A 57,671-nucleotide genomic window follows, 5' to 3' on the forward strand; every position below is an offset into this window, starting at 1 on the left:
ATAAATGCGAATCCAACGGTAACATTAAGCAGTAATACCAGTACTTGTTCTGGTGGAACAGCAACATTTACCATTACAGGAACAGCGGGTGATATTGTCGATTATACTGGAATCACAGGTTCACCGGCAAGTCCAGTAACTTTAGATGCTTCGGGAGTTGCAATAGTCAACGTAGCTGGAGTAACCACAGGTCAAACCATAAATCTAACGAATGTTAGCAATCCAACGACAAGTTGTTCTGGAATACTTACTAATAGCGAAACGGTAATAATAAATGCAAATCCAACAGTTTCATTAAGTAGTAATACCAGTACTTGTTCTGGCGGAACAGCAAGTTTTACTATTACAGGAACAGCAGGCGACATCGTAGATTATACCGGAATCACGGGTTCACCGGCAAGTCCGGTAACTTTGGATGCTTCGGGAATAGCAATAGTCACCGTAATTGGAGTAACCACAAATCAAACCATAAATCTAACCAATGTAACTAATCCAACGACAAGTTGTTCTGGAGTATTAAGTAACACTGAAACAGTAACGATAAATGCAAATCCAACAGTTTTATTAAGTAGTAATACCAGTACTTGTTCTGGCGGAACAGCAAGTTTTACTATTACAGGAACAGCAGGCGACATCGTAGATTATACCGGAATCACGGGTTCACCGGCAAGTCCGGTAACTTTGGATGCTTCGGGAATAGCAATAGTCACCGTAATTGGAGTAACCACAAATCAAACCATAAATCTAACCAATGTAACTAATCCAACGACAAGTTGTTCTGGAGTATTAAGTAACACTGAAACAGTAACGATAAATGCAAATCCAACAGTTTTATTAAGTAGTAATACATCCACTTGTTCTGGCGGAACAGCAAGTTTCACCATTACAGGAACAGCAGGTGATATTGTAGATTACACAGGAGTCACAGGCTCGCCAGCAAGTCCGGTGATTTTGGATGCTTCGGGAATAGCAATAGTCACTGTAGCAGGAGTGACTGTAAACCAAACGATAAATCTAACTAATGTTACTAATCCAACGACAAGTTGTTCTGGAGTATTAAGTAATACCGAAACCGTAACGATAAATGCAAATCCAACAGTTATTAAGAGTAATACATCTACTTGTTCTGGCGGAACAGAACATTTACCATTACAGGAACCGCAGGTGATATTGTAGATTATACCGGAATCACAGGTTCACCGGCAAGTCCAGTAGCTTTAGATGCTTCGGGAGTTGCAATAGTAACTGTAACGGGAGCAACCACAAATCAAACCATAAATCTAACCAATGTTACTAATCCAGCGACAAGTTGTTCCGGAGTATTAAGTAATAGCGAAACGGTAATAATAAATGCAAATCCAATAGTTGCATTAAGTAGTAATACTTCACTTGTTCTGGGGAACAGCAATTTACCATTACAGGAACGCAGGCGACATCGTCGATTACACAGGAGTAACAGGTTCGCCAGCAAGTCCGGTGACTTTAGATGCTTCGGGAGTTGCAATAGTGAACGTAGCTGGAGTAACCACAGATCAAACCCTAAATCTAACGAATGTTAGCAATCCAACGACAAGCTGTTCCGGAGTATTAAGTAACAGTGAAACGGTAACGATAAATGCAAATCCAACAGTTTCATTAAGTAGTAATACCAGTACTTGTTCTGGGGAACAGCAAGTTTTACTATTACAGGAACAGCAGGCGACATCGTAGATTATACCGGAATCACAGGTCGCCAGCAAGTCCGGTACTTTAGATGCTTGGGATTGAACCATCAGCGTAACGGGAGTAACCACAGATCAAACGATAAATTTAACAAATGTTAGCAATCCAGCAACAAGCTGTTCGGGAGTATTAAGTAATAGCGAAACGGTAACGATAAATGCAAATCCAACAGTTTCATTAAGTAGTAATACCAGTACTTGTTCTGGCGGAACAGCAAGTTTTACTATTACAGGAACAGCAGGTGATATTGTCGATTATACAGGAATCACAGGAACACCAGCAAGTCCAGTAACTTTGGATGCTTCGGGAGTTGCAATAGTAACTGTAACGGGAGCAACCACAAATCAAACGATAAATCTAACCAATGTTACTAATCCAACGACAAGCTGTTCTGGAGTATTAAGTAACAGCGAAACCGTAACGATAAATGCGAATCCAAGCCTAATATCATTAACCGGTAATTCCGATATTTGTGAAGGAGATGTCGCTATTTTTACTATTTCTGGCGATCCAGGAAACGAAGTTTTTTATAATGTTAATGGAGGAGGAACTCAGCAAGTGGTTTTAAATCCTTTAGGCGAAGCACAAATTAGTGTTATAGGTGCAATCGTAAACCAAACAATAACCTTAGAGACTATAATAAATCCTATAACTACTTGTTCTAGTTTGTTAGGAAATACATTAGCTATAAATGTTACGCCGCTAGTTGATGCGTCTTTTAATATGCTTCCAAATTGTAATGGAGCAACGGCAAATGTTACAGGAGATATAGGTGGTGCTTTTAGTTTTAATCCAGTACCAACAGATGGAGCAAGTATCGATGGTGTTTCGGGAGAAGTTGTTAATGCTATTCCTAATACAACATATTCCGTTATGTATAGTGTATCTGGAATATGTAATACAGATACAGAAATAGTATCCTTTTCAGTGCTTCCTTTACCGGTTGTAGATTTACAAGATGAATTTTTAATCTGTTTAGATTCCGAAGGAAATATCATTAATCAACCAAGAATAGATTCCGATTTATCGATAACAGACTATTTGTTTGAATGGACAGAAATAAGTAATCCATCCGTAGTTTTAGGAACCAATACTTATTACGAGCCTATGGTTTCGGGGATTTATAATGTGCTAGTCACTAATGCTGTTACTGGTTGTTCTACTGTTGTTGGGGACATTAATTCGATAACAACAGTAACTAGTAGTATTATCCCAAGTGGATTAAACGCGATAATTACTTCGGAAACATTTGCAAACGAAAGCATAATAGAAGTCCGAGTGAATGAAGAGCCGGGAATTGTTTATGCATTTAGTTTAGATGGGAATACTTTTGAAAGTAATGGAACAAACGAATATGTGTTTTACAATGTGACTTCTGGAGAACACGAAGTGACAGCTATAGATGTTGCAGGTTGTGGAACGATAAGTACAACCGTTTTTATTTTAGATTATCCGTTGTTTTTTACACCAAATAATGATGGATACAATGATACTTGGCAAATTATAGGTTTAAAGAATCCATTGGATGCTAAGGTTTCTATTTATGACAGATATGGTAAGTTGCTAAAACAATTAAATTCAAATAATGAAGGTTGGGATGGAACTTTAAACGGGCAAGAATTACCATCTAGTGATTATTGGTTTACATTAGAATATAGAGATCCAAACAATCAATTAGATACTAGGAAAAAAGTATTTAACGGACATTTTACTTTAAAAAGATAATTGGAAACAGAGATGCTAAAGGTATTGATTTTATTCTCTTTACAAGGAAATAGAAATAATTATAAAAAAAAGGGATTAAAACAGATGCCTATTTTTATTCTATAATATAAATGAAGTATTTATTATTTCAAGATAATTTAACTAAATTTTCGCAAAATTTTTCTTAATTTTCGAGATTAATTCTAATTAAATATCATGATTAGTAACCTAAAGTTAGTTTTTTGTTACGATATCATTTATGTAAATCTCTCTTCATGAAAAGATTATTATCTTTATTTAGCTTTTTTCTAGTTCAATTTCTATGCGCTCAAGTTGGGCAGCAAACACCTTTAAGTTCAGGACCAGGTTCTCATTCTTTAGATATTACTTCTTCTAATGGTTTTGATCTAGATTGTGTAACTACGTGTACAGACCTTACGGCCAATTTTACAGAGTTTGGTAATACAGATGCGTATACCGTAGAAAGTATCCCTTTTGCGCCACAATTTAATTTTTCAAATTTAGCAAATCAAGTATTTTTTAATAATGGTTATATTGATGATGCATGGACAGATCCAATAAACTTACCTTTTGATTTTTGTTTTTTTGGTGATAGTTATAATCAAGTGCAAGTTGGTGGTAATGGGGTGATACGATTTGATATAGATCCGTCTGATACTGGTGGTGGTTCTAATAATTGGTCCTTTAACCAAACCATACCTAATAATACAAATTCTACCTTAGGCGAAGCCAATATATTTGGAGCAGCTCATGATATGGATCCAAGTGTTGGAGATCCAAATCTGTTAGAAATTGGATGGGAAATAAAAGGAACAGCGCCGTTTAGAGCCTTTATATATAGTTATTTTAATGTACCGCAATACGATTGTAATGAATTGCGAACCACGCAAATGATGATCTTTTATGAAACAACAAATATCATAGAGGTACTTATTTTAGACAAACCAGTATGTACTACTTGGAATAGTGGAGGAAGTGCTTTAATTGGAATTCAAAATAATGCAGGAACAGTAGCGTATACACCTACATCTCCAAATAGAAATACAGGGGATTGGCATGCAAGTCTAGAGGCTTGGCAATTTGTACCTTCTGATGGTACACCATCCGATAATTATACCTTCTCTTGGTTAGATGATACAGGCGCTGTAATAAGTAATAATGTAACTTTAAATGTTTGCCCTACAGCAACTACAACCTATACTGCTCAAGTAGAATATACTCCAGATTGTGGTTTTCCTGTGTCTGTGGTTACAAGAGATGTAACTATTAATGTAAATGGCGGAGCAATAATCACAGGAGATTTAAGTATTTGCGAAGGAGACACTACGCAATTAGCAGGAAGTGGAATACCAAGTGCAACTACACCATGGGTTTCTTCAGATACAGCAGTAGCTACCGTAGATAACACAGGGTTGGTAACAGGAGTAAGTCCTGGAACAGCAGACATTACCTATTCAGATAATACAGGATGTGTTGGAACAGTAACAGTAACCATTAATCCGATACTTTCTCCTTCTATAAGTTGTGGAACTTCTACTACCAGTTCTGCGCAATTTAATTGGGGTGCAATACCAGGAGCTACAGGATATACGGTTTCTTATCAAATTGGTTCAAACCCAATAGTAAGTATTGGAAACATTGGTAATATTTTAACGTATACCGCAACATCAACAGTTTCAGATCCTATTGTTGCAGGAGATACGGTGACAATAACAGTAACACCATTAGGAGGAGCAGGAACTTGTTTTGAAGCGAGTAGTTTTACATGTACTGCTGTCAATTGTACTGCACCAACTATCACAGGAACTTTAAGTGCTTGTTTGGCACAAACGACACAATTAACAGGAAGTGGAACAGCAAATGCAACAGCACCATGGGTTTCTTCAGATACCGGAGTCGCTACAGTAGATGCTTCAGGTTTAGTAACGGCAGTAAGTAGTGGAACATCAGATATTACGTATACCGATGATAACGGATGTGATGTAACCGAAACGGTAACGATCAACCCAATACTATCTCCAGCTATAAGTTGTGGAACTTCTACTACGACTTCCACACAATTTAATTGGAATACCATAGTTGGAACGACATCGTATACGGTTTCGTATCAGATTAACGGAAATCCAATCGTAAACATAGGAGACGTTGGTAATGTTTTGACGTATACAGCAACATCCACAGCTTCTGATCCTATAGTAGCAGGGGATACAGTGACAATAACGGTTACACCAATTGGAGCAACAGGAACCTGTTTTGAAGCAACTACTTTTACTTGTACAGCTATGAATTGTACAACACCAACAATTACGGGAACTTTAAGTGCTTGTGAAGGAGAAACTACCCAATTAACAGGAAGTGGAACTGCAAATACAACGGCGCCATGGGTATCCTCAGATACCGCAATAGCTACAGTTGATAATACAGGATTGGTAACAGGAATAAGTAATGGAACAGTAGGTATTACCTATACCGATGATAATGGTTGTGTAGTAACAGAAAACGTTACTATAAATGCAACACCAACCATCACAGGAACTTTAAGTATTTGTGAAGGATTTACCACACAATTAACAGGAGATGGAACAGCTAACGCAACAACGCCGTGGGTTTCTTCTGATACAGCAGTAGCTACAATAGATGGCACAGGATTAGTAACGGGAGTAACTAGCGGAACAGCAGATATTACCTATACTAATGATACTGGTTGTGTTGTAACAGAAACAGTTACCATAAATGCAACGCCAACAATTACAGGTACTTTAAGAGCATGTTTAGGATCTACTACTCAATTAACTGGAAGTGGAACAGCAAACGCAACAGCGCCATGGGTTTCTTCAGATACCGGAGTAGCTACAGTAGATACTTCAGGTTTAGTAACAGGAGTAACTAGTGGAACATCAGATATTACATATACCGATGCTAATGGTTGTACTGTAACGGTAACGGTTACCATCGACCCAATACTATCTCCTTCTGTAAGTTGTGGAACTTCTACTACCACTTCTACACAATTTAATTGGAATACAATAGCTGGAGCTACATCCTATACGGTTTCTTATCAGATTAACGGAAACCCAGTAGTAAACATTGGAGATATTGGTAATGTTTTAACCTATACAGCAACATCCACAGCCTCTGACCCTATAGTGGCAAGTGATTCTGTTATAATAACAGTAACACCAATAGGAGGAGCAGGAGTATGTTTTGAAGCAACTACGTTTACGTGTACAGCTATGAATTGTACAACGCCAATAGTTACAGGAACATTTTCTGCATGTATAGGAGATACTACGCAATTAACAGGAAATGGAACAGCAAGTGCAACAACACCATGGGTGTCTTCTGATACAGCAATAGCTACAGTAGATAATACCGGATTGGTAACAGGAATAAGTAATGGAACAGTAGGTATTACGTATACCGATGATAATGGTTGTGTAGTAACAGAAAACGTTACTATAAATGCAACGCCAACAATCACCGGAACTTTAAGTGTTTGTTTAGGACTTACCACGCAATTAACAGGAAGTGGAACAGCAAACGCAACTACGCCATGGATTTCATCAGATATGGCAGTAGCTACAATAGATAATGCCGGATTGGTAACAGCAGTAAGTATTGGAACAGCCGATATTACATATACAGACGTTAATGGTTGTGATGTAACGGTTACAGTAACTACTAATGCCATTCCAACAATCACAGGAACTTTAAGTGCTTGCGAAGGAGACACTACTACATTAACAGGAAGTGGAACAGCAAATGCAACAACACCTTGGGTTTCTTCAGATACTACAATAGCTACAGTGGATAATTCTGGAGTTGTAACAGGAGTAAGTACAGGAACAGCAGATATCACCTATACCGATGCTAATGGTTGTGATGTGACGGCAACAGTAACGATTAATGTAACGCCAACAATTACAGGAACATTAAGTGCTTGTGAAGGAGATGTTACACAGTTAACAGGAAGTGGAATAGCAAATGCAACAACGCCTTGGATTTCTTCAGATACGGCAGTAGCTACAGTAGATAGCACAGGGTTGGTGACAGGAGTAAGTAACGGAACAACCGATATTACATATACATCCGATAATGGTTGTGATGTAACGGTAACAGTAACTATTAACGCCATTCCAACTATTTCAGGAAACTTAATTATTTGCGAAGGAAGTGATACGCAATTAACAGGAAGTGGAACAGCAGCTGCAACAACACCTTGGATTTCTTCAGATATAACAATAGCAACTATTGATAATGCTGGATTAGTAACGGGAGTAAGTGCTGGAACTTCAGATATTACGTATACCGACGCTAATGGTTGTGATATCACGGTAACAGTAACTATTAATCCAACACCAACAATTACTGGTATATTATCGGTATGTACAGGAGATGATACGCAATTAACAGGAAGCGGAACAGCAAATGCAACATCGCCATGGGTTTCTTCTGATACTGCAATAGCGACGGTAGATAATACCGGATTGGTAACAGGGATAAGTAGTGGTACTGCAGATATTACGTACACAGATAATAACGATTGTACAGTAACAGTTACAGTAGCGGTTACAGTGCCAACAATCACAGGAACTTTAAGTGCTTGTCAAGGAGATGTTACACAGTTAACAGGTAGTGGAACAGCAAATGCAACTACGCCTTGGATTTCTTCAGATATAGCAATAGCGACTGTAGATAATGCAGGATTGGTAACAGGAGTAAGTGCTGGAACAGCCGATATTACATATACCGACGCAAATGGTTGTGATATAACGGTAACGGTAACTATTAATGCAACACCAACAATTACAGGAACTTTAATTGCTTGTGAAGGCGATACTACTTTGTTAACAGGAAGTGGAACAGCAGCTGCAACAAATCCTTGGGTTTCTTCAGATATAGCAATCGCTACTGTAGATAATGCAGGATTGGTAACAGGGGTAAGTAATGGAACAGCAGATATTACCTATACAGATGGTAATGGATGTGATGTAACAGTAACAGTTACTATTAATTCAACGCCAACAATCACAGGAACTTTAAGTGCTTGTGAAGGAGATGTTACACAGTTAACTGGAAGTGGAATAGCAAATGCTACAACGCCTTGGGTTTCTTCAAATACTGCAGTAGCTACTGTAGACAATACAGGGTTGGTAACAGGAGTAAGTAACGGAACATCTAATATTACATATACTTCAGATAATGGTTGTGATGTAACAGTAACCGTTACTATTAATGCCATTCCAACCATTTCAGGAAACTTGATTATTTGCGAAGCAAGTGATACGCAATTAACAGGAAGCGGAACAGCAGGTGTAACAACACCTTGGGTTTCTTCAGATACGGCAATAGCTACAGTTTCTAATACAGGATTAGTAACAGGAGTAAGCGCTGGAACAGCAGATATTACCTATACAGACACTAACGGTTGTGATATAACAACAACAGTATCTGTAAATGCAACGCCAACAATTACAGGTGTTTTATTGGTATGTATAGAAGATGATACGCAATTAACAGGAAGTGGAACAGCAAATGCAACATCGCCATGGGTTTCCTCAGATACAACAATAGCTACAGTAGATAATACAGGATTGGTAACAGGAGTAAATGGTGGTACAGTAGATATTACGTATACAGATAATAATGGCTGTTCCGTAGTAGAAACATTTACCGTGAATCCTAGACCGATTGTAGATCTACAGGATTCCTTTATACTATGTATGGATAATGATGGTAATATTGTGAATGATCCAACAATAGAAACTGGTTTGTCTACAGTAGATTATTCCTTTGAATGGACAGAAGCTGCTAATCCTACTACTATTTTAGGTACAGATTCTTTTTATGAGCCAATAGTTGCTGGAACGTATAGTGTGTTTATAACAAATAATAATACGGGTTGTGTAACTGTTGTTGGGGATCCTAATACCATGACTGTTGTAACAAATAGTATTCCGCCAACAGGATTAGACGTTGTGATTCTTTCGGAAACATTTGCAAGTGAAAATGTGCTTCAAGCAAGTGTAGATAATATTCCTGGAGCATCTTATGAGTTTAGTATTGATAATGGTCCTTTTGAAAGTAACGGAACAAATGTATATACGTTTGGTAATGTTTCTTCTGGAAATCATACGATAACCGTTAGAGATGCCGATGGTTGTGGAGATGATGATTTCACCATTTTTGTATTAGACTATCCTTTGTTTTTCACACCAAATAATGATGGACATAATGATACATGGCAAATTTCTGGTATTAATCCAGATGCCGTAATTTATATTTTTGATAGATATGGTAAATTACTAAAACAACTAAGTCCGACTAGCCTTGGTTGGGATGGAACATTTAATGGGCAACCTTTACCGTCTAGTGATTATTGGTTCTCTTTAGAATATATTGACCCTAATGATTTAGAAGATACAAGTGCCAAAGAGTTTGTAGCCCATTTTACTTTAAAAAGGTAAATTAATACTATAACTATCTAAACTATTGAATAACATAAGAAATTATCTTTTTTGCCTATTATTACTTTTGCCTTTTGTTTTTTGTTTTGGTCAACAAAGTGGAAATGATATGGGCTGTATTTCTGCAGATCCTATTTGTAGTTCATCAGAGCTTTCTTTTGAAAACACTTCAAGTAGTTTAACAGCAGAAGCAGGACCAAATTATGGTTGTTTAAGTACGCAACCTTATCCTGCTTGGTTTTTTCTAAAAATTGGAGAAAGTGGTGATGTCGAATTGAATATTGAACAAAGTAGTACCTTAAATGGTGTTCCAAATTTAGATGTAGATTTTATATTATACGGACCATTTGTAGATGTTTTAGATGCCTGTGATTCTGGTTTAACAAGTTTAAATATAATCGACTGCAGCTATTCTCCTAGTGAAACAGAAATAGCCAGTATTGATAATGCCATTTTAGGAGAATATTATTTGTTATTAATAACGAATTATTCTGGTCAATTTGGGTATATAACAGTAAATCAAAGTTCTGGTGCTGGATCTACAGATTGTTCTATTCTTGAAGAAATAGAAGCTTGTGAAGGAGATGCATTAGCGTTAGATGCGCAAACTACAAATGCAGATTCTTATATCTGGTATCAAGATGATGTTTTAAATCCGGGTTCCTTAGTGCTTATACCAAATGAAAATGATGAGGTGTTTTTCGCAATGGCTTCTAATACTTATGTCGCAGAAGCTTTTGATATTTCGGGAAACCTTTTAAAAACGTATACTTATGAAGTAAAGTTTTTAGAAAAGCCAGTCATTTCAAATGCAATACAGCCTTATGTGATTTGTGATAATTTAGAGGAAAACGATGGTATTGGTGAATTTGAATTGCATCTATGGGATGATGAAATACGAAATGGATTAGACGCAAACTCCTTTTCGGTTTCTTATTTTTCAAATGAAATAGACGCTCATGCTATAGAAAATCAATTACCTGATTTTTATGTAAATGATTCGCCTAATGAAACCATTGTAGTTAGAATAGATAATACAACTTCTAGCGCAACAGCATGTTATGTGTTAGGTGCTTTAGATTTGGAAGTAATACAGAAGCCACAAGTTTCTTTAGAGGATTATTTTATATGTACTTTTACTAATGGAACCGAAGAAATTACTAATCCAATAATAAAAACAGGATTATCTACAGCAGATTTTAGTTTTGAATGGACGGAAACTAGTGATCCAAATACCGTTTTGAGTACCGATTCTTTTTTTGCTCCAACAATAGCAGGAATTTATAATGTATTAGTAACAGATAATAGTACAACATGTTCTACAGAAATTGGTGATCCAGGTACCATCTCCATCATTACCGAAGGTTCTCCTCCTGTAGATTTTACAGCAGAAGTAATAACAAATACTTTTGCAAGTATCCATGTGATTGAAGCAAATATTGTAAGTAATAATGATACCGTTTTTGAATTTAGTTTAGATAATGGTGTTTTTTTAAATAATGGAACGAATACATTCTTGTTTAAAGATGTGCTTCCTGGAAATCATATCCTAACAGCAAGAGATATTAATGGTTGCGGAAAAGCTACTATTAATGTTCTTGTAGTTGGTTATCCGTTGTTGTTTACTCCAAATAATGATGGTTATAATGATACCTGGCAAATTTTAGGAATAGGTGATTTATTAGGTGCTAAAATTTCTATTTTTGATAGATATGGAAAGTTGCTAAAAGAACTAAGTCCTGGAAGTAAAGGATGGGATGGTACTTTTAAAGGGAGACCATTACCTCCCAATGATTATTGGTTCTCTATAGCATACAAAGTGGATAATGATGTAGAAGGTAAAAGCCAAAAAGAATTTACAGCTCATTTCTCTTTAAAAAGGTAAAAGAACAAAACTGGATATAAAAAAAACCTGAACAATTATTGTTCAGGTTTTTTTATGCTTAATGCTTATTTGGGTTTATAAGTTAAAACTAACAGACATGGTAATATTAGCATTTTTACTGTCTAAATTTGCAGCATCTGTTAAACCAACTTGATATAATTGATAGTTTGTTTCTCTTTGCCATTGATCGAAAGTTAGATCTAATTTTAGTTTTCCAAAGTTATAACCTAAACCTAAAGAATACCCTGTTAAGTCTCCAACGGTTTCATCGTCTTTATAAGGGCTTTCTTCCAATCTATAACCGCCTCTTAAACTAAACTGTTTTATTTTGTATTCACCACCTATTTTATAAGTAGCTGCAGTAGTTAGGTTATCGTTAATAATACTATTTTGATAAGAAAAATAAGCGTCTGAAGTAGGTTTGAATTTTGTATTACTATAATCTTTCATCGAATAATCAAAACTTAATAAACCACTAGTTCCAAAAACATAAGCTAGACTTCCCGTTAATTTTCCAGGTGTTTTTAGATTGTATTGTTGGTACAAATTAATCACTCTAGGATTTATATTGGCATTGTAAAAAGTACTTCCATCTTCTAAAGCAATACCATCATAACTTAACGTTTTAATAGATTGGCTAGTTTCATCTTCAATGGTGTACCAAGTAGGTGTATCATAAGACAACCCGATTCTTAGTTGTTTTGCTACTTTTAAAATACCACCAAGTTGTAACGATACTCCAGAGCCAATAGTTCTTAAGTTGTTTTCAAAACCAACTTCATTAATTAAAGAGCCTGCGTTGTTATTTTGTTCAAATAAGTATGTGGAACGTTCGTAGTTTATAAAATGGGTATTGATGTTAACTCCTAAGAATAAGTTTTCGCCATATTGAGTAGAAGCGTTAATTGTGAATTTTCCGTTATAACCAGTTGCAACATACGTATGTTCTTGTCTGTATTCACCATCTTTTATATTAGATGTGTAAACGGTATTGGTGTTGTCCGTTGTTTCTGGTTCTAAAATAAAAGATTGATACCCTAAAAAATTTTGTTGCTGTTGGCTGTTTTCTACTTCTCCTAGAAATTGGTAACTCAATTCGTTGTATAAATTATTATTGTTAGCAATAATGTTTTCATTAATGTTAAAGTATTGCGATAATTCGTTGTTAGAAGGATAAAACACAAACAGCTCCTGACCTTGTGCATTTTCTAAAAAATAATTCCCAATAGAGTTGCTAGTATTTGTTCCTTGGACAGACCAATCGTTATTATAATCTTCAATTTTATTATAGGAAATTCCTAATGTAAATTTTTTCCATTTCGAATTTGCATTTCCGTTATTAAAAACAAAAGCAGCACCAATTTGATTTAAATCGATATTCGAATCTGAAGAACTCTCTTTTCCGTTAAAATATTGCGTTTCTGTTTTGTTGTTCTGATTGGATAAAGATAGAGAGATGTGGCTATCATTAAAGACAGAAGATCCTGCAGGGTTAATAGTTATAGCACTCATATCTCCACCAAGGGCTCCAAAAGCACCACTTAATGCTCTATACCTTGCAGTTCCTTGAACATCATCTTTAGCATAACGTAAAGCATCTGTAATGTCCTGTGCATTAGTTAGTGAAATAGTTATAAAGCCTAAGCATAATAAGATTCCTTTTTTCATGTGTAATTAATTTAATTAGTATAAATAAAACGAGCTAACACCTTTAAATAAATTGGTTTGTTAGCTCGTTAGTATTTTTTTTTTTTTTTGAAATTGAATTTATCTTCTGCTACTGCTTCTACTAGAAGAACTACTTCTGCTAGAAGAGCTACTTCTTGTGGAAGAACTACTTCCATTTGAAGAAGACCTAGGCGTAGAGTAGGTGCTTGTTCTAGGTCTTGTTGTCGTAGTGTTTGTTCTAGTTCTAGTAGATTTAACTCTAGGTTTTGTCGTAGTATTTGTTCTAGGTGCTGTAGTAGTGTTTGTTCTAGGTCTAGTTGTTGTCGTAGTATTTGTTCTAGGTCTAGTAGTAGATTGCGTTGCTGTAGAGTTTCCACTTCTAGGAGATGTTGTTTGCGTTCTAGGTCTAGTTGTATTTCTTCCGCTTATAGCGCTACTTCTTCTAGAGATACTATTATGTCTGATTAAGTTAGTACCACGTCTTGAGTTGTGGTATGCAACATTATTTCTACCGTAATGATTGTGGTAACCGTAGTTGTTCCAATATGGGGAGTTATAATATCCTCCGTAACCATAATATCCGCTATAATAAGGAGAACCCCAAAAAGGATCATAAAAACCAGAGTAACCCCAACCATAACTCCAGTAAGGAGAATATCCGTAATAACCATATCCGTAAGGTCTGTACCAATTATTGTAACCATAACCACCAAAATTAGAGTATACATTTATGGTAACATCATTAGTGTCTTGTCCCCATCCTGCATAAGATTGTTGTTCTGTGTTGCTATCTTGCTCGACATAGTTACCTTCATAAGAGTCAATATCTGTGAAAACTTCTTCTTGTTCTTCTTCCTCTGTTATGTAGTCATATTCTGTAGCTTGTTCTTGAAAGTAATTTTTGTAGTATAAACTGCTATTGTCTTGAGCTACATCATTATTTGTTACAGGTTCTTGGCTTGTTCCATAAATACCATCATTGTCTTCGCTAACATATTGTGATGAACCACATGAAGCCAAAACAAAAGCAATAGCTAATAGCGCTAAAAAAGGCATTTGTGCTTTGGTGTATTTTTTAAATTGCATATCTCTTAAGATTTAATTGTTGAACTATACAAAAATAGTTAGTTTTGCTGAACTATTTCATTATTTAACATAGTCACAATATTTGTGCCAAAACCCTGTATATGAGCAAAAAACTAACAAGTAGAGCAGAAGACTACTCAAAATGGTATAACGAATTGGTCGTAAAGGCTGATTTAGCGGAGAACTCAGCAGTTCGTGGATGCATGGTAATTAAACCTTATGGGTATGCCATTTGGGAAAAGATGCAAGCCGAATTAGATAAAATGTTTAAAGAAACAGGACATCAAAACGCGTACTTTCCCCTTTTTGTACCTAAAAGTTTGTTTGAAGCAGAAGAAAAAAATGCAGAAGGCTTTGCAAAAGAATGTGCTATTGTTACACATTATAGATTACAAAGCGATCCAGATAACCCAGGAAAACTGCGTGTAGATCCGGAAGCAAAATTAGAAGAAGAATTAATAGTAAGACCAACTAGTGAAGCTATTATTTGGAATACCTTTAAAGGATGGGTACAATCGTATAGAGATTTACCTTTATTAATTAACCAATGGGCAAATGTTGTACGTTGGGAAATGCGTACTCGATTATTTCTTCGTACTGCAGAATTTTTATGGCAAGAAGGGCATACTGCACATGCAACAAAAGTAGAAGCTATTAAAGAAGCGGAATTAATGAATAACGTCTACGCAACCTTTGCGGAAAACTTTATGGCAATTCCAGTTGTAAAAGGAGTTAAAACAGAAAGCGAACGTTTTGCAGGTGCAGACGAAACCTATTGTATTGAAGCTTTAATGCAAGACGGAAAAGCATTACAAGCAGGTACTTCTCACTTTTTAGGTCAGAATTTTGCTAAAGCATTCGACGTAAAGTTTACTTCTAAAGAAGGGACAAAAGATTATGTATGGGCAACATCTTGGGGAGTTTCTACAAGATTAATGGGCGCTTTAATTATGACGCATAGTGATGATGAAGGATTGGTGTTACCTCCAAGTTTGGCTCCAAACCAAGTCGTTATTGTTCCTATATATAAAACAGAAGAACAATTTGAATCGGTTAGTAAAATTGCAAACCTTATTAAAAGCGATTTAAATGCAAAAGGAGTTTCTGTAAAATATGACAATAGAGACACGCACAGACCAGGAGCTAAGTTTGCACAACACGAATTACAAGGAGTGCCATTACGTATTGCTATTGGACCAAAAGACCTAGAAAACGGTACTGTAGAGATTGCTAGACGAGATACAAAAACAAAAGAGGTCATTGCGATAGATAATTTAACGTCGACTGTAGAAACGCTTCTAGAAGAAATTCAGAATAGTTTGTACAAAAAAGCACTTGATTTTAGAGATTCTCACATCACAGAAGTAGATAATTTTGATGATTTTAAAGAAATTTTAAATAATAAAGGAGGTTTTATTTCTGCGCACTGGGATGGTACAACAGAAACGGAAGATAAGATTCAAGAGCTTACAAAAGCTACAATACGCTGTATACCAATGGATACAAAAGAGGAAGATGGGAAATGTGTGTTTACAGGGAACCCTTCTAAGCGTAGAGTATTGTTTGCAAAAGCATATTAATTGAAATTTTTTAAAAAAAATATAGCTTAGCTATTGCAACATTTAAAAATAGTTGTATTTTTGCATCCGCAATGGAAACGTTGTGAGTTTTTTGAAAAGTATTGTAAATATTTAAAATAATTATTGTGGGTTTAAAAATAATAATTATATTTGCAATCTCAAAAGCAAAAATGGCCCGTTCGTCTATCGGCTAGGACGCATGGTTTTCATCCATGTAAGAGGGGTTCGATTCCCCTACGGGCTACATTTTTTAATAAAAAGAAAAAAAACAAACAAATGGCAAATCATAAGTCATCGTTAAAAAGAATTAGAAGTAACGAAGCTAAACGTTTAAGAAACAAATATCAACATAAGACAACTCGTAATGCTATCAAAAAGTTACGTGAGTTAACAGATAAGAAAGAAGCAGATGCTTTATTTCCTTCTGTAGTATCTATGTTAGATAGATTAGCTAAGAAAAATGTTATACATGCTAATAAAGCTGCCAACCTTAAGTCTGGTTTAGCAAAGTATGTTGCTGCGCTATAAGTCGTAATAACTTCTACAAGAAATTATAAGAAGCTTCTCCATTGGAGGAGCTTTTTTTGTGCCTTATATTTTGCTTCATTGTTGTAAACTGCGTTAGGGATAGTAACGGTTAGCTTTTGGCGAGCGCACGCTTTGAGCCAAAACTAGTAGTGTATAGCGCAGTGCTACGTAGCTTTAAGATTTTGTTAATAGCTATGTATAAAACTTGTTAAGCGGAGTAGTAAACGCCCAAAGACGTAAAGTATAATAATATAAAGTATATAGAAAGCGCATAAAAAAAAGCCTTGAGACGATTCTCAAGGCTTTTTTATGTATTATATGTGAAGTGGTTTTATCCGTTCATAGAAATTAAAAACTCTTCGTTGTTTCTGGTTTGTTTAAATCTCTCGTTAATGAACTCCATAGCTTCTACAGGATTCATATCTGCAAGATACTTACGCATTACCCACATTCTCTTAATAGTTGTTTCGTCTAATAGAATATCATCACGACGTGTACTAGAAGAGGTTAAATCGATAGCAGGGAAAATTCTACGGTTAGAAATCTTACGATCTAATTGTAGTTCCATGTTACCAGTTCCTTTAAATTCTTCAAAGATTACTTCATCCATCTTAGAACCTGTTTCTGTTAAAGCGGTAGCTATAATAGTTAAAGATCCACCGTTTTCAATGTTACGTGCTGCACCAAAGAAACGTTTTGGCTTGTGTAATGCATTTGCATCTACACCACCACTTAATATTTTACCAGATGCTGGTTGTACCGAGTTGTATGCTCTTGCAAGACGTGTTATAGAATCTAAAAGGATAACTACATCATGTCCGCATTCTACCAAACGTTTTGCTTTTTCTAAAACAATGTTTGCAATTTTTACATGCTCGTGTGCTTCTTTATCAAAAGTAGAAGCAATAACTTCACCACGAACATTACGTTGCATGTCTGTTACCTCTTCTGGTCTTTCATCAATTAGTAAAATCATTTGATATACTTCTGGATGATTTGCTGCAATAGCATTTGCAACATCTTTAAGTAGCATGGTTTTACCCGTTTTTGGTTGCGATACAATCATACCACGTTGTCCTTTACCAATTGGTGCAAACAGATCCATGATACGTGTAGAGATAGTCGCTTGCTTTTCGGCAATGTTGAATTTCTCTTGTGGAAATAAAGGCGTTAAATGCTCGAAAGCAACACGATCTCTTACTACATTAGGATCTTGACCATTTATTTTACTTACTTTAATTAATGGGAAATATTTTTCACCTTCTTTTGGCGGACGTACATTTCCTAAAACGGTATCTCCAACTTTTAGTCCGAATAAACGAATTTGTGATTGGGATACATAAATATCATCAGGAGAGGATAAGTAGTTATAATCTGAGGAACGTAAAAACCCGTAACCATCTTGCATAACATCTAAAACACCTTCACTTTCAATTATTGCATCGAACTCAAAATCTGGTTCTCTGTAACGATTTCTAGTGTCTTTGTTTCCGTTATTTCCAGTATTTTTATTCTGGTTTTGGTTTTTGTGTTGTGGTTTTTTATTTTCTCTAGGCTTTTCAGCTCTTTCCGGTTTGTCGCTGTTAGAATCTGTTTTTTCTTTTTGCGCTTTTTGCGGTTCTCTTTTTGCTTGCGGCTTAACTCTTGGTTTTGGTTTCGCTTGCGGTTTAGGTTGGTGTTTTGGTTGCTCTTCTACCTTTGTTTCTGTAGCCGCAACTTCTTCACTTTTTACAGGAGCCGTTGGAGTAGGTTTTTTTGCTGCTGGTTTTGGAGTAGCAGGCTTTTGAACTCTTTGTCTTGGTTTTTTTACTTCTGTTTTTTCAACAGGTTTTGCCACTGGTGCAACTGCAGCTACAGCTTTAGGATTTGCAGCTTGGTGATCTAGTATTTGATATACTAAGTCTAATTTTTTTAAAGTACGATACTTTGATACGTTTAAAGTTTTAGCTATTTCCTGTAACTCAGGAAGCTTCATTTCTTTTAATTGTGTGATTTCAAACATTATGTTGAATTGAATATTTTGTGTTAGATAAAGAATTTGAATTATTTTGAAGAAAAATAGATCTTATTCTGAAGAATTAACAAGGTATAACTGTGAACGTTACATATTGTTATTGCAATTATACAACTTTATTTTAAGTTTTTCTGTCCTTTTTATAAAAGAAACTGTTATTTTTGTGCTCAATATTTAAAGAATTTTATGATTCAACGTATACAAAGTATTTATCTTTTATTAGCTGCTGTAGTTTCTGCTGGTTTAACTTTTGTATTTAATTTATGGACCACTGTAAATGATACTTTAGTCTTTGCTAAAGATAATATGTTGTATTTTGGATTGTTTTTAGGCTCTGCAGCTTTGTCTTTAATATCTATATTTATGTTTAAAAATAGGAAGTCGCAATTTATGTTGGGACGACTTAACATCATATTAAACTTTTTTTTACTAGGATTATTTGTGTATCAATCGCTAAACGTATCTGGAGAAAGTAATGTTTCTGAGAAAGGTATTGGGATTTTTCTTCCTATTATTTCTATCGTGTTATTAGTTTTAGCTAATAAGGCCATTAAGAAGGATGAAGATCTTGTAAAATCTGTGGATAGATTACGATAAACCTATCATCTTAGTAGTATTAGTGCGTGAGCCCAAGGTGAAGATCTTGGGCTTTTTTATGGTCTGTTTTTAACGCTTTTCTAAAAGAATGGTGCTTTAGTGTTATGCTTTTCTATTTCTTAGATTCGATAACCTCTAAATCTTTAATTTTTTCTCCATCAATAACAAAACGAAGCATGGTTCTTACTTGTTGAAATCCGTGTTTACCAGCCGCTCCTGGATTCATGTGTAAAAGGTTTAATTTCTTGTCTTGCATCACTTTTAAAATATGCGAGTGACCAGAAATAAAAAGTTTTGGCGGATTTCTCTTTATCTCGTCTCTAATTCTAATATCATATCTATTTGGGTAACCACCAATATGTGTAATCCAAACATCTACACCTTCACACATAAAACGATTGTTTTCGGGAAATTCCATTCTAGCCTTATCGTCATCGATGTTTCCGTAAACGGCACGAAGCGGTTTTAGTTTCTTAATGGCATCGGTTACTTTTAAATCGCCAATATCTCCAGCGTGCCATACTTCGTCTGCTTGTTTTACATGCTTTAATATGGCATCGTCTATATAACTATGTGTGTCGGAGAGTAGGAGTATTTTGGTCATGCGTACTTTCCACGAAAGTGGAAATCTGTTTTTTAGGAATTAAGATTTATAAAGTGAAATCTTAAGATTAATTAACTTTTATTTGAAATTTAAAGATAGATTAAAATTCTATCTTTGCCTTTTACAAAAATACTACTTTAACTTGAAATATTTTTTACAACTTTCTTATAATGGCGCAGCATATCATGGTTGGCAAAATCAGCCCAATGCAATTACAGTACAAGAAGTTATAGAGAAAGCATTAACTATTTTACTTAAAGAAGAAACAGCTATTGTAGGAGCAGGACGTACAGATGCGGGAGTTCACGCATCGCAAATGTTTGCGCATTTTAGTACCGAAGTTGTTTTTTTAGAAACAGAATTAGTCTATAAATTAAATGCTTTGTTGCCTAACGATATTGCAATGCAACATGTTTTTAAAGTAATTGAAGATGCGCATGCTAGGTTTCATGCACAAAGTAGAGAGTATTTGTACCGAGTAGCACTGAAAAAAGATGTCTTTAATATGGACCTGTCCTATTATGTAAGACCTCAATTAGATATAGATAAAATGCAGAAGGCTGCACAAATTTTATTACAGTATACCGATTTTCAATGTTTTTCTAAAACGAATACTGATGTAAAAACGTATAATTGTGATATTATGCATGCCGATTGGAAAATAGTAGATCAAGAATTACAGTTTACTATTAAAGCAGATCGTTTTTTACGTAATATGGTACGCGCTATAGTTGGTACTTTAATAAGAATTGGTTTAGGTAAAATAGAAGTAGAAACCATGCATGAAATCATTAAATCAAAAAATAGAAGTGAAGCTGGCTATTCGGTTCCAGCACATGCACTTTACTTAACAGAAGTAGCATATCCAGAGTCTATAAAATATGGCAAATAAAAAACAAGATACAATATTAGATGTAGGACTTTTAAAACGTCTTATTTATTATACAAAACCCTATAAGAAGGTTTTTATAGGCGTATTTTTTGCTGTTATTTTATTGGCAGCTTTTAGTTCTGCAATTCCGTATATAACACAATATGTAGTAGATCATAATGTAACCAATCGAGATCCAGAAGGTTTTCTGTTTTTAATAGTAATCATGCTTGGTTTGTTAAAGCACAAACGGTGTTCCAGTTATTTTTTATTTATTATGCTGGATGGCTGGGGAAAAATGTGGTTAAAGATATTCGGGTAAAATTATTTAATCATTTGCTTCAATTTAAAATGAAGTATTATGATAATTCATCAGTAGGTGTTTTAATTACGCGTGCGGTATCCGATATGGAACGTATTGCCGATATTTTTGGTGAAGGTTTATTTATGATTTTTAGAGATTTACTAACCATGGTTGTCGTTTCTGCAGTTATGATTTTTATGAACTGGAAACTAAGTCTTATTGTTTTTGCCATGCTTCCGTTAGTGTTGTATGCGACTAGAATTTTTCAGAAATACATGAAACGCGCTTTAGAAGAAGTACGTACCGAAGTTTCCAATTTAAATTCCTTTGTACAAGAACGTGTAACTGGAATGAAAATATTACAGCTTTTTACTAGAGAAGATACCGAGTATAAAAAATTTAAAGCAATAAACGAAAGACATAAAAAAGGATGGTTAAAAACGGTTTGGTATAACTCTATTTTCTTTCCTATTGCAGATCTTTCTTCTTCTATTACCATTGGATTAATCGTTTGGTATGGCGGATTAAATGTTGTGGAAGACAGTTCTGTTTCTTTGGGTGTTTTAATCGCTTTTACTATGTTTATACCTATGCTTTTTAGGCCATTGCGTCAGATTGCAGATAAATTTAATACGCTGCAAATGGGAATGGTTGCTGCTAATCGAGTGTTTAAAATTTTAGATACTACATCGCAGATTGATGATGTAGGAACACAAGTAGTTTCGCATTTTAAAGGAAATATAGCTTTTAAGGATGTGCATTTTAGTTATGTGGAAGACGAAGAAGTTTTAAAAGGAATTTCTTTTGAGGTGAATGCAGGAGATACTGTTGCTATTGTTGGTGCTACAGGAGCAGGAAAATCGACAATTATAAATTTACTGAATCGTTTTTACGAAATAAATAGCGGTACCATATGTATTGATAGTTTTAATATTAAGGAACTAACATTAGCTTCGTTACGATCTAAAATAGCAGTGGTTTTACAAGATGTCTTTTTGTTTGCAGATACTATTTTAAATAATATTACTTTAAATAATCCGGAAATAACGGAAGCTGAAGTACAACGTGCAGCAAAGGAAATAGGAATTCATGAGTTTATTATGAGCTTACCTAATGGTTACCATTATAATGTAAAGGAAAGAGGTGCAATGCTATCTTCTGGACAACGACAATTAATTTCATTTTTAAGAGCCTATGTAACCAATCCTAGTATATTGGTTTTAGATGAAGCGACTTCTTCTGTTGATTCGTATTCCGAGCAATTAATACAAAATGCAACCGATAAGATTACAAAAGGAAGAACTTCTATTGTGATTGCACATAGATTAGCAACCATTAAAAAAGCGGACAAAATTATTGTTATGGATGCTGGACAAATTGTCGAAGAAGGTACGCATCAAGAATTGCTTAAAAAGAAAGATGGTTACTACAAGAATTTATACGAAGTACAGTTTATGCAAGCGGAAGAGGTTTAAATTATAGAAACTGCTTTTTGAGCAGCTTTCATCTCTTCAAAACCACCAGAAAAAATCATATAGGCAACAAATATTATGATGAATAATATAAAAATAATAGTTAAGAATATTAGGAATAAAAAGGTTTTTAATATTATTTCCTTTAAGCTTAATTGATATAATTTTTTTAAACAATAAGCAGAATATAGTATTTGAAAAGGTAGAATTATTCCATAAGTCAGGAATAGAATAGAGAGATCAAACGTAGCAAATAAAACTGTAATAACAGTTCCTGCAATAGATGATTGAGCAAGAATGTACATGAAAATAACTACATGCTCTGTATAGTTGAATTTCTTTAAATTGAAAAAAACTAACCTAGATAATAAGGCGTAGAATGGAACATATAACATCATGACGAAAGATTGATATTCCATCAGTAAATCCATATTTTTTTTTTGGAGATCCTCTGCTCCATCGGTTGCGAGAGACGAAAAATCTAAATAATCTGGAAAGAATTTATTTAGAATAAACATTTGTATTCCAAGCAAAGTAAGAGCAAGCGCAAAATAGCTTATTACATTTACATATTTTTTTCTAACCCCTTGAATATACCCGCCAATTACATCTTCGGGTTTTGTAAATAGCGTAATAAAAGTTCTTAGAAGTTTATTGTCGTAGTTAAAAAACGTTTCACTAAAATGTTCAAAAAGGTTTCTAATGGTTAACCTATTTCTAATCACTTTAGCTCCACAACTATTGCAAAAATCATCTTGTTCTTTTAAAAGAGAGTCACAATTTTTACAAGTCATATTTAAGCTAGATCTTTCTTATTAATTCGGCTAGTTCTTCAGTGTCTTTAAACATCACAAATTCGCCGGCTTTAAAATAAGAAATTTGTCCGGTTTCTTCACTCACAGCCAAAGCTAAAGCATCTGTTTTTTCGGTAATACCAACAGCAGCTCTATGACGTAAACCAAAGCGTTGTGGTAAGGTTTTTTCGTTGTTTACTGGTAAGATTACTCGGGTTGCTTTTACTACGTTATTTTCAATAATAATAGCACCATCGTGTAACGGGCTATTTTTAAAAAAGATACTTTCTATAATAGGTTGGGTCACTTCAATATTCATGAGATCGCCTGTTGCCTTTAAAAAGTCTAGGCTATTATTATGTTCTAAAACTATAAGTGCTCCAGTTCTAGAGGCTCCCATTTTTGTACATGCAGCAATAATAACATCTACATCTGTACCATCACTAGTTTCGGTTTGTAGAAATTTAAGTTGCTTGAAGAATTTTTTCCGACTTCCAAAATTGGTAGAACCAATCATAAGTAGAAATTTTCTAATCTCTTGCTGAAAAACAACAATAAGGGCAAACATTCCTACGCTAATAAAACCACCAAGAATATTACTCAACAGTTGCATTTGTAGTGCTTGTGTAATTTTCCAAATGATATAAATAATTACAATTCCGATAAATATATTAATCGCAACAGTACCTTTTACTAACTTATAAACATAGTAGAGAAGTAATGCTACCAAAATAACATCTATAATGTCTACGATGGTGAATTTTAGTAAATCGTCAAATATTTCCAATGGTTGGGGATTTTTGTAAATTTAGTAAATTAAGATTAATAAATAAATTCGTTATTACTAATTGTGGTGCTTTCTAATTTAAAGTCTATAAATAACGACTTGATACTTATGTAATCTTGGAATGTTAGATTTCTATTAAAACTAAAATTTATCACAATACTTTCGAAACCATGATCAGGATCCTTTGAATAAGTTTTTATTGATTCTATTTCGGAAGAAAGTTTATTAATTATAGTTTTAATTGTTAGTGTTTTTGTGTACATATATGAATCTAAAATAAGACTATCCCTGCTTTTCATAATAATATTAAAATCGTAAGTATTGGTGTCTCTTTCAAAGCCTTCGTCTACATCATTATAGGTTTTGTAATTGATATCGGTAAACTCCAAAAATCCTAAATTTTTAATACTTGTATCGTTACACGTGTAATAATTTTTTACACCTTCTTTTTTATGGCTAGAATTCTTCTTTTTATTCTGTAGAAAAGTTATCTGCGGAATTACTTGATCTAGCGTTAATCTTTTATCCACATTAACTAACCAGTTGGTAGTACTGATTAGATTTTTTCTGTTGAGTTCTAAACTATCTGGTTTTGTGGCGTCATAAAAAATATAAGCTGGTGAAATGTCTAAAACTTCCGTGATTTCTGTATGGCTTATTTCTGGTAATTGTATCGTTTTTTCAGAACCGCAAGAGGTTATGAAAATAAATGCTAATAGGTAAGATAAATGTTTCATTAGTTGGTAAGTTGTGCTATTAATTTAATGGTTTCTGTGGCTTCTTTTACATCATGTACACGTAAGATATTCGCTCCTTTTTGTAAAGCAACCGTATTTAAAACCGTGGTTCCGTTTAAAGCTTCTTTTGCTGTGTTATTTAGTGTTTTGTAAATCATCGATTTTCTAGAAATGCCTGCAAGTATTGGAAAATCTAATAATTTTAGAAGTTCGAATTGTTTCAGTACTTCAAAATTTTGTGTTGTATTTTTTGCAAAGCCAAATCCAGGATCTACAATAATATCTTTAATGCCAAGTTTTTTAGCTTCTTCTATTCTTTCCGAAAAATAAAAAAGCAGCTCTTTCATAATATCCTTATAATTTGCTTGGGCTTTCATGTTTTGTGGTGTTCCTTTCATGTGCATCATAATATAAGGAACTTGCAGATTAGCCACGGTTTGCAACATGTTTTCGTCTAGTTTTCCAGCAGAAATATCATTAATTAATGCCGCTCCAGCTTGAATAGCTTGTTTTGCGACTTCACTTCTAAAGGTATCTGTAGAAATAATGATTTCTGGAAACTCTTTAATTAGTAATTCTATAATTGGTAACAAACGTTGTAACTCTTCTGCTTCGCTAATATGTGTTGCGTTTGGTCTAGAGCTATACGCGCCAATATCTATAAAAGTCGCTTCGTATTTAAGCATGCTACCTACTTGGGATAGAATATCGCTTTCGTTTTTATATTTTCCGCCATCATAAAAAGAATCGGGAGTAAGATTTAAAATTCCCATCACTTTAGGAGTTGTTACATCGATAAGTTTTCCTTTGCAATTTATTGTCATATTCATTTCCTGCGAAAGCAGAAATCTCTTTTTAGGTTATATATTATTTAGTTTCTTAAAAGTATTCGAGGTAGAAGTAAAACTTTAAAACCCGAAACTTTGCACTCTGAACTATTTATGCGAAATTTACGCAAAATAGATTTTGAACTCATCTTGATTTTTTGTTTTTAACCGAAAATGAGATAAAAATTATTTAGATGAGATACTTTTTGAAAGGCATAGTATGGCTATGCATAATAAAAGTAACAAAATATAAGTGAATTTTAATCATTTTTTAGGAAATAGAAAAAACCAATATTAGTTCATCAAATATGCAAGATACTTCAAAACAATATGACGCTGTAATAAATACGTGCAGAAGCTTATTTATTAATAAAATGTCGGATTACGGAAGCGCTTGGCGAATTCTACGTTTACCATCGCTAACCGACCAGATTTTTATTAAAGCACAACGCATTAGAAGTTTGCAACAAAATGACGTTAGAAAAGTAGATGAAGGAGAAGTTAGTGAGTTTATTGGTATCATTAATTATAGCATTATGGCGCTAATTCAATTAGAAAAAGGCGTTGTAGAGCAACCAGACTTAACTACCGAAGAAGCTACAATACTTTATGACGAAAAAGTAGCCATTACCAAACAGCTTATGGAAGATAAAAACCATGATTATGGTGAAGCTTGGCGAGATATGCGCGTGAGCAGTCTAACCGATTTAATCTTACAAAAGTTACTTCGTGTAAAACAAATTGAAGACAACGCTGGAAAAACCATTGTTAGCGAAGGTATTGATGCTAATTATCAAGACATGATTAACTATGCCATTTTTGCAATGATTCATTTGAAGGGGTAAAATTAGTAACTAAATGTCACCTTGAGCGCAGTCGAAAGGTCTTTTCTTGACAAGGAATTTAGAAATTTTCAATAAAAAATTTATGAAATACATCACACACCTTTGCAGAATCCTAGTTGGAGGATTATTTATATTTTCAGGATTAATAAAACTTAATGACCCATTAGGTTTCTCGTATAAATTACAAGAATACTTTAGTGAAGACGTTTTAAATATTCCTTCTTTAGTGCCTTACGCATTAGGGCTTTCTATCTTTGTTGTAGTTCTAGAAGTAGTACTAGGTGTTTTTTTACTAATAGGTTACAAACCTAAATTTACGGTTTGGAGTCTTTTTGCAATGATTGTGTTTTTTACATTCCTAACTTTCTATGCTTGGTACTTTGATAAAGTAAAAGACTGTGGTTGTTTTGGTGATTTCTTACCAATGAAACCCATAGAGAGTTTTATAAAAGACTTGATATTACTCGCTTTAATTATCGTATTGCTCATTGGTTTACGACATATAAAACCATTGTTAGGTAAATTTCCGACAACCATATTAGCGCTTTTAGGCTTTTTAGGAAGTCTTTGGTTTGGTTACCATGTATTAATGCATTTACCAACTTGGGATTTTAGAGCATATAATGTAGGAGCAAACATAGAAGAAGGAATGGCTACTCCAGAAGATGCGCCAAAAGCAATTGTAGAGTACGCTTGGAAATTTAATGTAAATGGCGAAGAAAAAATTATAACCACCAACGGAAGTTATCCAACAGTAGATGGGGAATATGTAGGTGTAGAAACCAATATTATTGATGAAGGTTATGATCCGCCAATTAAAGATTTTTCTATTGAAAGTGATGACGAAGATTTAACAAAACAATTTTTAAACGAAGAAAACGTAATCATGATCGTTTCTTATAGTTTAGAAACTGCGGAAGCGGAAGGCATGCACGCCTTAAAAGTAGCAACCGATAAAGCCATTAAAAATGGATATACCGTTATTGGTTTAACAGCGTCTGGAGCAGACGTCAAACAAAAAACCAATGCAACGTATAACCTAAATTTCGATTGGTATTTATGCGACGAAAAAGCAATTAAAACAGTGGTTCGTGCAAACCCAGGAATTGTAAAACTTAAAAAAGGAACGGTTACGCAAAAAGTACACTGGAATGATATTGACGATTTAGAGTTGCCAGTTGTAGAGAGAAAACCAGAGCCGGAGACTATTGTAAAATCTGAAACCATTGCCTATTTTTTAAATGGTGTAGCTTCAACAAAAGAAGTTATTAATGCCTTGAATGAAAATACTATTGAAAAAGTTGATATTATAAAAGAAGGTAAGTTGCTTGAAGATTTCAATGCATCACAAGAAAAACCGGTTACAAGTATAGTAAGAGTGACTCTAAAAACAATAAACCAAGTGATTGTTGATTAATTATTTCTTAAATAAAATCGGTTATGCAATACTCACCTTATTTGGTGTAGTAACCGTGATATTCTTTTTATTTAATATCCTTCCTGGAGACCCAGCACAAATGATGCTCGGACAAAACGAAGACAGCGAGCAATTGGCTTTAGTAAAAGCGAAGTATGGTTTCGATAAACCTATTAGTACGCAGTATTTGTACTATTTAAATGATTTGTCGCCAATCTCGTTGCATTCTAAAAATGAAGATAATTATACCTATTTACGAGAAAACAAATACACAGCTACCAAACTGTTTTCTATAGCAAACACGACAGCCGTTTTAAAATTTCCATATCTAAGAGAATCCTTTACCAAACAAGGTAAAAAGGTAAGTCAGGTGCTTGCCGAAACCTTGCCGAACACCTTTGTGTTAGCAGTTACAGCCATAGTAATTGCTATGCTACTTGGCGTGTTTTTAGGAATCGTTTCTGCATTAAAAAAAGACAGTTTTCTAGATAAAACCATTCAAATATTTAGTACAGTTGGTATGTCTGTACCTTCCTTCTTTTCTGCCATATTATTCGCTTGGCTATTTGGTTATGTATTACACAAATACACGAATTTAGAAATGACAGGAAGCCTTTATGAATTGGATGATTATGGTGAAAATTTCAATCTGAAATTAAAAAACCTAATCCTTCCAGCCATTGTTTTAGGTATTCGTCCGCTAGCAGTAATTATTCAACTCATGCGAAACTCTCTATTAGAAGTTTTTAACCAAGATTACATTCGTACCGCAAGAGCAAAAGGTTTGAGCGAGTTTCAAATTATTAAAAACCATGCTATTAAAAACGCACTAAATCCGGTAGTAACTGCAATCTCAGGTTGGTTTGCATCCATGCTTGCTGGAGCCGTTTTTGTTGAATATATTTTCGGTTGGAATGGTTTAGGAAAAGAAATCGTAAACGCATTAAACACCTTAGACCTACCAGTAATCATGGGATCGGTATTAATTATTGCAACACTTTTTGTAATTATTAATATTTTTGTCGACATAATCTACACCTGGTTAGATCCAAAAGTGAATTTAGAATAAATTCATTCCCAAGAAATTGGGAATCTTTTTAAAAGATATTAAATCAAAACATGAGAAAACACCTATTCATATTCCTTGTCAGCGTCTTATTCATCAGCTGTAAAGCACAAGAAACGCCAACACAATTTACCCAAGAAGCATTAAATTTTAACTTTATTTCTTCCGAAGGAGAGAATATTTATTTCAAAAATATTTTAGAAAAACATCAAGGAAAAACTATTTTAATAGACGTTTGGGCATCTTGGTGTGGCGACTGTATAAAAGGCATGCCAAAAGTAAAAGCATTGCAAGAAACCAATCCGGATGTCGTATTTGTATTCCTATCTGCAGATAGATCGCTTAAAAGCTGGGAAAAAGGAATAGAAAAGTACCAAGTAAAAGGCGAACACTATTTTATGCCAAAAGGAATGAAAAGCGTTTTTGGTAAATCTATAGACCTCGATTGGATTCCTCGTTACTTAATTATCGATCCACAAGGAAACATAAAACTATATAAAGCCATAAAAGCAGACGATTCTAAGCTGTTAAAAGCATTAAATTAGTTACTTTTGTAGTTAAAGTAAACGACATATCATGAGAAAAAACATAGTAGCAGGAAACTGGAAGATGAATAATGATCTTTCACAAACGGAAACCTTAATCACAAGCTTAAAAAAACAAACGCAAACATCTACTGCAGAAGTAATGGTTGCACCTACATTTACAAACCTTTGGCATGCATTCGAAGCCTTAAGAGAAAGTAATGTAGAGGTAGTTGCACAAAACATGCACTTTGCCGAAAATGGCGCGTACACAGGAGAAGTTAGTGCAGCAATGTTAAAAAGTGTAGGGATACAAACTGTTATTTTAGGGCACTCAGAACGTCGCGCATACTTTAACGAAACAGATGAGTTACTAGCAAAAAAAGTAGATGCAGCATTAGCAAATGACATGCGTGTTATCTTTTGTTTTGGTGAAGAATTAGCCGACAGAAAAGCAAATAATCACGAAAATATAGTAGCATCACAAATCCAAAATGCATTATTTCATTTAAACGCTTCGGCTTTTAAAAATATCGTATTGGCTTATGAGCCTGTTTGGGCAATTGGTACTGGTGAAACAGCAAGTCCGGAGCAAGCACAAGACATGCACGCATTTATTCGTAAAACTCTAGATACTAAATACGGTTCAGAAACTGCAAATTCGGTTTCTATTCTTTACGGTGGAAGTGTAAAACCAGCAAACGCTAAAGAAATCTTCTCTAAACCAGATGTTGATGGCGGATTAATTGGTGGAGCAGCACTTAATGCAGAAGATTTTTACGCTATTGTAAACGCGTTTTAATTAAAAAAAAAACACCACCTCGTGAAAACGAGAATCTAAATAATTTGGGCGTTACCAACTTTCGCTTAGGCTACAGTTGGTCGCGCTTTCCATTATATCTTTTTTTGCCATATATGGCAGCAAAAAAAGGATGCCATTACAATCGCTAACGCAAGGCATACTAACAAAGACAAAACATACATATTTATGTCTAATATTATTTACCTAGGTTATTACTTTAAAGTAGAACCAATACAACCAGGAACCGAAATTCTAATCGCAGAATTAGGTTACGCAGGATTTGAAAGTTTTGTGGAAACCGAAGAAGGCGTAACCGCATACATTCAAAAAGAAGAATGGCAGGAAGCTATTTTAGAAGATATTCAAATCTTAAACTCAGAAGAATTTACCATTAGCTATACCTTTGATGAGATAGAACAAACCAACTGGAATGAAGAATGGGAAAAGAATTTTAACCCAATCGTTGTAGATAAACTATGTTCTGTTCGTGCACCTTTTCATGAAAAACCGGACACCCAATTCGATATTATTATCGAACCAAAAATGAGTTTTGGTACCGGACATCATGAAACCACACACATGATGTTACAACACATATTGCAAAATGATTTTACAGGTAAAACGGTTCTAGATATGGGTTGTGGTACAGGAGTTTTAGCAATTCTTGCCGAGAAAAAAGGAGCAACACAATTAGATGCAATTGATATCGATAATTGGTGTTATTTAAATAGCGTAGAAAATATAGAACGCAATAATTGTAATAAGATTTCCGTTTTTGAAGGAGATGCAAGTCTGCTAGAAGGAAAAAGTTACGATGTTATAATAGCCAACATAAATAGAAATATTTTGTTGAACGATATGGAAACCTATGCTGCCGCTTTAAACAAAAATGGTATGTTATTTTTAAGTGGTTTTTATAATAATGACATCCCTGTAATTGAAGCAGCATGCAATAAACATATGTTAAAGTTAGACGAAAAACTAGAAAAAAATAAATGGGTTTCGCTAAAATTCATAAATTAGTAGCACCAAATTGCCTTAAAAATGAGCACTAAAGAAAAAATTCAAGAAGAAGTTCAGGTAGAAACCGAAGCGTTAAACCTTAACGAAATAGTGTTGTATAACGATGATGTAAATACTTTTGATCATGTTATAGATACTCTTATTTATGCTTGTGATCATACTCCAGAACAAGCAGAACAATGCTCTATTCTTGTACATTATAAAGGACAATGCACCGTAAAAACAGGAGTTTATGACGAGCTAGAACCTCGTTGTACTATGTTATTAGATGCTGGTTTAAGTGCCGAAATTATTTAAAAGCTTCCAATTAACTTATCAAATTAGAACATTCTAAATTTTACCCGTACTTTTGTAATATGATAGAGGAACAAGTAATTCTTGTAAACGAACAGAACGAACAAATTGGCTTAATGCCAAAGTTAGAAGCGCACGAAAAAGCCGTACTACATCGTGCTTTTTCTGTATTTGTATTTAATGATGCCAATGAGCTCATGTTACAACAACGCGCTTTAGGTAAATACCATTCTCCAGCACTTTGGACCAACACCTGTTGTAGTCATCAAAGGGACGGAGAAACCAATATAGCAGCAGGAAAAAGAAGACTACATGAAGAAATGGGGTTTGTAACAGAACTAGAAGAATCTATTTCGTTTATTTATAAAGCGCCTTTTGATAACGGTTTAACCGAACACGAATACGATCATATATTAATAGGTAAATACAATCAAACACCAAGTATTAATGCAGATGAAGTAGCAGACTGGAAATGGATGCCTTTAGAAGCTGTGAAAGAAGATATAGCAAACCATCCAGAAGTATATACTGCTTGGTTTAAAATTATTTTCGATAAATTCTACCAACATATAAACATTGCACAGAAATGAAAGTAACGGTTAGTAGAAAAGCACACTTTAATGCAGCGCACAGATTGTATAGAAAAGATTGGAGCGACAAAAAAAATACGGAAGTGTTTGATAAATGTAGCAACCCAAACTTTCATGGTCATAATTATGAACTTATTGCAAGTGTGACAGGAGAGATTGACCCAGAAACGGGTTATGTAATTGATATTAAAGTATTAAAAGATATTATTAAGACAGAAGTAGAAGATGCTTTTGATCATAAAAATTTGAATATTGAAGTGCCAGAATTTAAAGACTTAAACCCTACTGCAGAAAATATTGTAGTAGTAATCTACAATAAAATTAAAAAACAATTAGCATCCCATTTAGCACTAGAAGTTACACTTTATGAAACTCCTAGAAACTTTGTAAGCTATTCTGGAATATAGATGTCAAATATGCTAACATATCCAATAAAGTTTGAACCCATTTTAAAAGAAAAAATTTGGGGCGGACAAAAATTACATACTCTTTTAAAGAAAGAAAGCGCTTTACCAAACATTGGTGAAAGCTGGGAAATTAGTGATGTAGATCATGATATTTCTATTGTCAATAATGGCGTTTTAAAAGGAAAGACATTAAAAGAACTTTTAGAAACCTATAAAGCAGACTTAATAGGAAACAAAAACTACCAAGCTTTTGGTAATACGTTTCCGTTGTTAATTAAATTTATAGATGCTAAAGAGGATTTATCGATACAATTGCATCCCAATGATGCGCTTGCATCTAAACGACATAATTCTTTTGGGAAAACAGAAATGTGGTACGTTTTACAAGCAGAAGATGATGCTAGGCTAATAGTAGGCTTTAATCAAGAAATGACTTCTGAAAAATATGTAAAACATCTAGAAGCAAAAACACTTCCTGAGATTTTAAATTTTGATAAAGTAAAAGAAGGAGATTCTTATTTTGTAGAAGTAGGACAAATACATGCTATTGGAGCAGGAGTGATGCTTGCAGAAATTCAACAAACCAGTGATGTTACCTATCGTATTTACGATTGGGATAGAGTAGATAGTAACGGAAATCAAAGAGAATTGCACAATGATCTAGCAATAGATGCTATTAACTTTAAATCACAAGAAGATTTTAAAGTGAGCTATTCTAAAGCAGAAAATGAGGCAAATGAAATGGTAGATTGCCCTTATTTTACATGTAATTATATTGAAATAACAGAAACAATTAATAAAGAAAATAAAGTAGATTCTTTTATTATTTATATGTGTGTATCTGGCGAAGTTGAAATAGTAACAGCGCATCACACCGTAAAAATTAAAAAAGGAGAAACCGTATTACTTCCAGCTGCAATTAAAACATATCAAATTTCTTCTAAAAAAGGGAGACTATTAGAAGTTTATGTTTAATTTTGCAGGAAATTAAATTAAAATATTATGGCAAATAAAAGAATCCTAAAAAAAGACATAAACTATGTATTAGGAGACATTATTGAAGCAGTTTATGTTTGGGAGTATGCAAACCCAGAAAAAGACGCAAAAGGAAGTGAAAAAATTATTGATGAAGCTATTGCAACATTTGATGAATTAATTGCAAAAGTTAATGATAGAAGCGTTGAGAACAAAAAGGCTCATTTTAAGTCAATTAACCAAGAATTAGAATCTAAAGGTCTTGCGTTAATCGAAAAAATTAATAAACTAGGATAAATTTCTAGAAAAAACACTTGCAAATATCATTTACAAGATTATATTTGCATTCGTTTTTGGCCGATGTAGCTCAGCTGGCTAGAGCAGCTGATTTGTAATCAGCAGGTCGTGGGTTCGAGTCCCTCCATCGGCTCTTTAAAAAACCTCTCAATTTTTTGAGAGGTTTTTTTATGCGATATGTTTTGGGACGAGAAGTTTATCCTGAGCGTAGTCGAAGGGAGTCCCTCCATCGGCTCTTTAAAAAACCTCTCATTTTTTGAGAGGTTTTTTTATGCAATATATTTTGGGACGAGAAGTTTATCTTCAAGAGCTAGAAGAGATCCTGTAATGAAGAAGCAAAGAATTGTTCTGTTGGTTATTTTAAGCCGCTCTGCTTTTAGATATGCTTTTTTTAAGCATAGTGTTCCATAATGCAGTATTCCTCTTACAAATGACCATAAAAAAATCCCAAACATTTCTGTTTGGGATTTTAATTTTATACGATAAAGTAAACGTATTAGTTTTTCTTTTTTCTTTCTGTAATAAAAGCTTCCAATTCTTTACCATATTTAGATGCTTTCACTTTAGGTGTTAAAACATTGTTTATCGTGTCTAACCACCTTGTTTGTGCATTTTCAATTTCAGATAATGCTAAATAAGGTGCAATTTCATTATCCTTATTCGCTATTGCAAAGTTTACTGTATACAAGTATTTGCTTTTTATTAAATGGTTATATGCTATAGTGTTTGCAACAATTTTGGCAGTATCCTTTGCCATTTTTGCTTCAAACTCTTCTTTTATTAGATTCAGGTTTCTATCATTAAAACGAGATATTACTAATAGATACTCTTCTAAAGCTTCTTGCTGCTTAGATCCTTTAATTTTAGCGTCTACTCCAAAGTTTTTTACACTGGTGGTAATCTCTGTAATTCCTTTATCTGCAAAAAACGAAACGGTTTCATCATCGCTAGTGTTTTTGTTTAACTGTAAGAAATACATTTCTGGAGTTTCTAAGTTGGTACTAAAAATAATTGGAGCTTCTCCTTGAACCACTAAAGAATCTACTGTAATAATAGCAGTGTCTTGTGCTTTTTTAAGGTAAACAGTTCCTTTTTTTAATCCTTTAATATTAACTTTTACCGTTAAATCTTTCTCTTTTCCGCAAGAACAAAGAATTGCTAATGCTAGTACAAATATTGTTTTTTTCATTGAAGCTGAATTATTTCAGAATTATTTCCGTGAAAACGAAAACATTTTTATTATTATTTTAAGATGCGCAAATATGCTATAAATAATTAGTAAATACTAGCTAGCTGCGGCTATTTGCATTAAAATTGTACAACCAATTGCTGCTATAGTTCCAACGGCATATCCAAATACAGCCAGAAGTACACCTACTGTTGCTAGCGATGGATGAAAAGCAGCGGCTACAATTGGGGCAGATGCTGCGCCACCTACATTGGCTTGGCTACCTACTGCTAAAAAGAAGTATGGTGCTTTTATAAGTTTTGCGACTAGAATTAATAGGATGGCATGAATGGTCATCCAAACCACACCGATTGCAATTAAGCCTACGTTATCGAAAATCATGGTTAAATCCATTTTCATACCAATAGAAGCTACAAGTATATAAATAAAGATACTACCTATTTTACTTGCTCCAGCGCCTTCGTAATTTTTAGCTTTGGTATATGATAAGAATATAGCTATAAGTGTAGAGATGCTTATCATCCAGAAAAAACTAGATCCTAAAAAGGTAAGCATATTTCTAGTGGTTGCAGATGCTATTCCTGCAACGGTATTTTCGAAAAATGGCGCTAAAAAACCAGAACATAAATGCGCAAAACTAACCGAACCAAATGCTATGGCTAGAATTAACATATAATCGGTTAAGGTTGGCGTTCTTTTTACGCTTTCGGTAAAGGAAGATACTTTTTCTTTAAGTGCTTCAATAGAAGCGGTATCTGCTTTTAACCATTTATTAATTCGGTCGCGTTTACCAATACCAATTAATATAATGGCCATCCAAATGTTGGCAACTACAATATCTACAAAGACCATTCCTCCATAGAGTTTTTGGTTGTAGCCATAAATTTCTAACATGGCTGTTTGATTTGCTCCACCACCAATCCAGCTTCCTGCAAGTGTAGATAAACCTCTCCATACTGCGTCTGGGCCAATACCTCCAACCGTTTCTGGAGATACCATAGAGATTAAAAAGATAGCGATAGGTCCTCCAATTATAATACCTATAGTTCCTGTGAAAAACATAATAAGCGCTTTCCAACCTAAGTTAAAAACAGATTTTAAATCGATACTTAGCGTCATTAATACTAATGCTGCAGGAAGTAAATAACGACTAGATACATGATAGATACTCGATTTATGACTCACGATTTCACCAGCTTTGTCTACGGTCTCCCATTCTGGAGAAATTAAACCAAAAGAAGTTAAAACAGCAGGAACCATATATGCCATAAAAAGTCCTGGAACAATTTTATAGAATTTAGACCAAAATCCGGTTTTAATATTTTCGGTATAAAATACAAAGCCTAATGCAAGCATTAAGAAGCCAAAGACTATTGCATCGTTGGTAATTAGAGGTGTGTTTTCCATGTTAGTTCGTTTATACACGCAAAATACCAAATTAAATGGGAATTTTAAAAGTTTGGCACGAGATTTGAAATATACTTTACAGTTACTACAAGAAGCTTTTTAAAGTGTGGTTACTTTTAATAAAAGTGTAGTAACTAATTTTTGGTTGGTTAGTTAAGAAAAGCATTCTTTGGAATGCTTTTCTTTTTTTATGCCTTCTACTGAAATTTGTTTTAGAAAAATAGAGCTGCAATTTTAATTATTGCTTCAGTAATTCTTTTCCTTGCATCCAGAAAATATCTGATTTATAAAATTGAAGTCTTGTTTTTACAACCTTATCCGATTTGTCTCGTGGTGATTTACTAATAAATCTTGCTTTAGAATTATTAAAATCCAGTGTGTGTTTTTCGTTAAAATCGGTATTTGGGTTTGCAGAAAATGTAATTATATTTTTTTCTGAAGTCCAAGTGCCTTTTCCGTATGTATTAGATTCTGGAGGAATTGCTTGTTTGTTATTTGTATAGGAATGGAATATAAAAGTACCATCTTGTTGTAAGATAAGTGTATATGTAAACGAAGCGTTTTCAGTTTCTATACTTAAATTGTAATTACCATCAAGTTTTTCCGATTGTGCAAAGGTGCTGAAACAAAAAGCAGATAATATAACGAGTAGTATCTTTTTCAAAATAATTAGTTTATAAATTTCACTATACTTTCAATAACCTCAGGATTTAATTCTCTAAAAGATTCATTATACGATTTCGAGTTTTCTAAATCACTTCCTTCAATAGTAAATAAGATATGATTCATATTTTCTATAATCTTAATTTCTGCTTTTGGTGTCGCTTCTTTTAAAAGGGTTGCTTCTTCCGTAGATACTTGTAAATCTTTAGTACCATTAATAATAAGGATTGGCATGTTTAATTCTTTAATTTTTTCAACAGGATTGTATTGTATCCAATTACTCATAAAAGGTTGTAAGCTAAGATCAAAAACGGAAGCTAAAGCAGGAGGATAGTCTGTTGTGGTTTTGTTTTTCTTTAAAATAGCAAATACTTTTTTAGAGTCTTCTCCATACATAGGATAGGTTTTTTCTATTTGTTCCTGTATCAACGCATCTATGGATTTTCCTGCGCCAGCTAAAGAAATAAAACCATCTGCTTTATCTTTTGCAGCAAGCATACCAACCAAACTCCCTTGGCTATGGCCAATAACGTATATTTTTGAAAAGCGATTCTTTTCTTTAAAATAATCTAATACAGAAACAGCGTCCGTAACAAAATCATCAAACATAATGTTTTTGTCCACTTTTCCTTTTCGTATTTGTTTAACGATACGTTTATCATATCTAAAGGTTGCAATATTTTGGTTAGATAACCCTTCGGCAAGTTTTTTTAGGGAATTATTCTTTAAAAAGTTCTGATTTCCATCTCTGTTCGTTGGTCCAGAACCTGCAATAATAATTGCTAACACCGATTTGTTATTGGTATTCGGTATTAAAAGTGTGCCATCTATTAATTCATTAATGGCAATTTCTTCTGCAGTAAAAAGTTTTTCTTGAGCAAAAACGGAACAAGTAATGAATACTGTTAGAATTAAAAATTTGAATTTCATAGGTTGTGATTTTAATAGTTTTTTTGCAAAAATAGCATGCCATATAGTATCTATAACGTAAAATTAAATGAAATTAATCTACAAAAAGATAAAATAATGAGAATGTTTTAAAATATAAAATTGTGCATTTCGTCGATTATTTAGTGGATTTGGACACCAAATGTTAAAAAAAAGTGTATTTCATCGAAAATAAATACTTTTAAACGTTAAACTTCAGATATAGTTCTATATTTGAAGTGTACTAAAGACACACTTTTAGTGCATTGGATTAATTAATTAATATTTGCATTATGTTGTTGATACTAGAGACCCTAAATCATACCATAATATAATATGCAAATTACAAGAACAGAGGTTGAGGGACCTCTGTTTTTTTTATGCCTTATTTTGAAATAATTCTAAAAGTTAGATTGATTCTTTCTCCAACTTCTTTCTTTGTTTTTGGAATTTGATGTAGCCAGTTTTCTTGCGTGGCACCTTTCATTAGTAACAAACTGCCAGATTCTAATTGTATTTTACACTTCTGTTCTTTCTTCGTTTTATGTTTTAAATGAAAAGATCGAGTAGCTCCAAAACTTACCGAAGCTATTATTGGGTGTTTGCCTAAAGCTTTTTCATTATCTGCATGCCAACCATTACTGTCTTTTCCGTTGCGATATAAGTTTGCTAAACAAGTAGTGAAATGAATATTGCAAATGCTTTCTATATGTTGTTTAATTTCTAAAAGTTCTTTTGTGAAGACTTTTGGATGCATGGTAATATTAGAGTAGGAGTAGGTATTGTTGTTATTTGCATACAATGCAGTAAGCCTTGGTTGCGCATGTGTTTTACCAAAAAGAGTGATGTTATCTTGTTGCCAATCCACTGTTTTTAATAAGGATTTAAAATAGGCATCTGCTTCTGTTTTTTGGAAACATTCTGGATAATAGATTGCTTCACCATCCGCTAATTGCAAATTTATTGCTTCGTTAAATAACATAATTTATAGATCCGGAATACGTTTATATTTTTCCTAAATTAGCATTTAAAGATTCTAATATGAAAATTAAGCTTGCTTTTTTACTATTTCTATTGCAATTATCAGCGTTTGCACAATTACCAGAAGGATTTGTTTATGTAGAGGATGTAATTCCGTCTATACAATTAGAACTTCGTTATTGTTTGAATAATAATTTTGTTGGTGAACCAGTAGACGGATATCATGCAGAGGTTTGCATACTTACTAAGCAAGCCGCTTATGCTTTAAAAAAAGTACAAGAAGATTTAAAAAAGGACAGTTTGTCTTTAAAAGTATTTGATGCGTACCGACCACAACAAGCGGTGAATCATTTTTCTAAATGGGCAAAAAATGTGAAGGATACTTTAATGAAACAGCAGTATTATCCAAATGTGGACAAGCGTAATTTATTTAGAGATGGTTATATCGCTTCAAAGTCTAGACATAGTAGTGGTAGTACTATCGATCTTACTATTGTGGATTTAAAAACAGGAAAAGAACTAGACATGGGAACGCCTTATGATTATTTTGGAACGCCTTCTTGGTATCTTCATGAAGGTTTAACTCAAGCACAAAAAGCCAATAGAGCATTATTACATACTATAATGCTAAACATGGCTTTAGACATTATCCAAAAGAATGGTGGCATTTTACGTTACGAGGCGAGCCTTTTAAAAATCAGTATTTTGATTTCCCTGTGGAATAATTTACTCTTCCTCTTTATACACCTGCAGCCCTAAACCAATTGCATAATTATTTAGCCCAGCTTTTAACAGGTTGGAATCCTGAATATTCTTCTTGTCGAATAAAACCCATTGGTTGTTATTTAAAAACACACGTTTTACGAAAGTTTTTGGCGTTTTTACTTGATCGGTAAAAGGTAAAAGAGGTCTAAAGGTGGTCGATACTTTTACAATGCCACGCGCTGTTTTTACTTCTCTGTATTTTTTGTTAGGTAATAATTTTCCGGCTTTATCGGTATAGCCTAAAACTTGAAGCGAAACAAACATCCCTTCTTTAGGAATATAAATATTATTGCTAGAAACATCTACTTCAAAAACACTTTCACTAGCTTCTGTAACTCTGAAAATTATTTTATCGTAGGTTAAAACATCACCAGGAAGTCCATCTTCGTTTTCATAAAACTGCACGCGAAATAAAGTAGAAAATGGAAGTTTATTCGACGTTTTTGTTTTGCGTTTACTCCAATCTTTTGCTTCTACTTTAATGGGTAAAAGTAAGGTGTTTACTTTTTTTGCTTTCGCAGGATTATCGTTATCAAAATAAACGGCAATTTCACTTTCTATAGTTGGTAACCAACATTTGTAGTAATCGTCGTGTACGGTTGGTTTTAAGGTTTCTTCTTTAGATTTTCCTTTTGGAGTGTAGCGTAAAAGTACTTCGTCTAAAGCATCTTGAAATGGTAATAGCTCTACCGTTTTTGTCAGATTTACAGTGGCTACTTTATAGTCTTTATAGCCTAAAGCTGAAATAAAAAGCGTGTCTATATCTGCATATAGTTTTTTTGTAAAAATGAATTTCCCTTCATCATCGGCAAAAATTCCATGTCCATTTCCAAAGGAAACTGTAGCATAGGATACCGGATTTCTATTTTCTTGATCTACAATCGTTGTTTGACTAAAAGTGATACTACTTAGTAAGTAGGTAAATATTATAATTGCGTTTTTTATCATTTTGTTTTTTTTCTTCTCGATACAATCCCGAAGAAAAATCGGGATCACTGCGCTTCTCGATACAATCCCGAAGAAAAATCGGGATCACTGCGCTTCTCGATACAATCCCGAAGAAAAATCGGGATCACTCGAAGTGACATGACGATTATGTTATTGTCAGTTCGAGTGTTTCGACTTTAGGAGAAATGTATCGAGAACATCTTGTTTTAAAAGTATTAATTTAAAATTTCTTTAAAAAAACACTACGCTTCTTAAAGCCATTTACTTGTTTCTTATAATTGCGCTTCTCGATACAATCCCGAAGAAAAATCGGGATCACTGCGCTTCTCGATACAATCCCGAAGAAAAATCGGGATCACTGCGCTTCTCGATACAATCCCGAAGAAATATCGGGATCACTCGAAGTGACATGACGAGAACCTATTTGTTTGCTGCAATCCAGTTATCGATTTTATTTTCTAATAAAGCTAGTGGTACACAACCCGTTTCTAAAACTTGGTTATGAAATTGTCTAATATCAAATTTTGCACCTAGCTCTTTTTCGGCTTTTGCACGAAGCTCCATAATTTTAAGTTGCCCTATTTTATACGATAATGCTTGTCCGGGATTCGCCATATAACGTTCAATTTCAGAAATGATACTTGCTTCGCTTTCTGCTTCATTATCTAATGAATATTGAATGGCTTGCTCACGCGTCCAACCTTTTACATGCATTCCTGTATCTACTACTAAACGAATTGCTCTGTGCATTTCCATACCTAACATTCCGAAATACTGGTACGGATCGGTATATAAACCTAACTCTTTGCCTAACGATTCGCTGTACAAAGCCCAACCTTCACCGTAAGCGCTATACCAAAGTGTTTTTCTAAATTCTGGTAAATCTTCATCTTCTTGTTGTAAAGAAATTTGGTAATGATGTCCTGGAATGGCTTCGTGTAAAAATAACGCTTCGTCACTAAATGTATTGTATTTGGCAACGTCTGGAATTGGTGTGTAAAAAATACCTGGTCGCGTACCATCTAAAGATCCTTGATTGTACTCTGCACTTGCTGATGCTTCTCTAAAAGCTTCTGTACGTCTAACCTCGAAAGCTGTTTTTGGAGTTACATCAAATAATTCTGCTAACTTTGGTTTCATGGTTTCATGAATGGTATTAAAGTTATCTAATACTTGTTGCGGATCTGTAAAAGGCATGAGCTCTTTATTGTTTCTTACAAAATCAAAAAACGATTTTATATCTCCTTCATAGCCAACTTGGGTTTTTACTTTTTCCATTTCCGATAAAATTCTAGCGACTTCTTTTAATCCAAGTGCATGAATTTCATCTGCAGACCTATTCGTCGTCGTGTACTTTTTTATTTGATGGTTGTAATATGCTGCTCCTTTTGGTGTTGCAGAAATTCCGCTAGATGCTCTTCCCGCTTTTAAGTAGGTTGTGCTCATAAAATCGTGCATTTTTTTATATGCAGGAATCACTTTGTCTTTTACCATTGTGGTGTAAGATGCGGTTAGTTTTTTCTTGTCTTCTTCCGAAAAACCTTCCGGGAAATTTTTTATTGGTTGATAGAATAAATGATTTTCTACATTAGCTTCCGCCATGGCAGCCATTTGGGGAATTACTTTTTTAATCAATGCTTTTGGTAATACATGACCAGATTTTATTCCTTCTTTCATATTGCTTTCCGCGGAAGCGAGCCAAAGTAAATAACCGTCTACGCGTTTTAACCAATTGTTATAATCTGTAACCGTCTTAAAAGGTTGTGCTCCAGAACCACTTGCAAGTTGCCCGATATTTAAATGCGGCGACCACATTTGATCGATTGGCATGAGGTCTTTTTTAAAGGATAAATCGGCAAGATTAATATCAATATCCCAATTTAAAGTGGCTTTACTTAATTTTTCGCTTTCGTTTAGGTCTGTGTCTTTATACCTGTTTAAAATATTTTTATAATTGATATAATAGGCTTTCTGTTTTGCCTTGTATATTGGAGATAAAAAGTTTGGCATTTTATCATTATATCGGTTGTCACCAGCAAATGTTGCAGCTATAGGATTTAGCTTTAAACCATCTTGGTAGTAGGTATCCAACATGTTTTTGAATTCGGAATTCACTGTTGTTTTTGTTTCTGAAGTTTCTTTTTTCACTTCGTCTTTACAAGAAGTAAATGCAATACACAAACAAAAAAGAGCTAGAATGTTTTTCATCTTTTAAAAGGTTTCCTTATTAGAAATATAAAGATACATTATAAAATAAAAAAACTGCTAGTGATTGGCTAGCAGTTTTATGGGTTGAAGAAGTAGTAGGTGTTATTCTTTATCTAAATTTTTAGTTAGATTGAATCCTATAAATAATCCAACACCAGCCATAAAGAAAATAGTTGCAGGATAAATAGCGTCCTCATCTAGTGACGTGAAGCTATCTAATAAAGAAGCGATAAAAGTACCTAAGCCAATTCCCATTAATAATAAGGCTAAGTTTAAAATGAGTACTTTCCATATTGGAGCAGTGTGTCCCTTTGCTTTGGTGAAAATACTTGCATCTACACCTTTTTCAATAAGTGCTAAACGTTCTTTGTTTCTAGTAGAAAAGTATAAATAAAATACTCCGAAAATTGCACCAAATATCACTGGTAAAATAATTAATTCTGATCCCATAATTGTTTGTTTTTAATTGATTAATTTTATGTGTTCTTATGCTTAAGACGACAACTTTTAAAGGATGGTTACAACTTTTTCAAAATATTTTTTACTAGAGGCTGTAACCAAGTCTGCTATTTTGTCGTCCAATGCGCAAATGACCACTAACCAAGATCAAATAATCATCCAACAAATCCTAGAAGGAGATACCAAAGCGTTTGCTGTATTGGTAGATCGTTATAAGGACTTGGTATTTACTTTAGCCATACAAATGCTGAAGAATAGGGAAGAAGCAGAAGAAGTTTCGCAAGATACTTTTATTAAAGTATTTAAAAAGTTGAAAAACTTTAAAGGCGATTCTAAATTTTCTACTTGGATTTATAGAATTGGTTATAACACCTGTTTAGATAGAATTAAAAGTAATAAGCGAAAGCAAAACACCGTTGCTATTAATGAATTTACAGCACATGAAGTAAAGACTTTAGATAATGCTTTAAGTATTATGGAAGCACAAGAAAGTAAGCAAGCGATTCAGGATTGTTTGCAAATGTTACCTGCAGCCGATTGTGCGTTACTAACCTTATATTATTTTGAAGAACTTTCTTTAGAAGAAATTGGGAAAGTTATTGGTGTAAAAGCAAATCATGTAAAAGTAAAACTATTTAGAAGTCGAAAAAAACTAACTACCATTTTGCAGAATAAATTAGAACCAGAAATCATTGAAAGTTATGCAAGAGAAAGAAAATAAAAACATAGAGGAATTAGTCGATAAGATGATGCATTCGTTATCTGTGGAATCTCCTTCGGTAGATTTTACCAATAGTATCATGTCACAAGTGGAAGCTTTAGAAAGTAAAAAAGTGACGACTTACAAGCCTTTAATTCCTGGTTATTTGTGGTTTGTTGGCGGATTTTTGTTAGTTGCAATAACGGGCTATTTATTTCTGAGTACTACTACCGAAGAATCTACGTGGTTTCATGCTTTAGATTTTAGTAAGCTCACTAATAATAACCTAACACAGTCCCTTTCTAGCTTTAGTTTGCCTAAAACATTGATGTATGCTATTCTTTCTTTAGGATTAATGATTTGTATTCAGATTCCTGTTTTAAAACATTATTTTGATAAACGATTAAGTGTGTAATATTAATCGGGATAATACCAAAAAGGAATACTAATAATAGTTCCTAAAGAATCCTTTTCTGGTTGCATTTTTCTTTTTAATTGAAGAATATGTTTTCCTTTTTGTAAGCTGTCTAATTCTATAATAGTTTCAAAACCAATTTGTTTCTTTTTGTTTTCGGAAAGGATATAGTCTTGATTATACTTCATGTTGTCTATAGATATTTTATATATCTGTTTAAAGGTTTTTAAATATTCTGTAATTAAACTGTCTTTGTTTAGTTTTCTACTATTAGAGTTAATAGAAATACTACTACTAAGACCACGTTTATCTTTTTCAGGTTTTAACGAAGGATTAAATTCTATAATTCGATCTTCAATATTTTCTACATAAGGAATGAAAAAAGGGAGAAAAGGTTTTGTAATAATCTTTTTAGAAATAGCTGCTGTTATTACCTGTTCTTTTTCCGGTAAAGTATCGTAATAATTATTATTACTTGCAAACTGATTTGTTGAAAGATTGGTGGATTTTATATAATTGGAAGTTTTATAATAGGTGGATGTGGATAAAAAAATCAGAAAATATAAAGGAAATAATAAGTAGCTAATACGTCTACCAAACTTGTTGTCTAGAAAATTGTAGACCAATGGTCGGTATAAAAAAGAAAGTGTGAAAAAACTAAAGACTTTATAAAAAGGGAAATAGATTGTAGAGAGCCATTTTTTCTTTTTCAAAAAACCTTGCGTAATAAAATCTATAAAGGTTAAAAGAACACCAATTAAAAATACAATACCGAGAGTATTTCCTATAAAAAATAAAACATTAGAATAAGGACCTTGATATAGATTGAAATAATGATTTCCAATTAAATATATAACGAGTAACATGGTTAGTCCTAAAACGTAAAAAACCATTAAGAAGGAAACCGCAAACATGATGCTACAGTAATCTTCTAGTCTAGAAATATACCTGTCGAATGAGCCTACTTTTCGTTTTAAATAGGTGGTGAATTTTTCAGAATACTTTAGTTCGTCATAATCAATATCTCCAGAAACATAACGTAAACCTAAAGCGCCAATCCATAAGCCACGCAATAAAACATGAATGATTAAATTGAATAATAAAATAAATATAATAGGTGTTGCACTTGCTAATAATCCAATTCTGTACACGTTAGCATCTTGAGCGTTTTGCGCGTACTCCTCAAATATATAACTTTGAATACTAAACAATCCAAAAATAGCAAAACCAGAAATCAGTAATTCTAATTGCCAACTTTCTTGTTGTAATTTATCTAGTAGTTTTTTAAAGACATCTGAAGTGTAATCGTTTCTCATGCACAGGGAGTTGGTGTAGCAAGATAAACAAAATATTAGTCTTTAATACGTACGTTGAAAAATGGCGTTTTTATTTAGAGGAAAGGGGAAAAGGGAAAAAGGGAAAAGGGAAAAGGGAGAAGGGAAAAGGGATAAGGGAAAAAGGATAAAAGAGATTTCTCGATATGCTCGAAATGACATAAGTTTCAGTCATCAGTCATCAGTCATCAGTCATCAGTCATCAGTCATCAGTCATCAGTCATCAGTCATCAGTCATCAGTCATCAGTCATCAGTCATTGTCTTGCAGGAGTAATTGTTTCAGAGATTTCTCGACATGCTCGAAATGATATAGGTTTACGTCTTCCGTCGTTTTTTAATTTTTAATATAATTAGTTCTCGATACTAAATTGCAAAAAAGCAATTTCACTCGAAATGACATAAGTTTCAGTCATCAGTCATCAGTCATCAGTCATCAGTCATCAGTCATCAGTCATCAGTCATCAGTCATCAGTCATCAGTCATCAGTCATCAGTCATCAGTCATCAGTCATTGTCTTGCAGGAGTAATTGTTTCAGAGATTTCTCGACATGCTCGAAATGACATAGGTTTCAGTCTTCAATCAACAATCAACAATCCTAATACCAACGCTTCTTTTTCTTTTTTGAAGCTTCGCTTTTACGACCTTTTTTATGCTTACTTCCTGTTTTTTTAGAAGTATGTCTCACCGCTTGTGCTTTAGGATCTAAAGGATACGGATGGTCTTCTTCAACAGGAATCTGTACATTAATTAATTGCTGAATGCTTTTAACATAGGCTTTCTCATCGGCAGAAACTAAAGAATACGCTGTTCCAAAATTACCAGCACGACCTGTTCTACCAATTCTATGTACGTAGGTTTCTGGTACGTTTGGTAAATCGAAATTGATAACCGCGTCCAACTCATTAATATCAATTCCACGAGCAGCAACATCTGTAGCAACCAAAATATTTACATAGCCATTCTTGAACTTTTTAAGTGCATCTTGACGTAAGTTCTGGTCTTTGTCACCATGAATAGTTTCTACTTTAAAGTCATTATTCAAAAGTGTTTTTTCTAACTTATCGACACCATATTTGGTACGTCTGAAAATTAGAATATTTCCTTTTATCGTTTTACGAAGTAAGTGTAAACACAATTCAATTTTATCCTTTTTTGGTACGTAATACAACACCTGACTAACATTTTTTGCAGCAGTAGAAGTAGGCGTAATAGCAATACGTTCTGGCGCATTTAAAATAGTATTTGCAAGTTGTTCTACTTTAAAAGGGATGGTTGCCGAAAACAATAAAATCTGTTTTCCTTCCGGACAAAGGCGTTCTACTTTTTTTACATCATCAATAAATCCCATGTCCAACATAAGATCTGCTTCATCTAAAACCAAAGTTTCCACATAATCCAGATTCAAACAATCTTGTTTGTGTAAATCTAACAAACGTCCAGGCGTAGCAATTAAAATATCAACTCCCTTTTTTAATACGTCTTTTTGTGGTTCTATACTTGTTCCTCCATAAATAACCGTACTTGTTAAATTGGTGTTTTTGGCATAGGTTTTAAAGTTTTCCTGAATTTGAGAAGCTAATTCTCTAGTCGGACTTACAATTAACGCACGAATCTTTTTTCCCTTTTTAGATCCTTCTTGCTTGTCGTATAACAATTGTAAAATTGGCAAAGCAAATGCTGCCGTTTTACCAGTTCCTGTTTGCGCAGAACAAATAACATCTTTTCTGTCTAGCACAAAAGGAATTGTTTTTTCTTGTACTAAGGTAGGATTGTCGTAACCAGCATCTGCAATAGCACGTAGCAAAGGTTTGTTTAGTTGTAAGTCTTTAAATGACATGTAATTTATTTTGTGCAAAGATAACCTAAAAGTAATGGAAGTCTTAAAATAAAATTATCCCTTTTTCACTTCCTTCCATACGGTGTAACGAAACCCGTTAATTAAAAACCGAAGTATACTTTAAAGTGACATTGTTTAAATTAATGGATAACGATTTTAGCCAGAGTAATTGATTGCTAATCAAATGTGCTTCTTGTAGATTTAATAGGGTTTTAGTATCAATTTGGGTCTGACCAGCTTGAATCGCAATATCTCTTTTTTGCGATAAATAAGCATAGCGTTTTTGCAGTTTTTCATGTGCTTGTACTATTTCTTTTTCTTCGGAAACCGTAAGCGTTTCATTACTCTCTAATTTGGAAGCCGCTTGTTTTAAGGAAGTCGTAATATCTGCAATAATAGTATCAAATTCCTCGGAAGCAGAAGTCGTTTTGTGATTTAAAATATAGGTTCCAATAGATGCAATAGCAGAAAGAACGGTGTGGTTTAAGGTTACCATTTCATAAATTAAAGCCGATTCTTTTTGTTTCGATCTTGGATCTTGTGTTAATCTTTGAAAGGCTGCATTTAAATTACTCATGGCTAAAAAAGCCTTCTTTCGGGATAATTTATAGGCTAAACTATTTTCCTTTTTGTTATGGTATAAATTCTTAGTAGCTTCTAAATAGGCACTATTAGAAAGCATGACATCTACAATAACAGCATCTAGGTTTTTATATTCCCAACTTGGGAACAATAAATAGTTGGCTAGAACTGCAATAATAGCTCCAAGTATAGTATCTATAACACGATATTGAACCACCAAAAATGCATTAGGATCTATCAAGGCATAAACAAACACAATATTTAAAGTGATAAAAGCAGCGCCAACTTTATAGCTTTGCTGAATTAAAGAAAAAGCAAAGGTTAAGGACACCACAGCCAATACCATGTAAACCGTCGTGTTTTTGGTAATTAAAATAATGCTTGTTGCTATTACTGCTCCAATAATGGTTCCTATAATTCTATTTTTAGAACGTTCTTTGGTTAAACCATAATTAGGACGCATAATCACAATGATGGTTAATATAATCCAATAGGCATTTTTTAAGTCTAATAAACTACCTAGTAAAAAACCAAAAACAATAGCTGAAGAAAGTCGTAATGCATGCCTAAGCATTGGCGAATTAAAACTAAAATGCTGTAGTAATATATTAAAATTGTATTCTTGCGAGGTTAGAAATTGTTTTGATTCTTGTGTTTTTAACCTTGCTTTTGAATTGTCTTTTACCTTGCTTAATACACGTCTAATGGCTTTTACTTCTTGTACTAATTGCTTTTGGTAATCTTGAAGGTTTCGAAGTGTAATGGCTCCTTCGCGAGCTTTTGGTAATCCTACTTGGTCGACATATTCTAGTATTGCCTGCTCTGTTTTTTTAGCTGCTTTATTTAATAAATCGATGTCTGGAAGTTCTCCTTTTTTTATTAATAGTTCCGATAAAGTGATGAGGTGATTACCCATGACTTTATTCATTTTTTTGAAAGATTTTAAATGCGTTTTATGCAAGCCAAATAGCGAATCTATTTTAGAATAATCTAAAGAGTTTGCTAATGCCAATTCAAAAATATCGACTAAAGATATAAATATTAAAAGGCGTCGTTCATTAGAATGCGATCTACCAGAACGTTTTCTTCCTTCAAAAAGCAACTCTCTTAATGTTTCGTGTTTTTCACTTATTTGTGTTTGAAGTACAAATGCTTTGTGGAAAGTTTTTCACGCTTATTCGGCTTGGTAAGTAGCTTTGCTCTAACTTTTAAATATTTTCCAGTAAGGGATAAGGTGTCCGATAATAGCTGGTCGTCATCCTTTTTAGGAAACAACCAATTCGATAATAAGGATACGGTTAAATACCATAAACCTCCTATTCCTAATAAACCAACATGAAGCAACATCGATTTTAAATCTGGTTTTGCAACAGCTAATGCCAATACAATGGCTAATAATCCGGAAAAGGAAATTAAGGAAGCTCTAAAACCATAGACCGAAATTAAACTAATCGCAAAACTTAAAATTGCAATGGCTATGAGTAGTAAAACAAAAACAGGTTTGGTTATAAAAACAATAAACGTCACCAGCATGGTAAGCACAATGCTAATTAATATCCCATTAATTTTACGTTTTAAACTTCCCGGAATATCACTTGGTGCATTTAAAAAAGTACCAAGAGCAATAGCTGGAGCGTAGGCAAATAAGCCAATAGTGTTAAAAATAAATAGCGGTAAAACAACAGCAACAGTTAATACAACGCCTCTGTAAAAACTAGAGCCTTTCAGGAATAGTTCGGTGGTTTTTAAATAGGTTTTTAACTTGTTCTGCATCGTAATGCAAAGGTAGTTTAATTGTTTTTAGCGATGTCAACCTTGTGTTAATTATAACCATAAAAAGTCCTGTTTTTTAACTTTTGGTTACGCTTATGGTATAGGTTGCAACAATGTCTTCTTCCATTTTTATATGCACATCATAATCGCCTTTGCGTTTAATTTGTGTGGTGAAACTTAGGGAGCCATTTTCGTTTTTAAGATTATAAATCGGAAAGGTTTTTTCCGAATTTCCAGAATATTGAATTAACGAAATGCTATTCGTATTCTCCTCTTTTAATGTTTTAATGCGAAACGGAATCTCTTCGTTTACTTTAGAATGCACTTGCATTTTTTTAGGATGTACCGCAATCATTTTATGCGTAAATGTTTCGCCATAGACTAGAGGAGAAGCAACAAAAGGAGAAGCTATTAAATTGCTATCTAATAACCATTTTTTTTGTGACGGATAATGGTTTTGTCCAAATAAAACTGGATCGGTTAAAAAATAACCATCGTTATAATCTTGCACAAAAAGCGAAGCATATACCATATAACCACTAGACCAAGTAGCATCACATAAATACCATTTGTTATTTAGTTTTACGGCATTCCAGGAATGGTTCGCAAGTTCTAAGTCGGTAATATTCGCTTCGGTAGATCTGCCATACCCATTAATAATTTCACATTCTATATGCGCTAAAAAACATAGTTCTTTAATTAAATAGGCATAACCGGTACACATGGTTTTTTTGTTTTTCAGTAGCTTTTTAAACGCTGTTTTCTTGTACGTGTTATTCCATTTTAGATATGCTACACTATCGTTTTTGAGTTTTTTTCTTTGCTTGGAAACTTTACTGTCTTGGTTCGCATCTCCTTGAATGTTTTTGCAAACCCAAGTATAAATTGCTCTAAATTTCTCCACATCTGTTTTTAAATGCGATGTAAGATGATGCGCAAGTAGCGGCAGATTTTCTAAACTTTTGCCTTCGTGAAGCATCGCAGTATTATCTGCAATCGTGAAGTCGATGTTTTTAAAATCCGATACTTGCGCAATAGCACTATTTAAAAAGAAAATAGCAATATAAAAGAGGATGTTTTTCATAAATGCTATGGGTTTATTTTCTTTTTGAAGCATACACTTTTTTAGATGCAACCTTTCCCATAAGCACAACTGTAGGCATAGACATATCTATTTGTAAATTGATTTCTGAAGTAGCATTTTGATTGCTAATAACTACTTTTTGTGTTTGGTAGCCTAGATAACTAATTAATAAAACATCTCCTTTTTTTAGTTTTTTAGGAAAGATAAAATAACCATCAAAATTAGTAGTCGTACCAATTGTTGTGTTTTGTAAAATAACATTTGCAGAAGGTAATGCCAAACCGTTTTCGTCTAAAATAGTTCCTTTTATTTCTATTTCTTGTTGTTGGTCTATGGTATTTATTTCGGAAGGATTTCCTGTAGCTTCTATTTTTTTAATGTCTTGTGCTTGTGCAGAAGTCATACTGAAAATAGCAAGACACGCTAATCCAATACCACTTAAAATATTTCTGATTTTACTTTTTTCTGGTTGGTATGGATAAGAAGTTAATTGGTTGCTATTAAATCTTCCGCAGGTGTTTTCTGTTTCTCTAGTTTTAAAATACGCGATGATTTCTGAAGCATTCATTTTGGTAAAGTCGATGACTTCTTTTTCGCAAGAATCGCAAAAACCTCCTTTTGCAGTTGGTGAAAATTTCTGAAAATCTTCAGAGCAAGGGGTTGTAATGTTTACGTGGATTTGATTTTTCATGATATAAGATGTTACTGTTAGTATACATCAAACCTATATATCTTAAAGGGGTTTTGAAACCGACAATTCGTAAAAGCTACTTTTCAATGCGTGAAGTGTCTTTTTCAGGAAGTCTGCTAATCACACAGATTCGCTTTTATACCCAATTGGTTGGCAAGCTTGCGTCTTCGTAAGGTTATTTTATTCGGATTGGTTTTTAAAAACTGAATCGGTAATTCGGTTCCTAAGGGAATCGCATCAAAAGTAGTTTGGTGCTCCAAAAAGCATTCCGAGGCATATGTTTTATGGTTGTAAGTAAATTCAAATGCTATTACGTAAAGAAATTCGGCTACCTTTTTAGATTTTCCGCCATGGAAAGCACTTGTAGTATGCGAATAATCATCCACTCTTTTATTGGTCACTTTTGCTGTGGTGTAGCTTCCGTGTTTTTTAGTGAGTGCTTGTTCATAATAATACAGGATGCTAGAAGGAAGTACATAGAGCATGAACGCTGTACTTAGTATGATAAAAGCAAATCCGAAAAGCATAAATCCGAATTTATTTTCTTCCACATGACTTCCTAGATAAGCAAAAGCACTTCCAAATAAAACGAAAACCAACCAAATACCAAAAAGCCCTACATGTTTTTTAAGGGCAAATAGTATACATTTTTTTCTATCGGAAAAGGAGAGTTTCAAAAGGTGCTTGGTTACCAGAAATTAGCCGTGAATGGTTTCGCTTTTACCATAACTTTTAATCAGTTCGCCTTCAAAATCTAAAAATTCTTGCCAGCGTTTTTCTACATCCACACCAGCACCATATTTTCTTGCAAAACCAATAAAAGTCGTGTAATGTCCCGCTTCACTAACCATAAGATCATGATAGAACTTGGCGAGTTCTTGGTCTTTCATTGTGGTCGATAAAAGCCTAAAACGTTCGCAACTTCTTGCTTCAATCATTGCCGAAAATAAGAGTCTATCTACCAATTGTTGGTTTCGGTTGCCGCCTTTCATTATAAATTTAGCCAGCTCATTGACATACGCGTCTTTTTTTACTGGACCTAGAGTATAACCACGTTCTTTAATAATATTATGCACCATTTGAAAGTGCTCTAATTCTTCTTGTGCAATGACTAAAAGATCGGTCACTAAATCCACATGTTGCGGATTTAGCGATACCAATTTAATCGCATTGGTTGCTGCTTTTTGTTCACACCACGCATGATCGACAAGAATATCTTCTAGGTTCGATTCTGCAATATTTACCCAACGAGGATCTGTTTCTAATTTAAGTCCGAGCATATTATTTTGTCGCTTTTAGTAATGCATTCATTCCTCCAACTACTGGAATGGAAATGTTTGTTTTATTTAAGTCGATAGTGACTTCTGTTCCTGGTTTTGGGTGTAGCGTAAATTCTTTATCACTAGAGAATATCACTAAACCTATTTGTTGTCCAGCAGGAATGATTTGATCGTCTGGTTGTAATTTAAATTTTAAATCGTAGAATGCTCCAGGTTTTAAAGCTTCACTTTCGGATATGGATTTCGAGTTTTGTGGATCTGCCCAACCACGAGTAATAATATTATCGGTAATCAACTTCGTGTCTTCTTTCCACGGAAGGGAAACCATCCAAACCGATAAATTTGCTGCAGATTTACTACTTGCAACGCTAATGGTAATTTCGCTTTCTCCAGAAAGATGTAGTTCCGATTTTAATATAGGCGTTACATATAATAATCTGTTTTCCGATTTTAAAGCTTGTGCATGTTCTTTTCCAGAGATATTAAAATCATCTACAAAAGTTTCCGTTTTAGGTTTTGTTTTTGGAGCATGAATCGATCCTAAGTTTTTTGCTTTTTCTTTTTGTTTATTCCACGTTAAAGCACCTGTTTTGTTTCCACCTTCTTGTAAATAAAGCGTTACATTTTTTGCTTCCGGATTTGGATATGCTTGATACGGAGTAGGATTATCTTGTTTGTCATTTTCTCTAACAATCCAAGCTTGTGCATCCTTTTCCACACCATTATCTATGCCATGTAAATAATGCGTAAACCAACGGTTCATCATCGTCATTGGAGGAGGTCCACCATGTCCGTTTTGATGGTAATATACTTGGGTATCTAATCCCATTTCTTTCGCTTTTTGGTAAATACGATTGCTATGTTCTGGCATCACATTCCAATCATTAAAACCATGCGACATTAATAAAGCCGCTTTCATGTTGGTCATCTGATTTAAATAATCACGTCCTTCCCAAAATTTATTATAATCACCCGTAATTCGGTCCATACCATTTTTCATTTCGGTATCTCTAACGGTTTTGTTGTTATACGGACGCTTACTTTCGTCACCACTATGAATAAAATCATATAACACATCAATATCTTCTCCTAAGTAACCACCTGGAGAACGCACCAATCCGTTGGATCTATAATAATGATAATAGGAAGTATTTGGCGCAATAGGAATAATAGCTTCAAGACCTTCCACGCCGGTTGTAGCAGCAGCAAGTGGAATCGTTCCGTTGTACGATGTTCCTGTCATACCTACTTTTCCGGTAGACCAAGTTGCTTTTACTTCTTCGTTGCCGTCTGGTGTGGTGTATCCTTTTGCACGACCATTTAACCATTCGATAACGGCTTTTGGTGCTAGCGATTCATTTTGTCCGCCAACCGTTGGACTACCTTGTGATAATCCTGTTCCTGGAGAAGACGAATGTACCACGATATACCCACGAGGTACCCATTTTTTAAGATGGGAGTTGGAAATGATTGGACGTTTTCCTAGTCGTACCACTTCTGGATGTACACGCTCTTTTGCGGTTTCCCCAAGTTCGTGTTCTACATCCCACATCACACCAGGAAGATCTGCTGCAACACCTGCAAAATACGGACTAGAAACATACACTACCGGTAATTTTAAACCTTCGGTATCGGTTTGTTTTGGTCTAGTCACGGCAACGTGCATTCTGTCTAGTGTATCGTCTCCGTCTGTATTAAAGGTAGTTTCTACCCAAAGATCCTGACGAATCCAATCTTTATAATCACTAAAACCGGGTACTATTTGTGCTTCACCGTCTTTAAAAACAGGAACCGTTTTTTCTTGTGCAAAACCAATGGTAATTGCTAAAAATAAGAGGGCAAAGAACCCGAATACATGTTGTCTTTTTTGCATAATAACGCTTGTCATAATTTGTTGGGACAAGTTAGTTATTTTTTGGGAATAGGGAAGGGGGGGAAATGTTAAGGGAATTGTAAATGTTTTGGGGGTTTAGTAATAATTTGTTTTATAGGGATGTTGTACGTAGTTTGTTAAAGTTATATAGTGTTGTAAATTATCAATTTAATAATTCTAATGAGGATACCTTTGAATTTAAATAACTATAATTCTATGAGATATTTATCATTATTTATGTTTATGTTATTTGTTATTCCAAATTTGTCAGCTCAGGATAACAATTATAAAATCGATGAAAACGAAAGTGTATATTTTGAAGAGATTCTTGATTTTAAAGGAATTTCCAGGGCAGAATTACATAAAAGATTAATAAAAGTATTGAAAATATCAGATTACTCATTGTTATACTTTGATGAGAATGAAATTTATGCAGTTGGTAAATTTGAAGTTAGATTAAGAAAGCATGCATTGGTTTTTTTTAAAACAGATGAATATAATTGTCTTTATGATTTAAAAATCAATATTAAAGATGGTAAAATAAAATTTAAGGCAACAAACTTTTTTCTCATTCCGCTTCAGATTAAAATTAGTTCTTTTGGATTAGGTGGACATAATTATTCTTCAGGAATGAGTAGTTTTTGGTCCACCACAAAAATCCCTTTAGATGTTCCAAAAATATCACTTGACCAATATCATAGAAAGAAAATGAATAAGGATAAAAATTTATTGTTTGATGATGTAGAGATTAATATTTCTTCTTTTCAAGAAACAATCATTAAAATATTGAATGAAGATGAGGATGATTGGTAACCCGACGAGGGTTTTGAGTTGTTTTAGTCTGAAAGATATTAAAAATATCTGCAAGACTAAAATGACTTAAAACCAAGAGTTCTTGTTTAGTGCGAAGCGAAGCTTTGCAATCAACAAGAACTCGGGCGAAGCCCTCGTCGGGTTCTGGTTAATGCGAGCGTAGCGGAGCATTAACCAGAACGGTTTTGTATAAAAAGAGTTGCGTTTTTGCGAGCGAGGATTTGACGCAGGAAAATCATACGTTACAAACACGCAACGACCTTTGGTTAAGCACTAAACCGCAATTATTTTTATACGGTGTTGTGCCCAGTATTTTATTCTTTATCAGTTAATTCATATTCTTCTAATTCAGTATGAATAGATTTGATTTCCGTATTTAGCTGATTTAAATATTCAACACAAATATTGTTATATAAATCTGAACTTTTGTCCTCTAGAACAAATTCAAATAACCCTTTTTTTAATTCTTTTAAAATTAAATTAAATGCTGATTTGACGTTATTTGGGTTGTCATCTGTTAAATTAATTTGGATTGGATTTTCTCCAACTTCAAGAACCAAATAAGTATGAGGTTCCTCCCTTTTAATAGTTGCTTTTTTAGTTTCCATATATTTTTCCTCTTTCTCCAAAGGCTGCTTTTCCTCCTTCTAATGTTTTCATACTAATTTCTTTCCAATCAAGACTTGGTCTTGAACCATAAATACAATTTAATGAGTTTGAAAATGGATTACCTGTTAGAGTAAATCCTTTCCCTTTGTCTTGAAGCCTGTAAATTGAATTATATGGTAATGTTCTAACAGCAATATTTGCATCGTGTGTTGCAATTATAACCTTTTTTGCAAGAAGTGCTTTTTCTTTTATTAAAGGTACTATTACATCATTAATATAATCATTTCCAAGACTTTTTTCTGGTTCGTCAATTAAGTAAATATCCTTATCGTCTGCTAATTCTTTATGTAATAGAATCATTGAAGACTCTCCATTTGAAGGGCTGTAAATTGTTCCGTTCAGCGTAAAATGTTTGTATTTTAATAGCAATTCGCTAAGTGAGTTAATTGTACTAATATTTTCTATCTCATTTAATTCTGTGATTTTTAAAAACAACTCATTTGAATGAATATATTTTGAAATAGAAATGATTGCATTTGCAAATTCCTTTTGAGGTGTTTTATAGACATTTTTCACAGCAGTATAATCTCCGTTTGAAAATGAACCATTCTGAAAAAACAAATTTGTTTTACATATTAACTCCCCTTTTTCTCCTAGACTGCCAGCATATTCTTCAATTGGATTTATAGATTGGTTTATTATTTTAATAATCTTTTTGGATGCTCTTTCTATTTTAATACGATTTCTGGAATATTCTAAGAAACCTGTTCTTGTTGGTTTTGGTGGTTGATTAGTCTTTTTTGCAATTTCATTATTGAAACAAGAAATAATCCCATTAAGTAACTTGATACTTTTGTTTTCTATAAAGTTTTGTTCTGTACCTTCTTTAAGTTGCACAAGTATTTTTTCAAGAATATTTCCAAGTTCAGTTATTAATTTAACATCAACATATTTAGGTATATCTGAGTTTTCATTTATATAATCCTTAAATGTCTTGAAATTGTCTAGAATATCAGTTATTTCTTCAAGTATTCTTTCAGATTTAGCTTCATCTGCTTGAGTAATATTCTTGATTTTTAACTTTTGAGAAATTTTATTTGTTTCTTGAAATGAAAAATGTAAATCATATTTGTTTAAAGTGGTTACTTTCTCTTCAGTAACTTCTTTAAGGAATTTTATTTCATCAATACAATTTTCAAGTCCAAAATCAGACGCATCACAAT

At 33.7% G+C, this 57,671-nt stretch carries 51 protein-coding genes, 2 tRNA genes and 1 pseudogene (1 of these 54 running past the window's edge); 27 read left to right on the forward strand and 27 right to left on the reverse strand.

The window, feature by feature from the left end:
• From AMD28_RS18650 to AMD28_RS18955, 5 genes are all read left to right on the forward strand, one after another.
• On the forward strand, positions 1 to 1,176 hold a 1,176-nt coding region (locus AMD28_RS18650), incomplete at its 5' end, for a beta strand repeat-containing protein (protein WP_420806058.1).
• A gap of 213 nt (positions 1,177 to 1,389) precedes the next feature.
• Positions 1,390 to 1,710 carry a hypothetical protein gene (locus tag AMD28_RS15975; protein WP_055445154.1) on the forward strand — a complete coding sequence of 107 codons (321 nt, stop codon included), beginning with the start codon at positions 1,390 to 1,392 and terminating at the stop codon, positions 1,708 to 1,710.
• 306 nt (positions 1,711 to 2,016) lie between these two features.
• The gene (locus tag AMD28_RS18950) at positions 2,017 to 3,447 is read left to right on the forward strand and encodes a T9SS type B sorting domain-containing protein (RefSeq protein WP_055445155.1); all 1,431 of its coding nucleotides are present in this window, start codon (positions 2,017 to 2,019) and stop codon (positions 3,445 to 3,447) included.
• Between the two features lie 254 nt (positions 3,448 to 3,701).
• The gene (locus tag AMD28_RS15985) at positions 3,702 to 9,914 is read left to right on the forward strand and encodes an Ig-like domain-containing protein (protein WP_055445156.1); all 6,213 of its coding nucleotides are present in this window, start codon (positions 3,702 to 3,704) and stop codon (positions 9,912 to 9,914) included.
• A gap of 109 nt (positions 9,915 to 10,023) precedes the next feature.
• Positions 10,024 to 11,799 (forward strand): T9SS type B sorting domain-containing protein, encoded by a 1,776-nt coding sequence (locus AMD28_RS18955; protein ID WP_241492534.1) that lies wholly within the window; start codon positions 10,024 to 10,026, stop codon positions 11,797 to 11,799.
• A gap of 75 nt (positions 11,800 to 11,874) precedes the next feature.
• On the opposite strand, the gene AMD28_RS15995 is transcribed toward AMD28_RS18955, so the two are convergent.
• Together AMD28_RS15995 and AMD28_RS16000 are read right to left on the reverse strand one after the other, a co-directional pair.
• Positions 11,875 to 13,467 carry an OmpP1/FadL family transporter gene (locus AMD28_RS15995; RefSeq protein WP_055445158.1) on the reverse strand — a complete coding sequence of 531 codons (1,593 nt, stop codon included), beginning with the start codon at positions 13,465 to 13,467 and terminating at the stop codon, positions 11,875 to 11,877.
• Positions 13,468 to 13,566: 99 nt separating this feature from the next.
• Positions 13,567 to 14,553: a hypothetical protein gene (locus tag AMD28_RS16000; RefSeq protein WP_055445159.1), complete on the reverse strand. Its 987-nt coding sequence runs from the start codon at positions 14,551 to 14,553 to the stop codon at positions 13,567 to 13,569.
• A 101-nt stretch (positions 14,554 to 14,654) separates the two neighbouring features.
• Here AMD28_RS16000 and proS point away from each other — a divergent pair, with 101 nt between their 5' ends.
• The 3 genes from proS (at position 14,655) to rpsT (ending at position 16,661) form a co-directional block, all read left to right on the forward strand.
• Positions 14,655 to 16,133 carry a proline--tRNA ligase gene (proS, locus tag AMD28_RS16005; RefSeq protein WP_055445160.1) on the forward strand — a complete coding sequence of 493 codons (1,479 nt, stop codon included), beginning with the start codon at positions 14,655 to 14,657 and terminating at the stop codon, positions 16,131 to 16,133.
• A 172-nt stretch (positions 16,134 to 16,305) separates the two neighbouring features.
• Positions 16,306 to 16,377 (forward strand) — tRNA-Glu (locus AMD28_RS16010).
• 32 nt (positions 16,378 to 16,409) lie between these two features.
• The gene (gene rpsT, locus AMD28_RS16015) at positions 16,410 to 16,661 is read left to right on the forward strand and encodes a 30S ribosomal protein S20 (protein WP_055445377.1); all 252 of its coding nucleotides are present in this window, start codon (positions 16,410 to 16,412) and stop codon (positions 16,659 to 16,661) included.
• A 331-nt stretch (positions 16,662 to 16,992) separates the two neighbouring features.
• Here the strand turns inward: rpsT and rho are convergent, their stop codons facing one another.
• On the reverse strand, positions 16,993 to 18,663 hold the full coding sequence (gene rho, locus AMD28_RS16020; RefSeq protein WP_055445161.1) for a transcription termination factor Rho: 1,671 nt from the start codon (positions 18,661 to 18,663) through the stop codon (positions 16,993 to 16,995).
• Between the two features lie 198 nt (positions 18,664 to 18,861).
• On the opposite strand from rho, the gene AMD28_RS16025 reads away from it, so the two are divergent.
• The gene (locus AMD28_RS16025; RefSeq protein WP_055445162.1) at positions 18,862 to 19,272 is read left to right on the forward strand and encodes a DUF4293 domain-containing protein; all 411 of its coding nucleotides are present in this window, start codon (positions 18,862 to 18,864) and stop codon (positions 19,270 to 19,272) included.
• A gap of 112 nt (positions 19,273 to 19,384) precedes the next feature.
• On the opposite strand, the gene AMD28_RS16030 is transcribed toward AMD28_RS16025, so the two are convergent.
• Entirely contained in the window at positions 19,385 to 19,876 is a 492-nt protein-coding gene (locus AMD28_RS16030) for a metallophosphoesterase family protein (RefSeq protein WP_055445163.1), read from the reverse strand.
• 142 nt (positions 19,877 to 20,018) lie between these two features.
• Here AMD28_RS16030 and truA point away from each other — a divergent pair, with 142 nt between their 5' ends.
• Both truA and AMD28_RS16040 read left to right on the forward strand, forming a co-directional pair.
• A complete protein-coding gene (gene truA / locus AMD28_RS16035; RefSeq protein ID WP_055445164.1) occupies positions 20,019 to 20,768 on the forward strand; it encodes a tRNA pseudouridine(38-40) synthase TruA in 750 nt (249 codons plus the stop codon).
• Positions 20,758 to 22,526 (forward strand): annotated as a pseudogene (locus AMD28_RS16040) (ABC transporter ATP-binding protein). The gene truA and the pseudogene AMD28_RS16040 overlap by 11 nt, the downstream one beginning before the upstream one ends.
• Here the strand turns inward: AMD28_RS16040 and AMD28_RS16045 are convergent.
• Genes AMD28_RS16045 through folP form a run of 4 tightly spaced genes read right to left on the reverse strand, consistent with a single transcriptional unit; the run spans position 22,523 to position 25,665 of the window.
• Positions 22,523 to 23,317: a DUF3667 domain-containing protein gene (locus AMD28_RS16045; protein WP_055445165.1), complete on the reverse strand. Its 795-nt coding sequence runs from the start codon at positions 23,315 to 23,317 to the stop codon at positions 22,523 to 22,525. The pseudogene AMD28_RS16040 and the gene AMD28_RS16045 overlap by 4 nt on opposite strands.
• A 7-nt stretch (positions 23,318 to 23,324) precedes the next feature.
• Positions 23,325 to 24,104, reverse strand: coding sequence for a diadenylate cyclase (locus AMD28_RS16050; RefSeq protein ID WP_055445166.1), 780 nt, complete (start codon positions 24,102 to 24,104; stop codon positions 23,325 to 23,327).
• 35 nt (positions 24,105 to 24,139) lie between these two features.
• Entirely contained in the window at positions 24,140 to 24,841 is a 702-nt protein-coding gene (locus tag AMD28_RS16055; protein ID WP_055445167.1) for a hypothetical protein, read from the reverse strand.
• Positions 24,841 to 25,665, reverse strand: a complete 825-nt coding sequence (gene folP, locus AMD28_RS16060) for a dihydropteroate synthase (protein ID WP_055445168.1) — start codon at positions 25,663 to 25,665, stop codon at positions 24,841 to 24,843. Before folP ends, AMD28_RS16055 begins: the two co-directional genes overlap by 1 nt.
• A gap of 311 nt (positions 25,666 to 25,976) precedes the next feature.
• Here folP and AMD28_RS16065 point away from each other — a divergent pair, with 311 nt between their 5' ends.
• The 12 genes from AMD28_RS16065 to AMD28_RS16120 all read left to right on the forward strand — a co-directional run bounded on the left by AMD28_RS16065 (position 25,977) and on the right by AMD28_RS16120 (position 34,041).
• Positions 25,977 to 26,513 carry a DUF1599 domain-containing protein gene (locus tag AMD28_RS16065; RefSeq protein ID WP_055445169.1) on the forward strand — a complete coding sequence of 179 codons (537 nt, stop codon included), beginning with the start codon at positions 25,977 to 25,979 and terminating at the stop codon, positions 26,511 to 26,513.
• Between the two features lie 82 nt (positions 26,514 to 26,595).
• Positions 26,596 to 27,930 (forward strand): BT_3928 family protein, encoded by a 1,335-nt coding sequence (locus AMD28_RS16070; protein ID WP_055445170.1) that lies wholly within the window; start codon positions 26,596 to 26,598, stop codon positions 27,928 to 27,930.
• Positions 27,923 to 28,999, forward strand: coding sequence for an ABC transporter permease (locus AMD28_RS16075; protein WP_055445171.1), 1,077 nt, complete (start codon positions 27,923 to 27,925; stop codon positions 28,997 to 28,999). Before AMD28_RS16070 ends, AMD28_RS16075 begins: the two co-directional genes overlap by 8 nt.
• A gap of 50 nt (positions 29,000 to 29,049) precedes the next feature.
• Complete coding sequence (locus AMD28_RS16080; RefSeq protein ID WP_055445172.1) at positions 29,050 to 29,541, forward strand: TlpA family protein disulfide reductase; 492 nt, start codon at positions 29,050 to 29,052, stop codon at positions 29,539 to 29,541.
• Positions 29,542 to 29,572: 31 nt separating this feature from the next.
• Complete coding sequence (gene tpiA / locus AMD28_RS16085; protein ID WP_055445173.1) at positions 29,573 to 30,322, forward strand: triose-phosphate isomerase; 750 nt, start codon at positions 29,573 to 29,575, stop codon at positions 30,320 to 30,322.
• Between the two features lie 186 nt (positions 30,323 to 30,508).
• Positions 30,509 to 31,345, forward strand: coding sequence for a 50S ribosomal protein L11 methyltransferase (gene prmA, locus AMD28_RS16090; RefSeq protein ID WP_055445174.1), 837 nt, complete (start codon positions 30,509 to 30,511; stop codon positions 31,343 to 31,345).
• A 21-nt stretch (positions 31,346 to 31,366) separates the two neighbouring features.
• Positions 31,367 to 31,642, forward strand: coding sequence for an ATP-dependent Clp protease adaptor ClpS (locus tag AMD28_RS16095; RefSeq protein WP_055445175.1), 276 nt, complete (start codon positions 31,367 to 31,369; stop codon positions 31,640 to 31,642).
• A 59-nt stretch (positions 31,643 to 31,701) separates the two neighbouring features.
• On the forward strand, positions 31,702 to 32,229 hold the full coding sequence (idi, locus tag AMD28_RS16100) for an isopentenyl-diphosphate Delta-isomerase (RefSeq protein ID WP_055445176.1): 528 nt from the start codon (positions 31,702 to 31,704) through the stop codon (positions 32,227 to 32,229).
• Complete coding sequence (locus AMD28_RS16105; RefSeq protein WP_055445177.1) at positions 32,226 to 32,636, forward strand: 6-pyruvoyl trahydropterin synthase family protein; 411 nt, start codon at positions 32,226 to 32,228, stop codon at positions 32,634 to 32,636. Before idi ends, AMD28_RS16105 begins: the two co-directional genes overlap by 4 nt.
• A 9-nt stretch (positions 32,637 to 32,645) precedes the next feature.
• The gene (locus AMD28_RS16110) at positions 32,646 to 33,611 is read left to right on the forward strand and encodes a type I phosphomannose isomerase catalytic subunit (protein ID WP_055445378.1); all 966 of its coding nucleotides are present in this window, start codon (positions 32,646 to 32,648) and stop codon (positions 33,609 to 33,611) included.
• Between the two features lie 27 nt (positions 33,612 to 33,638).
• Positions 33,639 to 33,908, forward strand: a complete 270-nt coding sequence (locus AMD28_RS16115) for a hypothetical protein (RefSeq protein WP_055445178.1) — start codon at positions 33,639 to 33,641, stop codon at positions 33,906 to 33,908.
• A gap of 59 nt (positions 33,909 to 33,967) precedes the next feature.
• Positions 33,968 to 34,041 (forward strand) — tRNA-Thr (locus AMD28_RS16120).
• Between the two features lie 363 nt (positions 34,042 to 34,404).
• On the opposite strand, the gene AMD28_RS16125 is transcribed toward AMD28_RS16120, so the two are convergent.
• From AMD28_RS16125 to AMD28_RS16145, 5 genes are all read right to left on the reverse strand, one after another.
• Complete coding sequence (locus AMD28_RS16125; protein ID WP_055445179.1) at positions 34,405 to 35,097, reverse strand: DUF4369 domain-containing protein; 693 nt, start codon at positions 35,095 to 35,097, stop codon at positions 34,405 to 34,407.
• A gap of 96 nt (positions 35,098 to 35,193) precedes the next feature.
• Positions 35,194 to 36,504, reverse strand: coding sequence for a DUF819 family protein (locus tag AMD28_RS16130; protein WP_055445180.1), 1,311 nt, complete (start codon positions 36,502 to 36,504; stop codon positions 35,194 to 35,196).
• A gap of 238 nt (positions 36,505 to 36,742) precedes the next feature.
• A complete protein-coding gene (locus AMD28_RS16135) occupies positions 36,743 to 37,168 on the reverse strand; it encodes a single stranded DNA-binding domain-containing protein (RefSeq protein ID WP_055445181.1) in 426 nt (141 codons plus the stop codon).
• Between the two features lie 5 nt (positions 37,169 to 37,173).
• Complete coding sequence (locus AMD28_RS16140) at positions 37,174 to 38,097, reverse strand: alpha/beta hydrolase (RefSeq protein WP_055445182.1); 924 nt, start codon at positions 38,095 to 38,097, stop codon at positions 37,174 to 37,176.
• 382 nt (positions 38,098 to 38,479) lie between these two features.
• The gene (locus AMD28_RS16145; protein WP_055445183.1) at positions 38,480 to 39,076 is read right to left on the reverse strand and encodes an alpha-ketoglutarate-dependent dioxygenase AlkB family protein; all 597 of its coding nucleotides are present in this window, start codon (positions 39,074 to 39,076) and stop codon (positions 38,480 to 38,482) included.
• A 59-nt stretch (positions 39,077 to 39,135) separates the two neighbouring features.
• Between AMD28_RS16145 and AMD28_RS16150 the strand changes: the two genes are divergently transcribed.
• On the forward strand, positions 39,136 to 39,834 hold the full coding sequence (locus AMD28_RS16150; RefSeq protein ID WP_476703242.1) for a M15 family metallopeptidase: 699 nt from the start codon (positions 39,136 to 39,138) through the stop codon (positions 39,832 to 39,834).
• Here the strand turns inward: AMD28_RS16150 and AMD28_RS16155 are convergent.
• The 3 genes from AMD28_RS16155 to AMD28_RS16165 form a co-directional block, all read right to left on the reverse strand.
• A complete protein-coding gene (locus AMD28_RS16155; RefSeq protein WP_055445184.1) occupies positions 39,802 to 40,788 on the reverse strand; it encodes a peptidase associated/transthyretin-like domain-containing protein in 987 nt (328 codons plus the stop codon). The two genes, AMD28_RS16150 and AMD28_RS16155, sit on opposite strands and share 33 nt — an antisense overlap.
• A gap of 420 nt (positions 40,789 to 41,208) precedes the next feature.
• Positions 41,209 to 42,996: a DUF885 domain-containing protein gene (locus AMD28_RS16160; RefSeq protein WP_055445185.1), complete on the reverse strand. Its 1,788-nt coding sequence runs from the start codon at positions 42,994 to 42,996 to the stop codon at positions 41,209 to 41,211.
• A 102-nt stretch (positions 42,997 to 43,098) separates the two neighbouring features.
• Entirely contained in the window at positions 43,099 to 43,446 is a 348-nt protein-coding gene (locus AMD28_RS16165) for a DUF6249 domain-containing protein (protein WP_055445186.1), read from the reverse strand.
• 64 nt (positions 43,447 to 43,510) lie between these two features.
• Here AMD28_RS16165 and AMD28_RS16170 point away from each other — a divergent pair, with 64 nt between their 5' ends.
• Both AMD28_RS16170 and AMD28_RS16175 read left to right on the forward strand, forming a co-directional pair.
• Entirely contained in the window at positions 43,511 to 44,176 is a 666-nt protein-coding gene (locus AMD28_RS16170; RefSeq protein WP_338035245.1) for an RNA polymerase sigma factor, read from the forward strand.
• Positions 44,157 to 44,570 carry a hypothetical protein gene (locus AMD28_RS16175; protein WP_055445187.1) on the forward strand — a complete coding sequence of 138 codons (414 nt, stop codon included), beginning with the start codon at positions 44,157 to 44,159 and terminating at the stop codon, positions 44,568 to 44,570. Before AMD28_RS16170 ends, AMD28_RS16175 begins: the two co-directional genes overlap by 20 nt.
• A 2-nt stretch (positions 44,571 to 44,572) precedes the next feature.
• Here AMD28_RS16175 and AMD28_RS16180 read toward each other — a convergent pair whose 3' ends face one another.
• The 9 genes from AMD28_RS16180 to AMD28_RS16220 all read right to left on the reverse strand — a co-directional run bounded on the left by AMD28_RS16180 (position 44,573) and on the right by AMD28_RS16220 (position 55,026).
• Complete coding sequence (locus AMD28_RS16180; protein ID WP_055445188.1) at positions 44,573 to 45,886, reverse strand: hypothetical protein; 1,314 nt, start codon at positions 45,884 to 45,886, stop codon at positions 44,573 to 44,575.
• Positions 45,887 to 46,501: 615 nt separating this feature from the next.
• Positions 46,502 to 47,743, reverse strand: a complete 1,242-nt coding sequence (locus AMD28_RS16190) for a DEAD/DEAH box helicase (RefSeq protein WP_055445190.1) — start codon at positions 47,741 to 47,743, stop codon at positions 46,502 to 46,504.
• A 97-nt stretch (positions 47,744 to 47,840) separates the two neighbouring features.
• Positions 47,841 to 49,427: an FUSC family protein gene (locus AMD28_RS16195; RefSeq protein ID WP_338035246.1), complete on the reverse strand. Its 1,587-nt coding sequence runs from the start codon at positions 49,425 to 49,427 to the stop codon at positions 47,841 to 47,843.
• Positions 49,428 to 49,453: 26 nt separating this feature from the next.
• The gene (locus AMD28_RS19120) at positions 49,454 to 50,098 is read right to left on the reverse strand and encodes an FUSC family membrane protein (protein WP_338035247.1); all 645 of its coding nucleotides are present in this window, start codon (positions 50,096 to 50,098) and stop codon (positions 49,454 to 49,456) included.
• Between the two features lie 76 nt (positions 50,099 to 50,174).
• A complete protein-coding gene (locus AMD28_RS16200; protein ID WP_161804647.1) occupies positions 50,175 to 51,182 on the reverse strand; it encodes a transglutaminase domain-containing protein in 1,008 nt (335 codons plus the stop codon).
• A 13-nt stretch (positions 51,183 to 51,195) separates the two neighbouring features.
• A complete protein-coding gene (locus tag AMD28_RS16205) occupies positions 51,196 to 51,873 on the reverse strand; it encodes a carboxypeptidase-like regulatory domain-containing protein (protein ID WP_055445192.1) in 678 nt (225 codons plus the stop codon).
• Between the two features lie 116 nt (positions 51,874 to 51,989).
• Positions 51,990 to 52,550 (reverse strand): hypothetical protein, encoded by a 561-nt coding sequence (locus AMD28_RS16210; RefSeq protein ID WP_152975638.1) that lies wholly within the window; start codon positions 52,548 to 52,550, stop codon positions 51,990 to 51,992.
• 21 nt (positions 52,551 to 52,571) lie between these two features.
• Positions 52,572 to 53,153, reverse strand: a complete 582-nt coding sequence (locus AMD28_RS16215) for a MiaE family protein (protein WP_055445194.1) — start codon at positions 53,151 to 53,153, stop codon at positions 52,572 to 52,574.
• A 1-nt stretch (position 53,154) separates the two neighbouring features.
• Positions 53,155 to 55,026, reverse strand: a complete 1,872-nt coding sequence (locus tag AMD28_RS16220) for a Xaa-Pro dipeptidyl-peptidase (protein ID WP_055445380.1) — start codon at positions 55,024 to 55,026, stop codon at positions 53,155 to 53,157.
• Positions 55,027 to 55,242: 216 nt separating this feature from the next.
• Between AMD28_RS16220 and AMD28_RS16225 the strand changes: the two genes are divergently transcribed.
• Complete coding sequence (locus AMD28_RS16225) at positions 55,243 to 55,839, forward strand: DUF4468 domain-containing protein (RefSeq protein ID WP_055445195.1); 597 nt, start codon at positions 55,243 to 55,245, stop codon at positions 55,837 to 55,839.
• 314 nt (positions 55,840 to 56,153) lie between these two features.
• Here the strand turns inward: AMD28_RS16225 and AMD28_RS16230 are convergent, their stop codons facing one another.
• Together AMD28_RS16230 and AMD28_RS16235 are read right to left on the reverse strand one after the other, a co-directional pair.
• A complete protein-coding gene (locus AMD28_RS16230; RefSeq protein ID WP_055445196.1) occupies positions 56,154 to 56,447 on the reverse strand; it encodes a hypothetical protein in 294 nt (97 codons plus the stop codon).
• Positions 56,437 to 57,671 carry the 3' portion of a hypothetical protein gene (locus AMD28_RS16235; RefSeq protein WP_055445197.1) on the reverse strand. Its footprint extends 910 nt past the window's final position, so the window shows 1,235 of its 2,145 coding nt (coding positions 911-2,145); its start codon lies off the right edge, out of view; the stop codon is at positions 56,437 to 56,439. The genes AMD28_RS16230 and AMD28_RS16235 overlap by 11 nt, the downstream gene beginning before the upstream one ends.

The sequence above is a fragment of the Lacinutrix himadriensis genome, from assembly GCF_001418105.1.
Classification (GTDB): domain Bacteria; phylum Bacteroidota; class Bacteroidia; order Flavobacteriales; family Flavobacteriaceae; genus Oceanihabitans; species Oceanihabitans himadriense.

What these genes read in the sequence shown, in the direction of transcription:
- AMD28_RS15985 (WP_055445156.1), top strand. Translation starts at nt 3,702, where the DNA reads ATGAAAAGATTATTATCTTTATTTAGCTTTTTTCTAGTTCAATTTCTA.
- AMD28_RS18955 (WP_241492534.1), top strand. Translation starts at nt 10,024, where the DNA reads ATGGGCTGTATTTCTGCAGATCCTATTTGTAGTTCATCAGAGCTTTCT.
- AMD28_RS15995 (WP_055445158.1), bottom strand. Translation starts at nt 13,467, where the DNA reads ATGAAAAAAGGAATCTTATTATGCTTAGGCTTTATAACTATTTCACTA.
- AMD28_RS16000 (WP_055445159.1), bottom strand. Translation starts at nt 14,553, where the DNA reads ATGCAATTTAAAAAATACACCAAAGCACAAATGCCTTTTTTAGCGCTA.
- proS (WP_055445160.1), top strand. Translation starts at nt 14,655, where the DNA reads ATGAGCAAAAAACTAACAAGTAGAGCAGAAGACTACTCAAAATGGTAT.
- rpsT (WP_055445377.1), top strand. Translation starts at nt 16,410, where the DNA reads ATGGCAAATCATAAGTCATCGTTAAAAAGAATTAGAAGTAACGAAGCT.
- rho (WP_055445161.1), bottom strand. Translation starts at nt 18,663, where the DNA reads ATGTTTGAAATCACACAATTAAAAGAAATGAAGCTTCCTGAGTTACAG.
- AMD28_RS16025 (WP_055445162.1), top strand. Translation starts at nt 18,862, where the DNA reads ATGATTCAACGTATACAAAGTATTTATCTTTTATTAGCTGCTGTAGTT.
- AMD28_RS16030 (WP_055445163.1), bottom strand. Translation starts at nt 19,876, where the DNA reads ATGACCAAAATACTCCTACTCTCCGACACACATAGTTATATAGACGAT.
- AMD28_RS16045 (WP_055445165.1), bottom strand. Translation starts at nt 23,317, where the DNA reads ATGACTTGTAAAAATTGTGACTCTCTTTTAAAAGAACAAGATGATTTT.
- AMD28_RS16055 (WP_055445167.1), bottom strand. Translation starts at nt 24,841, where the DNA reads ATGAAACATTTATCTTACCTATTAGCATTTATTTTCATAACCTCTTGC.
- folP (WP_055445168.1), bottom strand. Translation starts at nt 25,665, where the DNA reads ATGACAATAAATTGCAAAGGAAAACTTATCGATGTAACAACTCCTAAA.
- AMD28_RS16065 (WP_055445169.1), top strand. Translation starts at nt 25,977, where the DNA reads ATGCAAGATACTTCAAAACAATATGACGCTGTAATAAATACGTGCAGA.
- AMD28_RS16070 (WP_055445170.1), top strand. Translation starts at nt 26,596, where the DNA reads ATGAAATACATCACACACCTTTGCAGAATCCTAGTTGGAGGATTATTT.
- AMD28_RS16080 (WP_055445172.1), top strand. Translation starts at nt 29,050, where the DNA reads ATGAGAAAACACCTATTCATATTCCTTGTCAGCGTCTTATTCATCAGC.
- tpiA (WP_055445173.1), top strand. Translation starts at nt 29,573, where the DNA reads ATGAGAAAAAACATAGTAGCAGGAAACTGGAAGATGAATAATGATCTT.
- prmA (WP_055445174.1), top strand. Translation starts at nt 30,509, where the DNA reads ATGTCTAATATTATTTACCTAGGTTATTACTTTAAAGTAGAACCAATA.
- AMD28_RS16095 (WP_055445175.1), top strand. Translation starts at nt 31,367, where the DNA reads ATGAGCACTAAAGAAAAAATTCAAGAAGAAGTTCAGGTAGAAACCGAA.
- idi (WP_055445176.1), top strand. Translation starts at nt 31,702, where the DNA reads ATGATAGAGGAACAAGTAATTCTTGTAAACGAACAGAACGAACAAATT.
- AMD28_RS16105 (WP_055445177.1), top strand. Translation starts at nt 32,226, where the DNA reads ATGAAAGTAACGGTTAGTAGAAAAGCACACTTTAATGCAGCGCACAGA.
- AMD28_RS16110 (WP_055445378.1), top strand. Translation starts at nt 32,646, where the DNA reads ATGCTAACATATCCAATAAAGTTTGAACCCATTTTAAAAGAAAAAATT.
- AMD28_RS16115 (WP_055445178.1), top strand. Translation starts at nt 33,639, where the DNA reads ATGGCAAATAAAAGAATCCTAAAAAAAGACATAAACTATGTATTAGGA.
- AMD28_RS16125 (WP_055445179.1), bottom strand. Translation starts at nt 35,097, where the DNA reads ATGAAAAAAACAATATTTGTACTAGCATTAGCAATTCTTTGTTCTTGC.
- AMD28_RS16130 (WP_055445180.1), bottom strand. Translation starts at nt 36,504, where the DNA reads ATGGAAAACACACCTCTAATTACCAACGATGCAATAGTCTTTGGCTTC.
- AMD28_RS16140 (WP_055445182.1), bottom strand. Translation starts at nt 38,097, where the DNA reads ATGAAATTCAAATTTTTAATTCTAACAGTATTCATTACTTGTTCCGTT.
- AMD28_RS16145 (WP_055445183.1), bottom strand. Translation starts at nt 39,076, where the DNA reads ATGTTATTTAACGAAGCAATAAATTTGCAATTAGCGGATGGTGAAGCA.
- AMD28_RS16150 (WP_476703242.1), top strand. Translation starts at nt 39,136, where the DNA reads ATGAAAATTAAGCTTGCTTTTTTACTATTTCTATTGCAATTATCAGCG.
- AMD28_RS16155 (WP_055445184.1), bottom strand. Translation starts at nt 40,788, where the DNA reads ATGATAAAAAACGCAATTATAATATTTACCTACTTACTAAGTAGTATC.
- AMD28_RS16160 (WP_055445185.1), bottom strand. Translation starts at nt 42,996, where the DNA reads ATGAAAAACATTCTAGCTCTTTTTTGTTTGTGTATTGCATTTACTTCT.
- AMD28_RS16165 (WP_055445186.1), bottom strand. Translation starts at nt 43,446, where the DNA reads ATGGGATCAGAATTAATTATTTTACCAGTGATATTTGGTGCAATTTTC.
- AMD28_RS16170 (WP_338035245.1), top strand. Translation starts at nt 43,511, where the DNA reads ATGGTTACAACTTTTTCAAAATATTTTTTACTAGAGGCTGTAACCAAG.
- AMD28_RS16175 (WP_055445187.1), top strand. Translation starts at nt 44,157, where the DNA reads ATGCAAGAGAAAGAAAATAAAAACATAGAGGAATTAGTCGATAAGATG.
- AMD28_RS16180 (WP_055445188.1), bottom strand. Translation starts at nt 45,886, where the DNA reads ATGAGAAACGATTACACTTCAGATGTCTTTAAAAAACTACTAGATAAA.
- AMD28_RS16190 (WP_055445190.1), bottom strand. Translation starts at nt 47,743, where the DNA reads ATGTCATTTAAAGACTTACAACTAAACAAACCTTTGCTACGTGCTATT.
- AMD28_RS19120 (WP_338035247.1), bottom strand. Translation starts at nt 50,098, where the DNA reads ATGCAGAACAAGTTAAAAACCTATTTAAAAACCACCGAACTATTCCTG.
- AMD28_RS16200 (WP_161804647.1), bottom strand. Translation starts at nt 51,182, where the DNA reads ATGAAAAACATCCTCTTTTATATTGCTATTTTCTTTTTAAATAGTGCT.
- AMD28_RS16205 (WP_055445192.1), bottom strand. Translation starts at nt 51,873, where the DNA reads ATGAAAAATCAAATCCACGTAAACATTACAACCCCTTGCTCTGAAGAT.
- AMD28_RS16215 (WP_055445194.1), bottom strand. Translation starts at nt 53,153, where the DNA reads ATGCTCGGACTTAAATTAGAAACAGATCCTCGTTGGGTAAATATTGCA.
- AMD28_RS16220 (WP_055445380.1), bottom strand. Translation starts at nt 55,026, where the DNA reads ATGCAAAAAAGACAACATGTATTCGGGTTCTTTGCCCTCTTATTTTTA.
- AMD28_RS16225 (WP_055445195.1), top strand. Translation starts at nt 55,243, where the DNA reads ATGAGATATTTATCATTATTTATGTTTATGTTATTTGTTATTCCAAAT.
- AMD28_RS16230 (WP_055445196.1), bottom strand. Translation starts at nt 56,447, where the DNA reads ATGGAAACTAAAAAAGCAACTATTAAAAGGGAGGAACCTCATACTTAT.